The following is a 56,240-nucleotide window of genomic DNA, read 5'->3' as shown; positions in this document are numbered from 1 at the left end:
CCTGCAAGCCCCTTATTGGCATGCGCGCTGCAAGAAAAAATGTCGGGCAGTACTGCTGATGCTGCGCTGGAGGAGCTGCAGGTGACCGCACAAAGCACTTGGCTTAAATTGGACCGCTACTTAGGCGCTCTTGCCACGATCGCTACAGTCGCTCCGCTATTGGGTTTATTTGGCACTGTAGTGGGCATGATTGAAATCTTTGGCAGCCAAGGGGCAATCAATGGTGCTGCTGGTAGCCCTCAACAATTGGCCCACGGTATATCAGTCGCTTTGTACAACACTGCATTTGGACTATTGATTGCCATTCCCGCATTAGCTGCTTGGCGTGGTTTGCGTGCAATGGCAAATCAACGTCAACGTGAATGTGAAGAATTTACCCGTCAACTGTTTAAAAAACTCTATCCAGCTGATTCCGCAAAATGAGTTGGTTAGAAACACATCCACAATCCAAGAGAAAGTTTTCTCTTGGGGGTAGCGCCACACCAGTAGAACCAGAAATCAATCTGATTCCTTTTATTGATGTGCTGTTGGTGGTACTAATCTTTTTAATGATCTCTACAACCTTCACGCGGTATCAAGAACTCGCCATTACTTTACCCACTGCCAATGGCAATGAGAGCCAAGCAGAGGTCAAGCAAATTCATATTGCAGTCAGTCGCGATGGCCGCTTTGCAGTTAATGGCAAAGTTGTAGACCGATCACAACTCAGTAATGTATTAACTCAGTTAAACGGACAAAGCAATCAGAAGGAAGGCGCCAGCTCTCTGCAGGTCAATATTGATGCGGATGCCAAGGCGCCCCACCAATCAGTGATGAGTGCACTGGAGGCGGCGCGCGATGCCAATCTCTCGAATATCGTGTTTAGCAGTCAAGTTAATAACCAAGCTAAGAAGTAATTACCGAACAAAGAAACCGCTCAATGTCATTTTCTTTCTTCCGTAAAGCACCTAAGTTCTGGGAAAGACGTGGCCCTACAAGCTTATTACTATGGCCACTCTCTTGGCTTTATGGCTTAGTGGTGCGTGTGCGTAAGTTAATTCTGGATACGGGCTTAGTAAAACAAAAGCCTGCTCCAGTACCGGTGATTATTGTGGGCAATATTCGCGTAGGTGGGACAGGCAAGACACCCATCGTCATTGCTTTAGCAGAACGCTTACAGCAACTTGGATGGAGGCCCGGCATTATCAGTAGAGGCTATGGCTCCTCTTCACAAACAGCACCCTTACAAGTCCACAGCAATTCTGATCCTGCTTTAGTTGGCGATGAGCCAGTCTTGATTGCAAAACGTACGCACGATCAATTTCCGATTTGGGTCTTTCCTAAGCGTCAGAAAAGTATTCAGGCTTTGCTCAAGCATTCATCCAATGTGAACATCATCATTAGTGATGATGGCCTACAACATAGTGGCTTAGCTCGCTGGCCTGCTCGCGAAGGCGGTCGTGATATCGAATTCGTAGTGCGTGATGGACGCGGCGAAGGCAATCGCTTTTTGCTACCCGCCGGCCCTTTGCGTGAACCCGCCACACGCGAACGCGATGCCACCCTCTTTACTGGAAAAGCAAAAGGCATTGAATCTAAACTTGGTCCCCACGACGAATACTTTTTAGGGCGTCGCGCATTTTCACTCTTCGGTAATTTAGGTAATGCCTACCAATTGATCAATCCCGCAAATACGCAGACGCTTGCTCAAATTGCGGATAGCTATCTACCAAACAAAATGACTGCTGTTGCCGCCCTGGGTAATCCACAACGCTTTTTTGACGATCTACTCAAACAGGGTATTGCCGCTAAATCGATTCCTTTGCCTGACCATGCGACATATACCCCTGAGTTCTTTGAGAAGATCAACGCGCAATGCATCCTCATTACAGAAAAGGATGCTGTGAAATGCGCAACGATTACCGATGAACGTATTTGGGTGGTGCCAATAACTCTCGCCCTTCCGGATAGCCTGGCTGACTGGCTTCAATCTATCCTACAAAGACCCAGTCCTTATCGCTACACCTTGTAGGTTTAGCGTACATAGCACTACACTGTGTCCTCATATATTTAAACTCTTCATTTAGATCACCACAAAGAAATCATGGATAAACGACTGCTCGATATTTTGGTTTGCCCTCTATGCAAAAGCCAATTGCATTTAAATGCCGAGAAACATGAACTCATTTGCAAGGCTGACCGCTTGGCTTACCCCATTCGGGATGATGTGCCAGTAATGCTGGTTGAAGAAGCGCGCAGCATGAGTGCTGATGAACTTGCTTGATACATTGAGCACGCCACTTTGATGAGTCACTCTTCCAAAGCTCCAGATTTTTTAGTGGTGATTCCAGCTAGGCTGGGATCCACTCGCTTGCCTCGAAAACCTCTAGCTGACATTGGCGGCAAACCCATGGTCATTCGAGTTGCAGAACGTGCCAAGCAATCACTTGCGCAAAGCGTTGTGGTTGCAACTGATTCACCAGAAATACAAGCTGCTTGCGATGAACATCGTATTGAATGTTTGCTCACTAGCGCAGACCATCCAACCGGAACCGACCGTATTGCTGAAGTGGCCCAGTTACTAAAGCTGCCTAACAATGCATTGATTGTGAATGTACAAGGCGATGAGCCGCTCATTCCGCCAGAATTGATTAATCAAGTTGCTAGCACTTTGGCGAAGCATCAAGAGTGCGCCATCTCCACAGTTGCTGTACCGATTACCGATGCCACGGAGATCAATAATCCCAACGTTGTAAAAGTGGTTCTCAATCGCGCTGGCGAGGCGCTCTATTTCTCTAGAGCATCAATTCCCTTTGTGAGGGACCCACAAGCCGATCAAAAAACAGAGCATTTACGCCATCTGGGAATCTATGCCTATAGAGCTGACTTTTTACAGGCCTATGCCCGCCTTCAGCCAGCGCCTCCAGAGCAGGCTGAAGCGCTAGAGCAGCTGCGTGCCCTCTGGAATGGTTATCGCATAGCGGTTCATACCGCCTCAGAAGCACCGCCAGCTGGGGTCGACACCCTAGAGGACCTCGAAAGAGTGCGTCAGTTGCTGGCTGGCTCCTAGGCCAATACCATCAAAGCCTCGGTAGTTTGCAGCTTCTCGGGGATAATCCTAGGCAATAGGTTTCTAAGATCCCGACAAAATACGGGACAATGACAGCTCTTCTAAGGGGAAAACAATGCGGTTGATTCTGCTCGGTGCACCAGGTGCTGGAAAAGGCACACAAGCTCAGTTTATTTGCGAAAAGTTTGCTATTCCACAAATTTCCACTGGCGATATGTTGCGCGCTGCTGTGAAAGCAGGAACTGAACTCGGTATTGCAGCCAAAAAAATTATGGATGCAGGTGGCCTTGTCTCTGATGACATCATCATTGGCCTTGTTAAAGATCGCTTGACTCAACCTGATTGCAGCAAGGGCTATTTGTTTGACGGCTTCCCAAGAACAATTCCTCAAGCACAAGCCATGAAAGATGCTGGCGTTCCTATTGATTACGTTTTAGAAATCGATGTGCCATTTGATGCCATCATCGATCGCATGGGCGGACGTCGCGTGCACCCCGCTTCTGGCCGCACTTATCACATCAAATACAACCCGCCAAAGGTTGCAGGTAAAGATGATGTGACTGGCGATGATCTTATTCAGCGTGATGACGATAAAGAAGAAACTGTTCGCAAACGCTTACAGGTTTACGACGATCAAACCCGTCCATTGGTGGAGTACTACTCCTCATGGGCTGCGCAAGGCAGTCCAGCGGACAAAGTAAAAGCGCCGGCCTATCGCAAGGTCAGCGGCACTGGTAGCGTTGAAGACATTACTACTTCTATTTTTGCCGAATTGAAGTAATTCAATTCCCATTAGTCAAAAAGGGCTGCAATGCAGTCCTTTTTCTTTTGTAAAACTCTGTTTATTTAGGCGCTTCTTATTTGAGCTCTTTTAAAGCGCTCTCAAAAGACTCAATATCTGCAAAGCTTCTGTAGACTGAAGCGAAGCGGATGTAAGCCACTTTATCAAGACGCTTAAGTTCACGCATCACCAACTCACCTACACGCTCGCTTGGAATTTCTTTCTCGCCAAGGCTGAGGAGTTTTTCTTCAATGCGGGCAATAGATTCATCTACGGAGTCTGAAGATACTGGGCGCTTACGAAGAGCCAGCTTGAGTGAACTTGCCAGCTTATCGTGACTATATTCCACTCTGCTGCCGTTTTTCTTGACGATCGCCGGGAGTGCTAACTCAACACGTTCATAAGTTGTGAATCGCTTATCGCATTTAGCACAACGGCGACGACGGCGAATGGTATCGCCCTCGTCTGATACCCGGGTATCTAAAACCTGGGTATCTTCGTTATGGCAAAAAGGGCAGCGCAATGAGCTCTTCTTTTCTTAGGTGGGTTGCCGATTGCTTGCTTAACCGTAAACTGGGAAACGCTTCGTGAGCTCAGAAACTTGAGCGCGCACTTTTGCAATGTTCTCAGGATCGGTTGGATTATCTAAAACATCCGCAATAAAGTTTCCAACCTGTCTTGCTTCTGCTTCTTTAAATCCACGTGTAGTCATCGCTGGTGAACCCAAACGAATACCGCTGGTCACCATTGGTTTTTCTGGATCATTTGGAATACCGTTCTTATTGCAAGTGATGTGCGCCTCACCTAAAACACGCTCTGCTTCTTTACCAGTCATTTTCTTGGCGCGCAAATCCACCAACATCACATGAGAATCTGTTCCGCCAGAAACAATACGTAAGCCACGCGCAATTAATGTTTCTGCAAGCGCTTTTGCGTTCGCAACAACTTGCTTTTGGTAATCAATAAAGCCCGGCTCCTGCGCCTCTTTAAATGCTGCCGCTTTACCCGCGATTACATGCATCAAAGGACCGCCCTGTAAGCCTGGGAACACTGCAGAGTTAATCGCTTTCTCGTGCTCAGCCTTCATCAAAATGATGCCACCACGGGGGCCACGCAAGCTCTTGTGTGTTGTGGAAGTAACGATGTCAGCGTGTGGTACTGGATTTGGATAAACACCGGCAGCCACTAAACCAGCATAGTGAGCCATGTCGACCATAAAAATCGCGCCCACTTCTTTTGCTAACTTACCAATGCGCTCGAAATCTATTTTTAGAGAGTATGCAGATGCACCAGCAATAATCAATTTTGGTTTGTGCTCACGAGCGAGACGTTCCATTTGCTCGTAATCAATCTCTTCGTTTTTATCGAGACCGTAAGCAATTGGGTTAAACCATTTGCCACTCATGTTCAACGCCATGCCATGGGTCAAGTGACCGCCTTCAGCAAGACTCATGCCCATGAAGGTATCGCCTGGTTTTAAGAATGCCAAGAACACTGCTTGGTTGGCAGATGCTCCGCAATGCGGTTGTACGTTTGCTGCTTCAGCACCAAACAATGCCTTTACACGATCAATTGCTAATTGCTCAGCAACGTCGACGAATTCACAACCGCCGTAATAGCGCTTGCCTGGATAGCCTTCGGCGTACTTATTGGTTAACTGAGAGCCTTGTGCCTCCATGACTGCTGGTGAGGTGTAGTTCTCGGAAGCAATCAGCTCAATATGATCTTCCTGACGCTTATTTTCGTTCTGAATGGCTGCCCATAACTGGGGATCGGTTTTGGCTAAGGTGTTTTGACGGTCAAACATGGTGATAATCCTGAAAAAGTTGGATTGCTGAGTTAATTAACTTAGTAAAATCAACCTACATCATACAAAATCCACCATGACCTCTACACAAGACCTCTCATTCCTCTCCCTAGTCCTTAATGCCAGCCTATTAGTACAGTTGGTAATGTTGTTATTACTAGGGATGTCCGTCGCCTCTTGGACCATTATTTTCAAGAAAACGGCTGTTTTGCGTGGGGTCCGCCAGGATACCGAGCGTTTTGAGCGCGACTTTTGGGCCGGCGGAGACCTCAACACCCTCCTGGAGGCAGCCCAGCGCAATAACCGCAATGACGCAGTCCTAGAGCATATTTTCGAAGCTGGGATGCAAGAATTTGCAAAAGGTCGTGAGATTGACGCTGCCCGTCGCGCCATGAAAGCCACCTACCAACGTGAAATGGACCTCCTAGAAGCCAATCTACCCTTCTTGGCATCCGTTGGCTCAGTCTCCCCCTATATCGGCCTGTTTGGTACCGTTTGGGGCATCATGCACTCCTTCCGCGGCTTGGCTAACGTGCAAAACGCGACCCTTTCTGCAGTAGCTCCTGGTATCGCAGAAGCATTGATCGCCACAGCAATTGGTTTGTTTGCTGCGATTCCAGCAGTAGTCGCTTACAACCGCGCAGCAACTGATGTAGACCGCCTCTCCATTCGCTTTGAAACTTTCATTGAAGAGTTCACCAACATCTTGCAGCGTCAAACTGCAGGACGTTAATTGAAATAACGAGTGAACCGATAAGCGAAAAAATTATGGCTGGATCTTCATTACGTAAAAATAAACGTCGGGCAATGTCTGATATCAACGTCGTTCCGTATATTGACGTGATGCTCGTGTTGCTCGTGATCTTTATGGTCACCGCACCGATGGTCAATCCCGGCGTTGTGAACTTACCAACCGTTGGTGGCGCCAAAGTGCAATCACTACCGCCAGTCTTCCTAACGATTGATGCCAATGAGAATGTCATCGTACGTAAAGATGGTGACCCGACGCAAACACTCAATAAATTTGAACTCGGCGCCTTTGCCAGATCACAAGCAGAGAAGTCTGCCGATCAACCCATCGTAATCGCTGCTGATAAATCCATCAAATATGAAACAGTGATGGAAGTCATGTCCAAGCTCAAAGAGAATGGCGTGAAGCGTGTTGGCCTTGCGGTCAAGACCCAGTAAGGCTAAGGGCTTGTTATAGCTGCTCATGAATAGCGCACCCTCTTTTCAATCATCCCTCTCGCCTTTTAAGCGAGGACGTTTTACGAAAGAAGAAAGCACTAAGCGCGCCTTTACTTTTTCACTAATCGCGCATTTGGGTTTACTTGCTTTCTTAATGATTGGTATCAGCTGGAACAACACTACTTCTTCTGGTGTTGAAGTTGAACTTTGGGATTCTGCTCCGCAGATTGAATCACCACCTGAACCAGAGCTCAAAACAGAAGTTAAAGAAGAGGCTGCTGATATCGCCATCAAGAAAAAGAAGGTTGAGAAAGAGCCCCCTAAAAAAGAAGTAAAGGAAACTCCTAAGGCAGTAAAACCTCCTCCACCTAAAGAGAAGGAAAAACCGAAGAAGGAAGAGCCGCCGAAAAAGGCTGAAGCCCCTAAAGCCCAATCTCCTGCAGAAACCAAAGCCAATGCCGCTGCAGAAAAAGCACGTGCTGATCAATTGGCGCGTTTACGTGCTGCAGCTGGTGCCGAAGGCGGTAGTGGTGGTACGGTTGGCAGTGGTGTTGGTGGCGGAGGTAATGCACCTCCAGGCTGGACCGATAAAGTGATTAAGAAGGTCAAGCCATTGATCGTCTTTAACCCTGAATCCGTGAGTGGCAACCCTGCAGCAGTCATTTTGGTCAATCTTGCTCCAGATGGGGCTATTTTGAGCACCAGCATTCAGTCTTCTAGTGGCAACGCCGGCTGGGATCGTGCGGTATTGCTAGCCCTTTCACGTGCAGAGAGTCTGCCAAAAGACGACAATGGCAAAATTCCTCAACGCGAAGTAAAACTGACTTTCAAACCCAAGGATTAATGCATGCTGCACATAGCGAAAAGACAGATACAGAAACAAGCATCAAAACTGAATTCTTTTGGCTTAGTCATATTTGCATTATTCATTAGCTTGGCAACACCTGCGCTTGCGCAGATGAATATTGAAATTACTGGTGTAGGTCAATCACTCTACCCAATCGCAGTAATGCGTTTTAAAGATGAAAACAAATTACCTACTAGCGTTACTGAAATCATTCGTCAAGATTTAGCCCGCAGCGGTTACTTTAAAAATACTGAGAACGGTAATGCTGTTGAAAGTGATGATGGCACACCTAACTACAAGTCTTGGGCGGCACGCGGTGCTGATGCACTAGTCGTTGGGTCGGTCGTGCAGACCGGCAATAGTCAGTTTGATATTCATTACAAGTTATTTGATGTTCGCAAATCTCAAAGCCTAGGTGGCTTAAATCTCAACTCAAGTGCCGATAACTTGCGTGCAGTTGCCCATAAAATTGCTGATGACATCATCTTCAAATTACTGGGTGAACGCGGCGTGTTCTCTACCCGCCTCTCCTATGTCATTAAGGATGGCAAACGTTATCGCTTGGTAATTTCAGATGCGGATGGTCAAAATATTCGCAATGCTATGAATAGTGGTGAGCCAATCATCTCGCCTTCATGGTCGCCTGATGGTAAGAAAGTAGCGTACGTTTCTTTTGAAGATCGTAAGCCAGTGATTTATGTTCATGAGCTTGCTACTGGTCGTCGCATTTCTCTTTCAAATCAAAAGGGTAATAACAGTGCGCCAGCATGGTCACCTGATGGCAAGAAATTGGCTATCTCTTTATCCAAAGATGGCAATACACAGATCTACGGCATCAATGCAGATGGCACGGGTTTACATCGTTTAACTCGTGGCAACACGATTGATACCGAACCACAATATTCTGCTGATGGTCGCTACATCTACTTCACCAGCGATCGCGGTGGCAACCCACAAATCTATCGCATGAGTGCTGAAGGCGAACAAGCTGAAGGTGTCAAACGTATTACCTTCAAACAAGGTTTTGTAACCTCACCTCGCATCTCACCAGATGGTAAATATTTAGCTTACATCGCCAATATTGGTGGCGCGTATCGCCTCTATATTCTGAACTTGGCTACTGGCGATACTCAGGCACTTACCGATGGCACTAGTGATGAATCTCCTTCCTTTGCTGCTAATGGCCGCTATGTTCTCTACTCCACCAAAGTTGGTGGCAAACGCGTTCTTGCTGCTGTTTCAGTCGATGGCAACTCCAAACAGGTATTAAGCATTCCAGGATCTGATGTACGTCAGCCCTCCTGGGGTCCATTCATGGACTGAGTCTTAAGTTGGTCTGAACCAAGTCTTAACTGCATCTAAACCCCTTTTTAGGGGTTGAAATAGTCACTTTTGATGTTCTTAGGGGCATAATATTGTCTATTGATTCATTTATAGATTGAGCTCGTAGGAAAAAGGAAAATTCATGAAGATTTCTATCGCACGTCGCGCAGCGACATTCGCCCTGATTGGTGCCACAGCATTTTTGATGGCAGCATGCTCTAGCGTCAAGCTAGATGACACTGATGGCGCCAATGGTAGCGGCAGTGGAAAATTTGGCTCACAGCCATGGAATGACCCAAGTAGCCCACTCTTTGAGAAGAGCGTTTACTTTGGCTTTGATGAATACACCGTTCAAACTAAATACCAAAAAATGCTGTCTGCTCACGCAAGCTACTTAAAAGCCAATCCAAAGCAGAAAGTCATTATTCAGGGCAACACTGATGAACGCGGGACAGCTGAATACAACTTGGCACTTGGCCAACGTCGTTCTGATGCCGTGCGTAAATCATTAAACTTGATGGGCGTTTCTGACGACCAAATGGAAGCAGTGAGCTTTGGCAAAGAAAAGCCAAAAGCAGAAGGTGACACTGAAGCAGCTTGGGCAGAAAATCGCCGCGCTGACATTGTTTACATCAGCAACTAAATGAAGATGCTTTCATACTCAGTAAAACAAACGCTCTCACGAGCGTTTTGTTTAAGTGCTGCACTCATTTGTTTAGGCCTATCTAATAGCGCCTGGGCCCTCTTCTCCGATGACGAAGCACGTAAAGCCATCCTGGATCTGCGCAAGTCTCTAGCGACCACCCAGCTTGAGTTACAAGGTCAGATCGACAAACTCAAAACTGAGAATGCAGAGCTGCGTGGCAAAGTGGAAGAGCTTGAGAAACAAGGCGAAGACATCAACAATAGTCAGAAAACTTACTATCAAGATCTCGATACTCGCTTGGGTAATTTTGAGCCTCGCACCGTAACAATTGAAGGCGTCTCTGGAACAGTGCAGCCTGGCGAGAAAAAAGCCTACGACGATGCATTAAAGGCGTTTCAAGCGGGCAATTTAAAGAAGGCTGACGATAGCTTTGCTGCATTCACCGCGAAGTATCCAAAAAGCCCTTACTTACCGCTTGCCCTCTACTGGAGTGGCAATAGTAAATATGCCAATAAAGAATATGCTGGTGCCATCGCCCAATTACAAAGTTTAATTAAACGCTACCCAAATCATCCACGCGTTCCTGCGGCAATGGTGACTTTGGGTAACTCGCAATTAGAAAGCGGCAACAAGGCAGCGGCTAAAAAAACATTTAGCGAAATTATTGCTAAATACCCAGACACTGATGCAGCTAAAGATGCGCAGCAACTCATTGCTAGCACCAAGTAACTGATCATCCATGTCTAAGCTTTCTGCCGCATTCGAATCTCTAGCGCCCCGTAAAGCCGGCGCTCCAGCAGTCATTCTGTTTTCGGGCGGGCTAGACTCAACAACTGTTCTCGCCCTTGCTAAAGACCTTGGGTACACGCCTTACGCCCTTTCCGTTGGATATGGTCAGCGTCATTCATCTGAGCTGGCAGCAGCTAAACATATCGCTAAACAAGTTGGCGTGGCACGACACGAAGTAGTTAATCTAGATCTCACTCGCTTTGGGGGCTCTGCTTTAACTGACTCCTCGATTGCAGTCCCAACCACTCCAGGCAAAGATCAAGAAATTCCCATCACCTATGTACCAGCACGCAATACGATCCTGCTATCACTTGCATTGGGTTGGGCAGAGTCATTGGGTGGTCTTGATATTTTCTACGGCGCCAATTCGGTGGATTACTCTGGCTACCCTGACTGCCGCCCTGAATATGTAGCTTCTTTTGAACATATGGCCAACCTAGCCACTAAAGCAGGCGTGGAAGCTATCAATGATACAAATCGTTTTAGAGTGCACGCACCTATCATCAGCATGACTAAAGGTGAAATCATCCAACTAGGCAGCACGCTAGGCGTTGATTACTCGCAAACAGTCTCTTGCTATCAAGCCAACGATTTGGGTGAAGCCTGTGGAGAATGTGAGTCTTGCCGTTTAAGACAGGCGGGCTTTAAGCAAGCCAATCTAGTCGACCCAACACGCTATAGATAAGCCCCAACCGAGGGAATAAAACCATAGGGCCGTCAGGCCCTATTTTTTGTGTTTGACATTTGTAAAAAAGCACATAATAATGCACTAAATTATGGATATTTTTATATGAGCCTTACACAGACAATCCACGCTAAAACCACAGTCAGCATGACTGACTTAAGACGCAACCCCAGCAAGATCATGGAGATTGCAGGGGATCTTCCTGTAGCCGTTTTGAACCACAATAAGCCTGAAGCCTATCTTTTGTCTGCAAAGGCTTATGAAGCATTGCTCGATCTTATTGATGATGTCTCGCTAATCAAAACTATTCAGGCTCGCAAGGGCGGCAAAACTGTGAAAGTGAAGCTTGAAGAGCTTTAGTCTTGAGTTTCATACTCTTGCGCTAAAAGAATGGCAAAAATTAGATAACTCAGTAAAAGAGCAATTTAAAAAGCAACTGCAAAAACGTCTAGTTAACCCAAGAGTGCCCTCAGCAAAACTTCATGGTGACTTAGACAACTTTTATAAAATTAAATTGAGAACTGTTGGTTATAGGCTTGTTTATGAAGTCATTGATCACAAACTTGTAGTTCTAGTGGTTGCTGTAGGTAAGCGAAATCAAGATGCGGTGTACAAAAATGCGGAAAACAGAAAATGAGCAATCAACCTTATTTAGCTTGATTTTCTAGCATTCTTGCAACATAGCGCGCGATGAGATCAACTTCAAGATTTACCGCATCACCTTGCTTGAGATTACCCAGCGTGGTGTTTTCCAAGGTGTGGGGAATGATATTGATATCAATGACGCAAGAAGTTGCTGAGTCTTCTGTCTGATTGACTGTGAGCGATACGCCATTTACGACAATAGAGCCTTTGTAAGCCAAGTATTGCGCCAGCCCTTTTGGAGCCTCAATACGTAGCAGCCATGAACCATAAGCATCATTAGCCACTTGGGAAAAATGCGCGACCTTACCAACACCATCTACGTGCCCACTCACTAAATGTCCGCCCAAGCGATCATTTAAACGCATGGCTTTTTCAAGATTGACTGGACCGACCTTATCAAGACCAATCGTTTTATTCAGAGACTCACGAGAGATATCTAAGGCAAAAGAATTGCTGGTTAACTGGGTAGCCGTCATGCAAGCACCTTGAATAGCAATGCTGTCACCCAAGGCAACATCATCCAAATAGCCAGATGGAACCTCCACAATTAAATGCAAGCCGTCGCCCTTTGCTTGAGCGCTCTTAATTTGACCAACAGTAGTAATGATTCCAGTAAACATAGGGTAATTTTAGTTCTTAATTAAGCGTAGTCGAAGATCGGAGCCAAAGAGACTGTGATCAATTACTTGCCACTGTTCTTTGTCATTCAAGGAATTCAGGGGTGAAATATTGGCCATGCCAATACCCTCACCCATGAAGAATGGAGCGTAGTAGAGCAATAATTCATCTACACAATTTTCTCTGAGCAAAGATCCATTGAGCTTAAAGCCTGCCTCTATATGAATCTCATTCATCTCACGCTCTTTGGCTAAATACGAGAATAGCTTTGGCAGATCTACTTTGCCAGATGGGTTAGCCATGGCAATGACTTCTATACCGCGCGCAGTAAATGCTTGCGCTTTTTGTTGCATTTGAGGGTTATCCAGACTGGCACAAACAATGATCGCGCCTGATTGATCCATGTTGTTGAGAATCTTTGCTGTCGGCGGTGTTTCTAATTTGGAATCAACAATGATGCGCCAAGGTTGACGCTCAGTTTGAACATCTCGTACATTCAGAGTGGGATCGTCTTCTTTAACAGTACCCACACCAGTAACAATGGCACAAGCTTGCGCACGCCAATGATGGCCATCTGCTCTTGCCAAAGGTCCAGTGATCCATTGACTACGGCCATCCGGCAAAGCTGTTTTGCCATCCAGGCTTGCGGCAATTTTCATGCGCACCCAAGGCAAACCTCGAGTCATCCTTGAAATGAATCCTGGATTTAATGCCTGTGCTTCGGCTTCCATCAATCCGCAATGCACTGCGATGCCTGCAGCTTTTAGTTTTTCTAAGCCCTTGCCACCAACCAAAGGATTGGGATCAGACATTGCCACAAATATAGCTTTCGGTTTTGCGGCAACCAAAGCATCAACGCATGGGGGAGTTCGCCCAGTGTGACTGCAAGGTTCCAGCGTTACATAGATGATTGATCCCACAGGATCATTTCCGAGTGATTTGGCATTCGCTAGAGCTTGCACCTCAGCATGAGCGCTACCCACCTTTTGAGTAAAGCCTTTACCAATGACTTTGCCATCTTTAACAATGACGCAACCCACCCTGGGATTAGGGTTAGATAAATAAAGTGCTTTTTGAGCCTCGGCTATTGCCTCGCTCATGAACTGGTGGTCAACTGCGCTGTACATGGGGTCTATTAAACCATTCAATGGCAGCGCTTTGCATCTCTGGCAGGGTCGCAGATGCGCCAGCGCCCTCCACTACCCAAAATCATTTGGCGCTCTAAGTCGAGAGCTCTGCTGTGACCCAGGATCAATCGATTGGCCACAAACCCACCATGAGCCGTTTTGGCTGCACCCGCGGCATTAAACAGAATGCCCTTCTTGCCCGAATTGGGATCAATGAATTGCTTGCCTCCGCCCTTAAAGTAAACAGGGTCAATGCCTCCCTGCAAAAACCAGGGCTTTTCAATACAACCTGATTTGACTGCCTTCCCGATACAGCCGCTTTTAACTACCCATCCCGACTCCCATCGATCGTCAGAAATAGGCACAAGGCGCACGGGCTGCCCTAAATACAAAGCTTGCTGACGAGCAAAATGGGCATGGGCAATAAACCTTCTAGCAATAGTTTCGATTTCTCGAGCGGCAATTTGTTCTTGCAATAAAGGCATAGTCATTATCGCAACAATGGCAATGAGCAAAACTACAGCCATTAATTCTAAGAGGCTAAATCCAGATTTTGAATCTAGCTTGAAGTTATTCAAATACTTGTCGCCAGTTAATGCGATTTACTGTGCCAGTGGTTTCATCAATCACAACGCCAATCTGAATGGCTGGTTTTTCTTTACTGGAAATTAGCCAACGATTTTTTCCTACTGATTGAATAAAACAAGTATTCTCTTCGAGATTAGCCAGATCAGTTAAATTTTTCTCACAGTCTAAGACCGATTTTTCAGCAGCAATAAAATGTTTCTGAGATGCTTCCATTGTTTTTACTTCTACGATACGTAATGCATTCAACCTCTCCAAACAAACGATAAGAGATGAACAGAGTAAGAGTAGCGATATCACCCAAGCCAAAATCATAAAAAATTCCTCGTCGCAAAAGTGCGCTCGAGATCCAGGTTGAGCTTAGACCCATCAGTCATTTGTAGCTTGACCTTAAAAAGCCTTAAGACCAATGATTGCTGGGCTTCAGAGGGAATCAACTCCTCTATCAGAAGGCTATTTACTCCATTCATTAAGGTGGTATTTTGTATGCGGCCTTGGCGATCGAGTGACTGACAAATTAGCGAGCCGCCATTGACTTTCTTACCTTTAGGGATCGCTACTTGACGATCTACCAAGAATCCTTGCATGGCCAAATTATTTTTGGTGCGATCTTTAGTAAGCACATTACCAATGCAATCAAAATCGACGTTGGCGGATAATTCATGACGAATGATCAGTGAATCCGATCCTCGGAATCCTGATTTTTTTTCAACCAGAAGAAATGAATCATCGCTTTTTTGATATCTTATTTTTTGTCCTGACTTTTGGATTGGGATTTGAGTATCTTGAATATTTCGATAACCAGCTATACGAATAGCTCGGCCAATTAGCTCAAATGCACGATCCGCCTCTGAAATTAGCGCTTGCGATTTCTCATACTCAATTTGCTTAATTACCAAATCAGCGCTTGTTTTTAATAGTGGGTTGAGTAGCAGTGCGCACAGAGCGATCCCGACCAGACATTCGAGTAGACTCATAACTTAAAGCTTGATTCTGTAGATTGAGATGAGCCCTGCTGTGTTCTTGTATTTCAAAAGTATCTGAATCCTTTCTGAGTTGCGCTCTTTTGCTTTCTTGTTGAATCAGGGTTAAAGCGAGGCGCTGATAAACACCCACCGACACCATCCAGACACCTAAAATCAGGGCCATTGCGACCAGAACCTCCAGCAAGATGAATCCCTGGCCATTTTTAGATCTCATTGGGGGTTGGGGAGCTTTATAGGGGGCATCGCCCATTTTCAAAGGCAGTCTTGTGAACTGAAACTCCCATCTAAGGCTCTTGCTGTCAGAAACACGGAATATTGAGGTAGGACAGCACTGTAAAGGGCTCCTGAGCTTAAAATAGAGGGCTATGCCAAATACCCTTGCCTCCACCGAAGAAATTATTGCTGAGCTCAGCGCCGGCAAAATGGTGATCCTCGTCGATGAAGAAGATCGTGAAAACGAAGGCGATTTAGTTCTGGCCGCCGATCACGTGACAGCTGAGGCCGTAAATTTCATGGCAAAACATGGTCGCGGCCTGATCTGCTTAACCCTCACGCGCGAGCGCTGCCAACAACTCAACCTACCCTTGATGGTGAGAGATAACGGCACATCAATGGGAACGAATTTCACAGTCTCTATTGAAGCAGCCAGCGGAGTGACTACTGGTATTTCAGCAGCTGATCGTGCACTTACGATTAAAACTGCCGTGGCACTAAACGCCAAGCCAAGTGATTTAGTTCAGCCTGGCCATATTTTTCCATTGATGGCGCAGCCTGGTGGTGTACTTATTCGCTCAGGACATACTGAAGCAGGCTGCGACTTAGCAGCAATGGCCGGATGCTCACCGACTTCCGTGATTTGTGAAATCATGAAAGACGATGGCAGCATGGCGCGTCTTCCCGATCTCCTAGAGTTTGCGAAAGAGCATCAATTAAAAATTGGCAGCATTGCAGATCTCATTCAGTACCGTAGCCAACATGAAAGTATTGTGGTTCGCGAAGGTAGTAGAGAATTCATCACTCCTTGGGGAAAATTCCAAGGCATTATTTATCGCGATACCCCAAGCTCGTGCGTACACATTGCGCTCGTTCATGGCAAACCTTCTGAAGCTGAAGAAACCTTAGTGCGCGTGCATGAGCCAGTTACCGTCTTGGATTTCCTAGACTCTAACGTCAGCACCCATTCTTGGCCACTAGCTAAAGCCCTGGAGGAGATTGCCTCCTCATCCGCTGGTGTTGCAGTGCTTCTCAATGCCTCCGGTATTGCCGCCCCGAATGATCAAGATTGGTTGGCTCAGTTCCAAAAACTGAATCAACCCCATGAAGAGGCCAATAAACCTTTAGCCAGAAAAACCGATTTCAGAAGCTACGGTATCGGCGCTCAAATCTTGAAAGATATCGGCGTTGGCAAAATGCGCTTGCTTGCAAATCCAAGCCCTGTGCCTAGCCTGTCTGGGTATAAGCTCGAAGTTACGGGTTACAAACCGTACACCCCTTAAATTCTATTAATGCCCGAATATTTATAAAGATTAATATGACTAGTTCCACTAATGATTTTGTAGGCGTATTAGAGGTTGATCTCAATGGTCAAGATCTCCGCGTTGGGATTGTGCAGGCGCGCTTTAATAAAGACCATTGTGTCGCCCTAACAAATGCTTGTATCAATGAACTCCTCGCCCTTGGAGTGTCACAAGCTGATATCAAATTAGTTACTGTTCCTGGCGCGCTAGAAATTCCATTTGCGCTCCAAAAAATGGCAGAGACTGGTGAATTTGATGGCTTAGTTGCTCTTGGTGCAGTCATTCGTGGCGAGACCTATCACTTTGAATTAGTCTCCAATGAATCCGCTTCCGGCATCACCCGCATCTCGATTGACTCTGGATTACCAATCGCCAATGGCGTACTCACTTGTGACACTGATGAGCAAGCTCAAGTCCGTGTTCAAGTAAAAGGCGCAGAATGTGCTCAAACAGTAGTGGAGATGGCAAATTTGGCCTTGGCATTAACTCCTGATATTGATATCGAAATCAATTCGAGTGAAGAAGAATAATTCGCATGACCACATCTAGCCAAAACCCACTGAACCCACAAGCTGGCAAGGAAGTGAAGCCAGCTCCTAAGCGCTCATTAACACCACGTCGTCGCGCTCGTGAATACGCCCTCCAAGGCGTTTATCAAAGCCTAGTCATGCGTCGCGCTGGCAGCATTCCCAATGCTGCTGCCATTGCCAAGCAGCTTGCCGAAGATCCCGCGTTCCGTCGCTGCCAACTCGAGCTTTTTCAAGGCATCTTTGATGGTGTACTGGCTCGCACCGACGAATTGGAGGCCATTATTACCCCAGCACTAGATCGCCCAATTAATGAGCTCTCGCCAGTTGAGCATGCAGCATTACTGATTGGCGCCTATGAGTTAGCTGTTGATCTTTCGGTGCCTTATAAAGTAGCCATCAACGAAGCAGTCGAGCTTGCCAAAACCTTTGGCGGTACAGACGGCCATAAATATGTCAATGGCGTGCTAGATCTACTCGCCCAGAAGCTCCGCGCTACTGAGACCCAGGCAGGCTAAACACCTCCTAACCAGCGGTAAAGAATCGAGCCTCCAAGCCCTAAAAGCTTGGAGGCTATTTTATTTATTGGGGGATAAAATAAACTACATCTATACCAAGGTCAGACAACATGCAAAAAGTAGATATTCGTAGTCAACTGAAAGATTCCAGCCTCTTTAGAGAAGAGGCTTTTATTGATGGTAAATGGATTGGCTCTACAAATACCTTTGCCGTTTCCAATCCTGCCACCGATGAGACCATTGCTACGGTAGCCAATCTAGAAACCAAAGAGGCTGAGCTCGCTATCTCCGCAGCTGAAAAAGCACTGCCCGCATGGCGCGCCAAATTAGCCAAAGAGCGTGCGCACATTATGCGTAAGTGGTTTGACCTCATTATTGAAAATACACAAGATCTCGCAAAGCTCATGACGCTCGAGCAAGGCAAGCCTCTCACTGAAGCTGCTGGTGAAGTGGTTTATGGCGCCTCATTTGTAGAGTGGTTTGCTGAAGAAGCGAAACGTGTAGAAGGTTCCATTCTGGGCACAACCTGGAGCGATAAGCGCCTGATGGTACTAAAGCAACCGATTGGTGTTTGCGTAGCTATTACGCCATGGAACTTCCCGATTGCGATGATTACGCGCAAGATTGCACCGGCATTAGCGGCGGGCTGCACCATCGTGATTAAACCTGCTGAATTAACTCCGCTATCCGCCTTGGCTCTGGCTGAACTTGCCAAGCGCGCCGGTATTCCGGATGGGGTAATTAATATTGTGACCGCTGATGCAAATCAATCTATTGTGATTGGTAAAACACTTTGCTCCTCACCAACAGTGCGCCATCTATCGTTTACAGGATCAACAGAAGTAGGCCGTATCCTGATGGAGCAATGCGCCCCTACCGTTAAGAAGCTTGCCCTTGAGTTGGGTGGACACGCACCATTTATCGTATTTGAAGATGCAGATATCGATGCTGCCGTCAGTGGCGCCATGGCTTCGAAATTTAGAAACTCCGGACAGACTTGTGTTTGTGCAAACCGCTTTTATGTTCATAAAAAGGTACATGATCAGTTTGTTGAGAAATTTGCTAAAGCACTAGCCGTCATAAAGGTCGGTAACGGTATGGAAGCTGGTATCACTCAAGGCCCTTTAATTGAAACTGCGGCACTTGAAAAAGTGCAAAAGCATGTTGCCGATGCATTAAGTAAAGGCGCCAAGCTGATCACTGGTGGTAAGCAATCTATTGAAGGCAAGAACTTTTATGAGCCAACTATTCTGGCCAATGTAAACAGTCAAATGTTGATTACTTATGAAGAGACCTTTGGCCCGATAGCGCCGATTATTCCTTTTGAGAATGATGAAGAGGTCATAAAATTAGCCAATAGCAGCCAATTTGGCCTAGCATCGTATTTTTATAGTCGTGATATTGGCCGCGTATGGAAAGTGGCTGAAGCGTTGGAGTATGGCATGGTGGGCGTTAATACTGGATTAATCTCTAACGAGGTTGCCCCCTTTGGCGGCATCAAACAATCTGGCCTGGGGCGTGAAGGTAGCGTCTACGGAATGGATGAATACCTTGAGATGAAATACGTCTGCATAGGCTTATAAGCCTATAGATTTCTTTTTATTGATTTGTTTTTATAGTTACTTGGTTTATTTTTTCTTGTAGACCAAATCCCAAACGCCGTGGCCTAGCTTGATGCCACGGTTTTCAAACTTCGTTACTGGACGATAGTCTGGGCGCACGACATAACCCTGATGCTCGGCATTGAGCTGTTCAGGAGTGGGCTTGAATTCATTGCAAACCTCACCAGGCTTAGCAATATCCTCAGCGGTGAAAGTTTCTACTTTCATTAATTCGCTCGAAGTATTTTTCAATGTAGATTCGGCATTCAGAACCAAGAGCATTTGCTCAGCATAGTTGTGCCAATCGGTTGCTAGATGCAAATAAGCGCCAGGCTTTAATCTGGAAATCAAAAGCTTTACGAACTCAGCCTGGATTAAACGGCGTTTGTGATGACGCTTTTTATGCCAAGGATCAGCAAAGTAAATATGAATCCCATCCAAAGAATTTGGTGCAAGCATATGCTCAATCACCTCAACCGCATCATGGCGAATAAGTCTTAAATTACTAAGGTGATTTTCACCAATCAGCTTAAGTAAAGCACCTACGCCCGGCGGATGAACTTCGATTGCCAAAAAATCATCTTCGGATCTGAGTGCTGCAATCTTGGCGGTTGTCTCGCCCATACCAAAGCCAATCTCCAATATCTTTGGTTTAGTTGAGCCGTTAAATGCTTCAATTAAATTGAGATTGGATGCTTGGTAAGGAAGCAAAAACTGAGGGCCTAATTCTTCCATTGCGCGTTGTTGACCAGCGGTTGTTCTTCCGGCCCTTAAAACAAAAGAGCGAATTCGCTCATCAAAGCGTTTCCCAGATACAGTGCTATTTTCAACCACTACGAACCCACAACTTTCTTAAAGTAAGCAATCGTCTCTTTAAGACCATCTTCTAAGTTGACCTTAGGCTGCCAACCGAGCTTAGCCTTTGCTAATTCGATATTGGGCTGGCGTTGCTTAGGATCATCCAAAGGTAGCGGCTGATAAATGATCTTAGATTTACTGCCTGATAACTTCAGAATAGTCTCAGCTAATTGAAGCATAGTGAACTCACCTGGGTTGCCAATGTTCACTGGTCCCGTAAAGCCTTGTTCAGAGTTCATCATTTTGACCATAGCGTCGATTAAGTCATCAACATAGCAAAAGCTTCTGGTTTGCTGGCCATCACCATAAATCGTGATGTCTTTGCCTTGCAATGCTTGCACAATGAAGTTGCTCACCACCCTGCCATCATTGGGATGCATGCGTGGGCCATAGGTATTAAAGATGCGTACGACCTTGATGTCTAAGTTGTGCTGACGGTAATAATCAAAGAACAGGGTTTCAGCGCAGCGCTTACCTTCGTCGTAGCAAGAGCGGATACCAATCGGGTTGACCTTACCCCAGTACTCTTCTGGCTGAGGGTGTACCTCTGGGTCGCCATACACTTCGCTGGTTGATGCCTGCAAGATACGAGCTCTAGTTCTTTTGGCAAGCCCGAGCATATTAATAGCCCCATGCACACTCGTTTTGGTGGTTTGCACCGGATCGTATTGGTAGTGTACCGGGGATGCTGGGCAAGCAAGGTTGTAGATTTGATCCGTTTCTACATAGAGCGGGAAAGTGACATCATGACGCATCAACTCTAAACGAGAATTTAGTAATAAATGCGCTAAGTTCTCTTTGGTACCTGTGAAATAGTTATCAACAACCAAAACATCATTACCCTCTTTGAGGAGTTTCTCAGTTAAGTGAGATCCCAAAAAGCCAGCGCCGCCGGTGATGAGGATTTTTTTCATAGTTAATCTTTTTTAAAAAAGGATGCTTAAGTGCATTAGTTATTAGTCTTTTTTGGGGTATTCCAACCCGCCGAGCGATAGGCATAAACAACCTCGGCCAGAACAATAGATAAAGATGTCATAAAAAAGATGAGGCCTAGTACAAATGTCCAGATGACATAAGACGTCTGTAAAGAACGCACCGCGCCCGCCTGAAAGAAGAATAATTCGAGCACTGTTAAGGAAATAAACACACCGCTGAGGACATCAAAAAAGATGGCGGCGGTACAAAGGCGGCCTCTAATTTGGGCCTCATCAGCCTCTTTCTTCATGTGCCGCAGTATTGCCGCATCTTTTACCTCACCCAGATTGATGGAGTGTCGGATTGCACGCATACGATCAACTGAGCGGGCTAAGCGTCCTGAAATCGCATTAATCAAAGTTGCTACGGCAGTTAGTAAAAATACAGGGGCAAGTGCCAGCTGAATATTATTAGTAATTGCGTCTATTGATACATCCATATTTAATTCCGTTAATGTTGATGAAGGATGTTGGTTAGATCAGTGAGACCAAGCAATCAATCCGCTGTAAGCAGTAAATAACACCAGCAATCCAAATGCGATGCGATACCAGGCAAACGGAATGAAGTTATGGTGAGCTACATAATGAATTAACCAACGTACACATATAAACGCTGAAATAAACGCAGCAATAAAACCCACAACAGTAGCGAGAGTAAATTCTCCAGAGAAGGCTACCGGCGCTTTCCAGAGCTTAAGCAACTCATAAGCAGTGGCACCGCCAATGACTGGGATAGCCAAGAAGAATGAAAACTCTGTTGCTACAGCACGAGGCAGCCCAAACAACATACCGCCAATAATGGTTGCCCCTGAACGGGATGTGCCCGGGATCAATGCAGCACATTGCGCTAATCCGACTTTGAGTGCATCTAAAGGAGTGAGGTCATCTACTGATTTAATGTGACTAGATACATCGGCCCGATTTTTTTGGCGACGTTCAGCCCAGAAAATAATGAGCGCGCCCACAATAAATGCGCTGGCTACTGGGATTGGTGAAAACAATACCGCCTTAATGTATTTTCCAAATAAAAAACCCAGGCCCATAGCCGGAATTGAGGCGATCAACAGATTTAATACAAAGCGTCGCGCAATAGCGCTACCGATAAAAGAGGTGGCAACTTTGATGAGCTTTTGGCGAAACTCCCAGCAAACCGCCAAAATGGCGCCAAACTGAATAATGACCTCAAAGGCTTTGCCTTGATCATTATTAAAGTCGAGCAAATCTCCGACCAATATGAGATGCCCGGTACTGGATATCGGCAAAAACTCCGTAAATCCCTCGACCACCCCCAGAATGACTGCTTTAAGTAACAAAATTAGATCCATAGGCCAAATTTTATAGGTATATGGATGCCATTTCGGGGATTTGGCAAAATAGCGCCTAAATGAGCATTTTGAATAAATTGGCCTTAAACTGCATGGCACATTGAAAAGTATCCGAATTACATGATCCCAGCCCGTTTTAGACTTTCTCGACTTACCGCCTTTGGTTTGATCCTCAGTCAATCGCTCGGTCTTGGCACATGGTCATTTCAGGCGTTAGCCCAAAGTCCCAATGCCGCCGCAAGACCTGCTTTACCCACTCCTATGAGTGTATCTACCCTGATTGGGCTGGAGCAGCCGCCGCAGATAGCCCCGCCACCAAGCAAACCAGCAGTACCAGAGGTATCTGCACCCTCTAATTTAATTGGCAATAAGGGTGGCGCAACTAAAGGCCAGACAAACGATTTAATTCAGCTTTACCAAGAAGCCGCTTTTAGCGACCCAGTATTAACTGCTGCTCGCTTTAACTATCAGGCGAGCAAAGAGCTCTTCTGGCAAGGCTTCTCTTTATTGATGCCGCAAGCTAATGCCACCCCTGGTGGTACTCGCTACTATCAGCATGGAGTGGGCAGCACCGTAGTTTCAAACAACTCTGGTAACTCACGTGTGTTTGATCAAAAGAGCTACACGGTCACCTTAACTCAACCTGTTTTTAACATTGGTGCATTAGAACTTTTTAAGCAAGGCGACCTCAATACCAAGCTGGCGGATATGCGCTTTTTCTTGGCTCAGCAAGATTTAATTCTGCGAGTGTCGCAGGCTTACTTTGATGCACTAACCAGTCAAGACAACGTAGCGCTCTACAAAAATAAGAAGGATTTGATTAAGCAACAGCTTGAAGCAGCGCAGGCAAAGTTTGATGCTGGCTTGGCAACGATTGTGGATGTTAATACTGCTCAAGCAGCTCTGGATCTAGCAACCTCACAAGAGATCACTGCTCAGGCTGATCTGATTGTGAAACGTGGTGCACTGGAACAAATTGTTGGACGCCCAGTAGGAGCATTAAAGCCCCTGGTGAAGGATGCCAAAATTGAAGGTGTTCTCAAAGACCCTCGTAGCAAGAGCAAAGATTCTAAGGGCTATCCTATTGCTGAGAGCGTTAACCCATCACTTCCTCCCGGGCAAACTCTCGATGACTGGATCAACCAGGCTGAGTCAGCCAACTTTAATGTCTTAGCAGGACAACTATCAGTGAGCCTTGCAGAAAGCACTTATCGTGGAGCTCAAGCTTTAAATTATCCGACCGTGAATTTAGTTGGCACATCTGGCTACAACACTTCGAATGGCACACCCAATAACTACACGCCATCGAGCACCAATGTGTACAACAATACCTTGGCTTTACAGATGACTATTCCACTGGTTTCTGGTGGATTTAATAGTTCTGTCATTCGTCAAAATGCTGCCTTGGTAGATGCAGCCAAAGCCAACTACGATAACTATCGTCGTACGGCCGCTCAAAGCACCCGGACTGCCTTTACAGGCTTTTATGGTGGCTTAGCTAGCGTCAAGGCTTATGAAGCAGCAGAACGCTCAACTACATCTGCATTAGAGTCCAGCAAACTGGGGTTCCAAGTCGGAACCTTAATTAATATTGATGTATTGATTGCATTGGATTCCGTTATTAACACTCGCTCTCTACTGCAGCAAGCACGCTATAACACCATCCTGAATGCCATTAGATTAAAAGCCCATGCTGCTGCATTAACAGATGAGGATTTAATAGCAATAAACTCTTTATTGCGTTAATTCAGCAAACTGAAAGAAGCCTCAATGACCTCTGCCACCTGTGGTGGCGATTGAATATCACCCACATTGCGAATATTGTTAGACCAGTAACCTTCGGTCTTCCATCTTGGTGAGTCGCAATAAATTTCTACTGTAGGTTTACCCAAAACGGCCGCAAGATGCGTTAGTCCCGTATCAACACCCACTGTTAGTACAGCGCCTGCAATCACAGAAAAAGCTTTCTGAATTGAAAAGGCAGGCGGCACTACTGCATTTGGGATATGTGCTGCAATCTCTTTGCTCACCGCTTGCTCAGCCAAATTACCCCAAGGCAGGACAACTTGATAGCCACGGGCGGCTAGCTCTTTACCCAAAGCTACCCAGCTTTCATTGGGCCAACGCTTGGCCTCTCTAGCAGTGGAATGAAAACATAGTACATAAGGTGACTTTAATTCCCTTGAGACCTCACTTGAATTGATATCCAAAGAATCAACGTAATTCTTTGGATAAAACTGAGGCGCAATCGCGCGGTCAACCAAGGGCCAATCTACAGCCGAGCACATTACCCAGCGTGAACGATCTACTGCATGGCATTGTGTTGGGACTTGCACAGACTGGCTATAAAAATAGCGGGCAATAGGTTCATACCCAGAAAATTCTGTTGCATTGGCAAGCCCTGAAATCACAGCGTTTGAACTCTTTTTAGCCAGAGCGCAAACAATGGCTGATTTGAGCAGGCCTTGAGTCTCAATGATCACATCATAAGAAGTTGCCTGAAGCTCTTTTTTGAATGCAAAAAACTGCTGCCAAGTAGAGAGCTTAAATAAATTCTTTTTCCAGCGACGCAAACCAAATGGAATGACGCGATCAATTCCGTTAAAGCCATTTTTACTGAGAAGTGGTTCAAGCAAATGAACATAACCCTCTTCAACCACCCAATCAATTTGCGCATGAGGTAAACGGGCACGTAAATCCCAAACAATCGGTAAGTTGTGCAGCACATCCCCTAAGGAGGAAAGCTTTACCAACAAAATCTTGGGATTGGACGGGAGACCCTTTGAGTAGGTCGAAGATAAATCACTCATCAGAGGATTATCTTATCATTTGAAAATTGCCGAAGGCATTCAGAACTTGGGTGCCGCATCCCATGAAAGACCGGCCGCATCCTTGGCATTCATATTGGGCTGGATACCAGCGGGCAAAGGCCACTCTATACCAACTATTGAATCATCCCAAGCAAGGCAAGCTTCACTCTGTGGATGATAGTAATCCGTCGTTTTGTAAAGAAATTCTGCTGTAGGTGTGAGCACCAAAAAGCCATGGGCCAATTGAGCAGGAATCCACAATTGCTTGTGATTGTCTGCGCTCAATTCAACACCAACCCATTTACCGTAAGTAGGCGAATCTTTGCGGATATCGACAGCCACATCAAATACACCACCAGCTACGACTCGCACCAATTTACCTTGAGTCTTCTCCATTTGATAATGCAAGCCACGCAAAGTCCATTGACGTGAAAAGGAATGATTGTCTTGCACAAACTGGACATCAAGGCCCGTTGCACTTGCAAAGTCCTCCGCATTAAATGACTCGGTAAACCAACCGCGCTCATCGCCGAAGACTTTTGGCTCCACAATATAAACATCATGAATCGCAGTAGGTGTTAACTGCAACTTAGAGGGAATGCTCATTTAGAAGCCTTCTTGGCAGACAGTGAAATCGGTTGAGCTGAGCTATTGAGCTCGTTCAAAATCTTACCCAAGTACTGACCATAACTATTCTTACTTAACTGTGCAGCAACCTTCTGTACTACTTCAGCGCTAATCCAACCTTGGCGATAAGCAATCTCTTCAGGACAGGCCACCATCAAGCCTTGACGCTTTTGCAGAGTAGCAATGAATCCTGCCGCATCCAGCAAAGAATCATGCGTTCCAGTATCCAACCAAGCAAATCCACGACCCATAATCTCGACATTCAGCTCATTCTTTTCAAGATAGACACGGTTCACATCTGTAATCTCGAGCTCACCACGAGCACTAGGCTTAATCGAGGCGGCAATATCGCAAACCTGATTGTCATAAAAATATAAGCCTGTTACTGCATAGTTACTGCGAGGCTTCAAAGGTTTTTCTTCAATCGACAGCGCTTTGTAGTCTTTATCAAACTCCACTACGCCATAACGCTCCGGATCATTCACGTGATACGCAAATACAGATGCACCCGAAGTGCGATCGTTTGCACTATTGAGTTGGTCTACTAATTCATGGCCATAGAAAATATTGTCGCCCAGCACTAATGCGCTTGGATTATTCCCAACAAAGTTTTTGCCTAGCGTAAATGCTTGCGCCAAACCATCCGGCGAAGGTTGCACGCAATACTCAATATTGAGACCCCACTGGGAACCATCGCCTAATAGTTCAGAAAATCGAGGGGTATCTTGCGGTGTAGAAATTAAGAGAATGTCGCGAATACCAGCCAACATTAGAGTGCTCAATGGGTAATACACCATCGGCTTGTCATAGACTGGCATTAATTGCTTTGAAACTGCCTGAGTCACTGGATAGAGACGGGTACCAGACCCACCAGCCAAAATAATGCCTTTGCGATTTGCAGCCATTTATAACCCCTGTTTCAGCATCTCTGGCAAACCTGAGGTATTAAATCAAACCCTTCAAGGCTAACTTGGATACGTATTCTTGAACCATGCCATCCCAGGCTGGGAAATTTGGCATATTTTGAGATTCATTATAAGAGTTTGAGTCTTTGGAAGCCTGATTTTGAAGGGTAGAGCGCAGCTTTTGACTATCCATACGGGAGTTCATTGGCCTTGGAGCCGGGAGTGGGTACTCAACCGCCAGAATGGGTTTAATTGCCCCCGGTTTGATCTTTAGCTCGATACCGGCATTCAGGGCAACCTGAATCGTAAGACAGGCTAAGCCATGCCAAGTAGTCTCACCTGATGGTACGGCGTGATAAATGCCCGATGGGAACTGCTTTAACTTCCATGCTGAATCTAATGCCAAATCCAGACTGACGCTGGCAAGCCAATCCGCACTAGTGGGCACGCCATGTTGGTCATAAATCACTTTTAATTCTTCGCGCTCTTTTGCCAAGCGCAACATCGTACGAATAAAATTACCACCATCCCCATAAACCCAACTAGTACGGAAAATAGCAAATTGACCTTTTGAAGAGTTTGAAAATACTTTCTCAATTGCCTCTTCACCAGCAGCTTTACTCTTACCGTAAATACCCAATGGATTACGAGCATCACCCTCAACATAAAAACCATTTTTACTGCCATCAAACACATAGTCTGTGGAGTAATGAAGAAAAGTAGCATTATTTTCTGCAGCATAATGCGCCATTAATTCGGGGGCTTTTGCATTTACCGCATAAGCCAAATCAACCTCAATTTCTGCTTTGTCAACTGCCGTGTAAGCAGACGCATTAATGATGAGGTCTGCTTTAGCTGCATTGAGTTGTGCAAGCACTTCCCCCTCTTTACTGAGATCGCATTCCGCTCTACCGAGATAAGTTATATGCAAATTTGCAGAGGCTGGAAGTTGGTCAAATAAAGCCTTGAATGCTTTACCCAGCTGACCATCTTTTCCGAAAACTAAAATATTCACGCAGTAATTTAATCTAAGTATTTGTAGTTAGTTGTATTGTTTTTGCAACCAGTCGCGATAAGACCCACTCACCACACCATCAATCCAAACAGGGTTATCCAGATACCACTGGACTGTCTTTCGAATACCCGTCTCAAAGGTCTCGGCTGGCTTCCAACCCAACTCGCGCTCCACCTTGCTAGCATCAATTGCATAACGGCGATCATGGCCTGGACGATCTTTTACGTAGGTGATTTGATCAACATAGGGCTTGCCATCTGCGCGGGGCTTAAGCTCATCCAAAATAGCGCAAATAGTTTTCACAACATCGATATTAGCCTTTTCATTCCAACCGCCGATGTTGTACGTCTCGCCCAATTTTCCTTTAGACAACACTTCACGAATTGCTGAGCAGTGATCACCAACATACAACCAATCGCGAATCTGTTGGCCATCACCATAAATAGGTAATGACTTACTATTGAGCGCATTCAATATCACCAAAGGAATTAATTTTTCTGGAAAGTGATAAGGGCCATAGTTATTGGAACAGTTGGTTGTTACTACCGGGAACCCATAGGTATGAAACCAAGCGCGTACTAAATGATCTGAGGCTGCCTTCGATGCCGAGTAAGGGCTATTGGGCTCATATGAATTTTTTTCAGTAAAAGCGGGGTCCGTTAAAGATAGTGAGCCATAGACCTCATCAGTCGAGACATGATGAAAACGGAATTCTTCTTTGGCCTTTTCTTCAAGAGTACCCCAATACTCACGAGCGGACTCTAGCAAATTAAATGTACCAACGATATTGGTCTCCACAAAATCTGCGGGCCCATGAATAGATCGATCCACATGACTCTCTGCAGCGAAATTCACAATGGCGCGCGGCTTATGTTCTTTTAATAATTTAGTAACTAATTCTTTGTCGCCAATATCACCATGCACAAATACATGGCGGGCATCATTCTTAAGAGAATCCAGTGTTGCCAGGTTCCCGGCGTAAGTTAATTTATCTAAATTAACAATTCCTTCTGCCTTCGGATCGGCCAGCCAATCCAAAACAAAGTTACCGCCGATAAATCCCGCGCCACCCGTCACTAAAATCATGCAACCCCCAAAACCCAGAATGAAGTTATAGAGCCTTTAAATGCTCAACTGACCTCAATGATACCAACTCATCAATCTGGGATTTGAGCGTTTTCGAGACGTTTATCAAGGTAGTTATTACAATTGAATACTTCATATAGGCATCTAGAAAGTAAGGTATTTATGACTGCAATCAGAGTATCCGCTGTAGGGGTGCCCAGCGACTATAAAACCAGCCTTGTACCTGCCATATGCCATAACCTCGGCTATCAAATTGAATGGGTTGAGCCCAAACAATGTGATTTGATGATCATTGGATCATTTCATAATTTTGGTAAAAAGAAGTTAGCATGGTGCCCTAAACCCCTTAGACCCTTGGTTAGCGGCATAAATAATGGGATTCAATCCATTATCCCCGCATCAAATAAGCAACCTTTAATCCTTTTCCAGACTGGCGAGAATCTTCGGCATGATTTTGTGTGCAATGACTATGCGCTCACTTTTGATCTGGGGATTTCTAGCTCTCATCACTTCCGCATGCCTTATTGGATGGAGGTAGCTGATTGGTCATCAGAAGGGGTGACTGGCAATACCAACCCCAGATATGGCAAATTGCTAGATGTTAATCGCCTCCTTCAGCCGCTTGGTCATGATTTTCTGATGCGCCCGCAAAAGGCGGCGATATTTGCATCACACCTCAGAGAGCCTAGGGGCACCCTATTAAATGCCGTTAAGAATCAAATCGAGGTGGTGGAGTTTGGAAAATCATTTAATCCACTCATCAAAAATCACTCTGAGAGCGGCTTAATTAAATTTGACGAGCTCCAGGCGTTTGCCTTTAACTTATGCCCCGAAAATGGCATGCACCCTGGTTACTACACCGAGAAAATTCCAGAAGCCTTTATGGCGGGATGTCTGCCTATTACCTGGGCCGATGAAAATGTAAAAGTCGACTTTAATCCGCAAGCATTTATTAATTTAGCGCCAATGTCAGCAGATCACTTCGCTGAACTAGGCCAGATACTGCATTCGAAAAGCAAGCTTGCTCAGTATGCAGAGCAGCCTTTGCTATTACAGAAGCCTTCACTTGATCCCCTAAAAAGCTACCTAAAGAACCTTATTCAGACAGCCCTTAGTTAACAATAATCTGACGATGGCTGTTAATGTAATAGCGGTTGTTTTTTTATTTTGGAAACCAGGGGTCTTTACTCAGCACCCTATCAAATGCTCGGGCAACCGATCTCCATCGCTTGCGTAAGCCTTTAACGGGTGAACGCTCAGAGCGATCAGCAATAGTTGATTTAGCACGCGTAATATCCACTGGATATGGGCGAATTGCTAAAAACTCCAAGCCATGTTTTTGATGATGCTCTAGAAAATGATCTACTGGCTCATAGATATCTGCAGAATTCTGAATTAACTGCTTTGCTATCTCTGGTTTTAATAGGTATGCGGTTGCGCCGACAGCATCGCCTTCATTTCTAACAAATGTTACGCCTGATTTTTCAAACAAGATCTTGCAGGGAACTTCATACAAACCCTGGAGTCTAAGGAAATCCCAGCAGTCATCTGCCTCGAGAATGGTGCCGAGCACACTCTCAAAATTGGGCGCTAGAACAAAATCATCTTCTAAAACTAGAGTGGGGGCATTCTCACTTACACAACGCTTCCATGCCTCTTTATGAGAGAGATAGCAACCAATCTCATTGGGGGTTAATGCATAACCCTGCAGTCTTTTCACCTTAGCTGGCTTGTATTCAATTGGCCCTGAAGTCAAAGCAGAGCCATCAATGGCATCCAGAAAAGACCAAGGTAGAGAAATTTTTTGCATCTCTTTCTCGACCTGCTTCCTGCGATCAAGCGATCTTTGCAATGAAATAACAAAAATTTTGATATTTAAAGGTGCTGACATGAATTAAAGGTAACTCTGTAAATAACGGCCGAAACGTTTGATGCGGCGAAGGGTAAGGGAGGCGAATGACTTAGTAGACCCACCAAAGTCCATTCCAGAATCCCAATTTGATTGATAGATCACGCCCAAGTAATTTTCTTTTAATTTACCCTCAGACTCGCCCGTTCTGCGCAGCAGATAGTATTGCCAATCATAGTAATAAATCCTAAATAATTGCTCGATTGGATACAAAGGAATCGCACGATAGTTCAATAAAGCCTCGAGATATAAAAGCGTCTCTGGATGTTCGTTATTCGTGATATCCCAGAAATGCAACCCTCTGGGTTCAAGATATTGACTATCGAGAGACTGCCAAACCTTGGCCGACCAAATAAATGGTGGGCATGGGCAATAGTAGTTAGGACCTACCCTAGAAAATAAGGCCTTTACGCAATCACCCTCTTTACGAAGATTGGCCTCAACCTTTTCATGTCCTCGGTTAATTGCCAGCTGGAAAAATTCTTTATTTTGATAGATGACTGTGTATGGAGTGCCATCAGCACTTAAAAAGTCAGACCGATGGAAATCTTTAATAAAGACACAATCTGAATCGAGACAAACATAATTCTCAGCTAAACCAAGACGCCAAAACTCCGATTTGATGGCTTGCTGACTTAGGCCACCAGATCTCGTTTTTTCGATGCCAGCGGGAACTCGAGGATTGGAAGCAATAATCGACTCATCAGAAACCCACTGGTACCCAGCGCCTTCTCCCAAAACCGATTGCAACTCCCGATATTGATCTGCGGGAGTAGAAATATAAAAGGGGATTTGGTCGACGTTGTATCGATTTATTGAATCTAGCAAGCGCTTAAGACGCAAAAAGTCTCTGCGGTAAGATTTGCAATAGAGGACGATATCTTTCAAGCGCTTCTTTCAGTTTTAGCCTGCACTTCAGAAAGTATTCTATATGCAGCTTGATTTACACCAATCGGAGCGCCTTTGGGCGCTACCAACTGTTTACTTTCCCAGTCCAACCATATTCTCTCTAAAGCCAACTCAACGGCCTCAGAATCATTTTGAGGACTCAAGTAAGCCGAGCGCTCCAATAACATTTGATCCAATTGAGGGTTGCGATGGGTAATACCCCAAATGGGCCTGCCCGTCCAAAGATACTCATAGAACTTAGAGGGGATGTATTCTGCGCACCACTCATCATTGCCATGCAAAAGAATTAAAACATCCGCAGATTGCATTTTCTCAACTACACGCTCACGTCCTGACTTACCAGTAGCGGGATCTTTTTCTAAACGTCCATGGGCAAGTAAAACATCGTCAAACGCTAAATGTTTGAGAGCATCCACGGTTAATGAATCTAGAGGCGCTCCATAGGCGTGCACCCGAATATGCTTTCTTGCTTGAGGATATTTCTTAAAAAGCGGGACTAAGGCATTCAGAATGGTGGAGAGAGAACGATCCTTTGCTAAGGAGCCAAAGTGACACAGATTCAAATACTCAGAATACTGATGTGTTTTCTCGCTAGTTGACCCACCAGGCGGTTCAGCCCCTGGAAGAACCATAAAACCATGAGCATTATTTAAAGTATTTAAATTAGGGTTGCGTACCTTTGCATAATGTACGGCGCCATCGGTAAACCACCAAGCTAAATCGGCATATTTGCAAATTTGCCTTTCTAAATACTGTCTAAAGCGAGCATCGCGGTTACTAGGCTTTTCAAAGCCGGGATCATCTGGACTCTGACGAATGACCAATGGATCATGAATCTCTACTATCCATGGCGCGCCTGTTTTTTTCTTGAGCCATAAACCCGCTAAATGAGCAGACCATGCTCCACCCGTTGAATAAATCAGATCAACTTTGCCAGACCGAATTAAATGTAGACCATGAAGATAGGCAGGAATCGACCAAGACCATTGGCTGGAATAGCCAAGAACAAACTTTTCTAAGGCAATAAAGGGAGTAAGCAGTAAAGAAACAATGCCGGTTGAAACCTTATAGAAAAATCCCCTGCCGTATTGGTTTGCAATCCAGTGACGAAAATCAAATCGAAACGCTGCTGGGCCCCAAGCTAGAAATTGGCGATGGGGAAAGCGTTGATCTTTAATACCGGTGATGGCACTAAAGACAATAGGCTCAATACCCGCTTCTAGAAAATAAGGAATCTTATCGGTAATTGTTTGGCTTGAGGCGCGGCCATCCATATTGAAGCCATGCGACAGAATCAACCAACGTTTTTTGGACTGCATGCTTGTGATCTTAGTTACCAGCAACTATAGACATCACAGCCATGCGCACAGCAATACCAAAGGTGACTTGATTCAGAATGACTGACTGAGGACCATCAGCAACAATCGAATCAATTTCGACACCGCGATTCATGGGACCAGGGTGCATGACGATAGCATCTGACTTCGCCAAGGCTAAACGTGTAGGCGTTAAACCGTATTGCTTAAAGAATGCGTCACCTTCAGGCACTTGCCCGGCTTCCATGCGCTCCTTTTGAATGCGCAATGTCATCACTACATCAACATCTTTTAAGCCTTCTTCCATGTTGTGGAAAACTTTAACGCCGAGCATATCTAAATTACTTGGAAGCAAACTTTCTGGGCCAATGGCGCGAATGTCTTCGCAACCTAATGTGGTCAACGCATGAATATTAGATTTGGCTACACGGCTGTGAACGATGTCACCCACAATCGCCACTTTCAAACCCTTAAAGTGTTGTTTGAAGTGACGCATCGTATACATATCCAGCAAACCTTGAGTTGGGTGCTGATGACTTCCATCGCCAGCATTCACAACGTGTACATGCGCTGGTACGTGGTTTGCAATTTCAATAGGGGCTTTAGAAACACCATGTCGCACAACAAAAATATCTGCCTGCATTGCTACTAAGTTATCAATCGTATCGAGAAGACTCTCGCCCTTAGCCGTGGAAGATGTGGAAATATCTAAATTGATCACATCCGCAGATAAACGTTTTGCAGCAATCTCAAAAGTGGTTCTAGTGCGAGTGGAGTTTTCAAAAAAGAGGTTGAAGACACTTTTGCCCCTGAGCAGTGGCACTTTTTTTACTTCACGCGCAGGGTCAGTCACGCTCACAAACTGCTGCGCAGTATCCAAAATATGGAGGATCTGCTCTTTGGGCAAGCCTTCAAGTGTTAGAAGATGCGTTAACTCGCCAGCGGAATTAAATTGATTGACTAGCTGATCCATTATTCACGCTCCTCTAACTGAAAGCTGAACTTGCCAGCGGTATCTTTCTCTAAAACCAGAATTTGATTCTCCGGAACTTCTATCTGCTCACCAACAAAGTTGGCGGCTACTGGAAGTTCGCGATTCCCTCGATCAGCCAGAACCATCAACTCCACTTGAGCAGGCCGGCCGAAATCAAATAACTCATTTAAAGCCGCGCGAACAGTCCTACCCGTTAACAAAACATCGTCAATCAAAATCACATTGGCGCCGTTTACATCAAAAGGTAAATGCGTAGTCATGGTACTAGCAGTCCGTAAAGCCGTCATACCCTTCTCCGCATAATCATCCCGATGAAAAGCCACATTAATTACTCCAAAGTGTGGAAGCCCTAAATCGTGAGCCAAACGCTCAGCAATCCAAGCGCCTCCCATGGCGAGACCGGCAAGTTCAAAGGTGCCCTCTTGCGCTCTCTTACGCAAGTTCTCTAGTAATTTTCTGTATAACTGTTCAGCGTTCATTCTTTAGTCCGGTGCTTATATCAACTCTATTTTTGTAACTATTTTTAATTTAAAGACTTCGCGCTTTGCTCTGCAAAATACTGCTCTAAGATCAAAACGGCAGAATGGGCATCTAGATTGTCGTACATCTCTGGATCCCCCTCCAAAACGGCTGACGTATAGCGCTCATCGACCCAAACAACCGGCAAATGAAAGCGTCCATGTAGCTGATTGCCAAAGCGGGTTGCTTTAGATGTCATCTCATGGGGTGTGCCATCTGGATGGGTTGGCTTTCCAACCACCAATTGGTCTGGCTGCCACTCCTTTAATAGAGACTCAATCGCCTCAAAAAGGGCATCGCCAGTTGGCGCTGCAATCGTCTTTAAAGCTTGTCCCGACTTGGATATCGAGTTTCCAACTGCCACACCCACTCTGCGAGTTCCATAATCAAAAGACAGTATGGTCAATGCCTTAGGCATGCCCAGCCTCACCAGACAGATGAGACAAATCAAACCCTAGGTGGCTCACCGCCTTCTCGTAACGCTGGCTCGATGGCGTATTAAAGATGATCTCAATCATTTGCTCACGTGCCAGCGGAACATTCATCCAGCCATTCAGCGTAATTTCTTCTTCAAGTTGACCGGCACCCCATCCGGCATAACCCAAGGTCATCAAAAAATGTTGCGGTCCTTTACCTGCAGCAACTGCCTCAAGAACATCCTTTGAAGTAGTCATCGTCAAGCCGCCCGGAATAATTAAGGAGGAGCTATAAGGAGACAGCGAATCAGACTCATGTAAAACAAAGCCGCGCTCTATCTGAACTGGGCCGCCAAAATATACCGGCTGCTTTAATAAAGGGGCAATTTCCAATTTCAACTCAATCTTGTCAAAGAGGGTCTCTAAATCAACCTCGGTAGGTCGATTAACCACCAAGCCCATCGCACCTCTTTCGGTATGCTCAAAGAGATAGATAACGGAACCAGCAAAATTGGGGTCAACCATACCCGGCATAGCAATTAAAAACTGATTGGCGAGATGGTCTGCAGAAAATGAAATTGATGACTCTGACACAGAAGCTCGTTCTGAAGCAGGGGGTGCTTTTTTAGCAGAAGTCATATGGCTTATTTTACAGAATATCTAGATTTTTCCGGTAATCCAGTAAGCAAAAAGACCAACTATTTCATGAACTAGGATGTTCCAGTTGTGAGCTCCATCCACCAAGTCAAACATCGTCCACTGAAGGCTATTGGCCGTTTGATAATCGACCAACATTGGTAGCACTACTAAACCCTGTTTTTGGAAAATCTTGGTAGAGCGGTACATATGGCTGGCGGAGGTAATTAGAAGCCATGGCTTCAGCTCCCCTGATTCCGTTTTTAAGCCAAACTCCTCAATCATTGGCTTCATATGAAGCGCATTTTCATAGGTATTTCGAGATTGATTTTCGTAATGCGCGTTCTGCTCGCTTAAGCCCTGCTCTTGAATCAACCGCTTAAATGCATCCGCCTCTGTAACTCCCTTAGGCGTTATGCGCCCTGAATAACCGCTGAAGATGAATGGCACATTGGGGTTCTTGCGTATTAACTCGAACGCTTTAGTCACCCTTTCAGCGGATGAGTAGATTGAAATCTCGCCACGATCAACGGCAATCTCGCCTCCATCAATGGCGCCACCCAGAATAATGATGCCGCCCATTTCATTATTCGATAATTTTGTAATCTCAGTTTTGGACACGGCATTCTCAAGCCCTCTAAGAAATACTTCAGATGCGGGAAGCCAACCCACCAGAGCAAGATCTACCAAAGCTAGCGCCAAGAATCTCTTACAGAGGTGCGGTTTTCGCAAGGATAAAAAGAGAAGGGCCAGCAAAACGAAAATAGGCACCCAATTGAGCGGCTCAATGCAAAATTGCACTACCTTCGAGAGAATAAAAAAGATCGTATCCATCATTCCTTAGGATCTTAACCTGTCAGCCCCGCCTAGCCGCCTGCATTTACCTTAAATAAGCCCTAATATAGGGGCTATGCAAAAAGCTCTCGTTTGGCTCCGCCGTGACCTCCGCCTTTATGACAATGCCGCGCTTCACTACGCCCTGAAAGAAAGTGGCCAGGTTTGGCTCACCTTTATCTTTGATACGGAGATTCTCAAGCCATTATTGAAGGGTGATTTAGATGCCAACGGACTCAAGCATGACCGCCGATTAGATTTCATCTGGCAGGGCATAAAGCAAATTGATGATGAGCTTCGTAAACAAGGTGGTGGACTCATCGTTCGCTTTGGAAAACCCACTGAATGTATTCCTGAAATTGCTAGAGAGCTAGGCGTCGAAACTGTCTTCACAAACCATGACTACGAACCTTCAGCGATTGAAAGAGATGAAACTGTAAAAGCGTCCCTAGAAAAGTTAGAAATTCATTTTGAGAGCTTTAAAGATCAAGTTATTTTTGAGAAGAAAGAAATTCTTACAAACTCAAATACTGTCTTTTCAATCTTTACACCTTATAAAAATAACTGGCTCAAGACTCTTCAAGAAAAAGATCTTACTGCCTATGAGTGCAATCCAAAGCCTAAGCAATTGGGAGTCTTAACAAAAAAATTAGATCAAAAACTCCCCTCTCTAGAGTCGATGGGATTTTGCCCTACCGGCATTGAAAGCTATCTGCCACCTGGCTCAGAAGGTGGGCAAGCTTTCTTAGAGGACTTCTTACCCCGCATTGATCAATACCAAATTGGCAGAGACTTCCCCGCAATTAAAGGCGTAAGTTATCTCTCTACGCATTTACGCTTTGGCATGCTCTCTATCAGAGGCTTGGTGCGTGAAGCTCATCGACGTATGCTAGCTGGCAGTATGGGTGCAACCATTTGGCTGAGTGAATTAATCTGGCGTGATTTCTATTTCATGATTCTCGCCAATCATCCCCGTCTTGCAACGGGAGCATCTTTTAAACCAGACTACGACAACATCATTTGGGAATCTGGCTCTAAAGCTAAAAAATTATTTACCGCTTGGTGCGAAGGTAAAACAGGTTACCCATTAGTTGATGCGGCTATGCATCAACTGAATCAAAGCGGCTATATGCACAACCGCTTACGCATGGTGGTGGCAAGCTTTCTGACTAAAGATTTGGGAATAGATTGGCGTTGGGGCGAAGCGTATTTCGCCGAACATCTCAATGACTTTGAGCTTTCCTCGAATAACGGCGGATGGCAGTGGGCCTCCTCATCTGGATGTGATGCCCAACCCTACTTTCGCATCTTTAACCCCATTACCCAATCAGAGAAGTTTGATCCGGAAGGCAAGTTCATCAAGCGCTACCTACCGCAACTCGAAAAGCTCTCTAAGAAGTCTATCCATGCCCCATGGAAGGCCGGCCATATTGAATTGGAAGCCGCTGGGGTAGTGATTGGACGAGACTACCCACTTCCGGTAGTAGATCATGATGAAGCGCGAAAAAATACCTTGGTGCGTTACAGCGTAGTCAAAAAAGTCGCCTAATACACAGAATCATTAGAGCCCTATACACAGTTCCGATTTAAGATAGGGTATGAGCAAGATCTACGCCATAGGCGATGTGCAGGGCTGTGCGCCCTCCCTCAAAGCCCTCGTTAAAAAACTTCCCCAAAAATCAAAGATGATTTTTTTGGGAGACTTGGTTAATCGCGGCCCTGATTCTCTTGGCGCATTACGCCAACTAAAATCCCTACAGGAGTCGGGTCGCGCTGAATGCATCCTTGGCAATCATGACCTACACCTCCTAGCAATCGATGCAGGACTTCGCAAATCGAAAGGTCTGGATACCATAGAACCCATACTGTTGGCGCCAGATCGCAGAGAACTCATTCATTGGATTCGAAACCGTCCAATGGCGCTTAGTAACGGCAATGTTTTAACTGTGCATGCGGGCGTCCTGCCACAATGGGACTTACAGCAAACGATTGAATGCGCGCAAGAAGTAGAAAAAACTTTACGTGGCAAATCATATAAAGATTTTCTAGCCAATATGTATGGCAATACACCAAATCAATGGAGCAAATCTCTGAAAGGTTATGAACGCCTACGCGTCATTACCAACACCTTAACCAGGATGCGTTTCTGCACACCAACTGGAAAAATGGAATTTGAAAGCAAGGAAGGCCTAGAGCAAGGCCCTAAAGGCTATATCCCTTGGTTCAAGGTACCCAGCAGAAAAACCCAGGACGTCCTCACCTATTTTGGCCACTGGTCTACATTGGGCTTATTGCGTCAAGACAATGTGATTGGACTGGATACCGGCTGCGTGTGGGGTGGGAAGCTCACTGCTCTGGAGATTTCAAGCTCCAATAAAGACTCCAAAAATCTAGAAATTATTCAGGTGAGTGGCTATGACCACCCACTCCGAATGTAATTTCTTTCTGGAAGCAAAAACTTTTTTAAAGTTTTTTGAATGATTTCTCAGCAGCAGCAATGATGGCATCGACCACAGCATTGTCATGTGCAATGGATGTAAAGCCAGCTTCATAAGCTGAAGGCGCCAGATAAACACCTTCATCTAACATCAGATGAAAGAATTTCTTAAACGCATCAATATTGGTTTTCGTAACCGCTTCAAAAGTAGTTGGCACTTGATCGGCAAAGTAAAAGCCAAACATACCGCCAACGCTGTCCACAGCAAAAGGAACGTTGGCCTTATCTGCAGCTTGTTTTAAACCCGCCATCAACTTTTCTGTTTGGCCAATCAAGCATTCGTAGAAACCTTCGCGAGAAATAATCTCTAAAGTTTTTAGGCCTGCAGCAACTGCTACTGGGTTGCCGGATAAAGTACCCGCCTGATAAACATTACCCAGCGGAGCTAGCTTAGACATAATCTCTTTCTTGCCACCAAACGCCGCCATAGGCATACCGCCGCCCATGACCTTACCAAGGCAAGTGAGATCAGGGGTGATGCCCTGCAAGGATTGAGCGCCACCTAAGGCAACCCTGAAACCAGTCATCACTTCGTCATAGATTAAGACGCTGCCATACTTACTCGTCAAGCTTCGAATGGCTGATAAAAATTCTTTTGAAGGCTGAATGAGATTCATATTGCCAGCAATAGGCTCAATAATGACCGCAGCAACTTGATCGCCCTGTTTTTTAAACACTTCTTCAATAGCCGCTACATCGTTATATGGCAGCACTAAAGTGTGTTTCACCAAATCCTGCGGAACGCCACCAGAAGAAGGCGCATTTTGAGTAGAGTCCGCAAAGGTAAGTAAGCCTGAGCCTGCTTTGACCAAGAGGCTATCGGCATGGCCGTGATAGCAACCCTCAAACTTAATAATTAAGTCACGGCCAGTGTAACCGCGAGCCAGACGCAAAGCACTCATTGTTGCTTCAGTTCCGCTAGAAACCATACGTACTTGTTCAACGCTTGGCATCAATGCGCAAATGCGCTCAGCTAATTCAACTTCACCCTCAGTAGGCGCGCCATAACTAAAACTGGTTTCGGCAGCTTTTTGAACTGCAGCTACCACTTCGGGATTGGCATGGCCCGCAATCATCGGACCCCAAGACATAATCAAGTCTATATAGCGCTGACCGTTGGCATCCCAAAAATAAGGGCCATTAGCTTTAGTGACAAAACGCGGAACTCCGCCTACCTGACGAAAAGCTCGTACCGGGGAGTTAACACCCCCAGGGATCGTCTTTTGTGCACGCTCAAATAAAACTGCGTTTTGATCTACTTTTGCCATCATTACTTCCGAATTAAATTGCCATCATTTCAAAATCTTCTTTACGGGCCCCGCACTCTGGGCAAGTCCAATTCATGGGGACATCTTTCCAAAGCGTTCCCGGTGCAATACCTTCATCAGGTAAACCAGCGGCTTCGTCATAAACCCAACCGCAGATCAAACACATATATGTTTTAAATTCCATCACTCCACTCTCCGAATATTTTTTAGCTGTTCAAATTTAGCTGCATTAAGCTTGCTCTATTATTTTAAGGTTTTTGAGTGCTTTAAGCTGGTCGCTTGGCATGCATTTCAAACTTGAATAAACGGCACTCCAAAGGACCATTAAATAGAGGTGTGCGCTTAGATTCTTTAATGCGTAGCTGACCTGGCAAAGCCATATCTGCCGTCAACACAAAGATATTCCAGCCGCCAAAATCTTCTTTGAGGTGCTGACCAAATTGACGCAAAAACTCCACAAACTTTGGATCCTGCTCTTCTTGAGCTTGAAGTTTCTTCAAAGACTCACGACTTGAACGCTTAGCACTTTGACGACCAGTCTCCAAGTTCAATTCAAAACGATTATCAGGCTCGTCATCGTAATTAGCGTCTTCACTAGAAGTGCGATCCTGGCCACGTCCGCCTTTAATAACCAGACGCTCGCCATAAGGGGGATTTAATAACATAACACCCTCGCTAAGATTACCTGGGGCTTTGGCCGCCAATGCATCAACTTGACGCACTACCGGCTGATCGGGTAATTGGGCTCTTTGCCAATTGCCTTTGAACATTGATACTAATTTCTCGTTGATATCACCACCGGATATTTTCAGAGCATCGACACTTGGATATTGCTTACGATTTTCTAGCATCAAAGCAAGCGCCGCTTCTTTCAGATCTACCCAGCGCTTTTGCTCGGCAGTTTCATTAAACGGCTTAAGCCTTTGAAACCCAAAGCCATGAGCAGATGTCACTAAAGGGCGATAAGCCAATCGACTTGGCTTGGCATCATCACCATACATCCCCGCACGAATAGCGCCCGGTGGAACAGCTAAGGCTATCTGCGCAGCCTCAATCAGGAAGGTGCCACTACCGCACATAGGATCAAATAAAGTCTGACCCGGCTTCCAAGAGGTAATCGACAAGATACCTGCTGCTAAGTTTTCCTTCAGGGGTGCGTCACCCTTTTCATCGCGCCAGCCCCGCTTAAATAATGCTTCACCCGAAGTATCCAAATAAATCGTGATTTGAGTAGCTGTTAAATGGGCCTGCACTCGCACGTCCGGGAACGCAGTATCGATACTAGGACGGTCACCAGTTACATCACGTAAACGGTCAACGATGGCATCTTTAATTTTGAGAGTTGCAAAATTTAAACTCTTTAATGGGGAGCGATGTGCTGTCACATCCACTCGTAAAGTCTGCTTTGAACTAAACCACTCCTCCCACGCCAATCCGCTCGCCAATTTATACAAGTCCTCTTCTTGTCGATAAGGTGCTTGAGCCATTTGCAATAACACCCGACTCGCAATACGGGAATGCAAGTTCAGCGCCATTGCAGCAGAAATCGGTGCAGCAAGACCAACACCACCAGTAGGGCTAGTGGGCGTAGGATCAATTACCCATACTCCTAATGCCTTACATTCTGGGCGTCTAGCAATCTCTGCTAGCTCCTGGGCAAGCGGCACTTCTAAACCGCCTGGACAAACAACAAAAAATCTCATGGGGCTAACAGTCTTTAAATAAGTGGATTAAAAAAAATAAAACAGTATTCAGTAATATTAAAAATCTAGCCTTAGGGCTTAAACAATACCAAGGCAACAATAATGACCAACAAGATAACTGGCACTTCATTAAACCAACGAAACCAAACGCCAGATCGCCTGTTGACGCCTGTGCGAAACTTCTTAAGTAGACTTAAGCAGGCATGGTGATAACCAGCCACCAAAATCACAAAGAACAATTTGGCATGCATCCAGACATCGCCAGCACCAATGCCAAAGTAAAGCCATAGTGTCAAACCCAGCAGTACCGCTGGCACAGCAAGGATAGTCATAAAGCGAAAGAGGCGATCTGCCATACCCAATAAACGGGCATAAGCATCAGAGTTTTTCTCTTCGGCCAAGTTCACAAAAATTCTGGGCAGGTAAAACAAACCGGCGAACCAAGAGGTGATAAAGACAATGTGAAAGGTTTTTACCCAGAGGTAGGCATTGCTCATATGTGGTTTACTCTATTTATCTTTTTACTTTATGACCGAATCTCGCCATGGCCCATAACCACATACTTCAATGAGGTCAAGCCATCCAGACCAACAGGGCCACGGGCATGCAATTTGTCATTAGAGATACCGATTTCAGCTCCTAAGCCATACTCAAAGCCATCTGCAAAGCGAGTGCTGGCATTAACCATCACGCTAGCACTATCCACTTCACGCAAGAAGCGATCGGCCTGGGCTTTGTTATTGGTAATAATGGCATCAGTATGTTTGCTGCCGTATTGCTCAATATGATTCATGGCTTCATCGATATTAGCCACTGTCTTAATAGATAAGATGGGAGCCAAGTATTCAGTTTGCCAATCTTCTTCTTTGGCATCGACTAGATTCTGAAAACCATTTGCCTCAAGCGTTTTTCGTGTCAAACCGTCAACCCGCAACTCCACACCTTTATCTTGATAAATCTTGCAAAGCGTTGGCAAGACTTTCTGTGCAATATCTTGATTGACTAACAAGGTCTCCATCGCATTGCAAGGGGCGTAGCGTTGCGTCTTGGCGTTATCACACACCTTCACCGCCATCGCAACATCTGCATCGGCATCAATATAAGTATGACAAATACCATCCAAGTGTTTAATCATTGGCACACGTGCTTCAGCCATGAGGCGGGCAATCAAGCTCTTACCGCCGCGAGGCACAATCACATCAATATATTGGGTCATCGTGATCATTTCACCGACGGCGCTACGATCGGTAGTAGCCACCACCTGCACAGCATCTTTAGGCAAGCCAGCAGCAGCCAGACCTTCTTGAATAATCTGAGCTAATAAAGTATTTGAATCAATTGCCTCAGAACCACCGCGTAAGATCACGGCATTGCCAGACTTTAAGCACAATGCTGCCGCATCAATGGTGACGTTTGGGCGAGACTCATAAATGATGCCAATAACACCCAAAGGGACACGCATCTGACCTAACTCAATGCCGGAAGCCTGCTTTTGTAAAGCAGAAATTTTTCCAATTGGGTCATCCAAGGAAACTATTTGCTCTAAACCCAAAGCCATAGTTTCAATCGTTTTAGGAGTCATGGTGAGGCGATCAATAAAAGCAGCATCTTGGCCACTCCCTTTCGCACGCTCTACATCGACTTGATTAACTCTCTGAATTTCGGCGCTCTGCTGACGAACTGCTTTAGCAATATGCAATAAAGCCTGGTTCTTTTGCCCACTTGATGCACGTGCCATTGCCCGCGATGCGACGCGCGCTCGCATTCCAATGTCTTGCATCATTTCTTGAATAGATGAAATCATTTCTTAATCTCTTATGTCTTGTTTCGCACTTCTTAACGCAGTAAATTTCCAACTAAACGCAAACCATCCCATGGATCGGCAGGCAATTCAGCCGCATACAAACCCTTTACTTGGCGATCCAATCCTGCCGCAACCTGCATTGCTCTTCGCAGCTTGAGGGGCTGAACCCTTCTCAACGCCGCTGGGTATAAACGCTCTTTATTTCCCCAAATTCGGTTAGCCCGCATCAAGTTCTGCACAGATTCACCAGCATCACTAGCTGCTTTCAATTTAGATAGTATCCGAAGCTCTTCGGTGACGCTCCACAGAATCAATACCAGCGGCTCGCCCTCACCTTTGAGGCCATCTAGCATGCGATTGAGCCTAGCCAGATCTGCAGCCAGCATTGCTTCAGTCAATTCAAACACGTTGTAGCGTGCCACCTTCAGAATGGATGAGCGAATTTGCTCCTCGCTTAGTTTTCCGACGGGATATAACAACCCCAACTTCAATATTTCTTGATGGGCGGCAATTAAATTACCCTCTACTTGATCGGCAATAAATTCAAGCGCGCGCTGCCCTTCAGGGCCGGACTCCACCTCTTGATCTTGGCGCTTTAAACGCCCAGAAATCCACTGCGGCAAGTGACTGCGATCCAAAGAATCTATCTGAATAGCCATACCGGCATCGTCCAAAGCACTGAACCACGCAGAAGTCTTAGTCTTGCCATCCAAGCGAGGCAACACAATACAGACAACGGTATCTGGACCATCAGGCCCGGTTAACTGAGAGGCAATTTGCGCAGCGAACTGCTTTAAAGCATCCGCTCCATCGCGCCCAGGCTTACCGGTTGGAATACGCAACTCGACCAAACGCTTGTCTCCAAACAAAGACATGGTCTGACCTGCATTCAGAAGAGCACTCCAATCAAATCCACGCTCCTGCAACAAGACTTCGCGTTCAGTGAAGTTTTGTTTCTTGGCAGCGGATCGCAATTGATCCATCGCCTCCATCATCAACAGCGGCTCATCGCCACTAAAAACATACAGCGGCAACATAGCGCCACCAGAACTCAAGGACTTGAGGTGCACTTGTAAGGCATCAACTTTAACCATGCCTTAATTGACCTCTAGAAAGCTCTTGATTGCGGCGCTCTTGCAGCAGCAGCGACGCGACGTAAGATTTGAATAGCCAAATCCTTACGCATGAGAGTTAGGAATTGCTGAATCTGAACATCAGTAGCCAACACCGTTGAAACTGTGAAGTCCATATCGCGAGTCATGTAAATTTCCGCCTCAGGAACAATTTCTGCTCCAGCTAAATCAAAGGCTCTAAAGCCAACACGAATATTGAGGCGATAAGCTGATACTTGACCATTGGAGTTGTAGGCCAAAATCTCACGACCATTAATATCGTTGGTGATTTCCAAGATGAGATCTGCATCTTTGGGATTAATGGCAACCTTGGCATCGGTGCCAGTCAAGATCGCTGCCTGCAAGTCTGCTCTCAGTGGTGGAGATGGGTTACCCGTAATCGCAATAACCTTGAATGGTAAATCCACCATGCCCCGCAAGCGATACCCGCAAGCAATCAAGCCACTCAGAGGTGCTGTGGCAATTAAACCCAGCATTGCACGTCGCAGGTGATTTACGCTCATCGCTTTAGTTTCTATAAAAGGTTAGGCAACAATATTGACCAAACGACCGGGCACTACAATCACTTTTTTCGGTGAATTGCCATTCAAAGCTTTTTGTGCGGGCTCACTTTGTAAGGCCAATGACTCAACCTGCTCTTTGCTGGCATCTGCTGGTACCTTAATATCGCCACGCAACTTGCCATTAATCTGGAGCATTAAAGTAATTTCAGTCTGAATCAAGGCCGCTTCATCTACTGAGGGCCAAGAAGCATCCAGCAATGGGCCAAAGCTCTTGGCATAGCCCACATCTTTCCACAACACATGAGTGAGATGGGGAACAACTGGGTAGAGAACGCGCAATAGGATACTTAAGCATTCACGTAGGACAGGCGCACTAATTGTGGCACCCTGATCCAGCTTGATTGGCTCAAGAATATTGAGCATCTTCATCGCCGCAGAAACCACCGTGTTGTATTGACGACGTTGATAGTCAAAATTAGCTTGCTTCAAAATCGTATGCACTTCACGACGCAGTTCTTTTTCAGCATCACTCAAGTTACTAGGCAAGCTATCAGAAGCGTCACGCAATGCGCCTGCTTGAGTGTTGGAATACATCCAGACCCGACGCAAGAAACGAGAGGCGCCATCCACACCAGCGCCAGACCACTCCAACTGTTGCTCAGGAGGGGCGGCAAACATCACGAATAAACGCGCAGTATCTGCGCCATATTGATCAATTAATGATTGAGGATCAACGCCATTGTTCTTACTCTTAGACATCTTCTCAACACCACCAATGATGACTGGTGCATTTGAAGCGTCACCTATCAACTTGGCGCCTTGCGGACGACCCTTTTCATCAAGATCCAATTCCACATCCAAGGGGTTAAGCCAAGTCTTTTTACCCGAAGCATCTTCAGAATAGTAAGTCTCATTGAGAACCATACCTTGGGTCAGCAAATTCTGGAAGGGCTCGTCAAACGTGATGAGATTGAGATCGCGCATGACCTTAGTCCAGAAGCGCGCATAGAGTAAATGCAAAATTGCATGCTCAATGCCGCCAATGTACTGATCCATCGGCATCCAATATTCATTGCGCTCATCGACCATAGTCTTAGCATTGGGTCCGGTATAGCGCATGAAATACCAAGAGGAATCTACAAAGGTATCCATGGTGTCAGTTTCACGGCGCGCAGGCTTACCGCACTTCGGACATTTGACGTTTAAGAAGTCCGCGCGTTTATTCAACGGATTACCGCTGCCATCTGGCACACAATCTTCCGGCAACACGACTGGCAGATCTGCCTCTGGAACAGGCACAGCTCCACAACCAGGATTACCCTCATCGCCACAATGAATAATCGGAATTGGGGTACCCCAATAGCGCTGACGAGAAATTCCCCAATCGCGCAAGCGATAGGTGGTTTTGATTTCACCAATACCAAGCTTTTCTAATTCTTTCGCAACAGCACTCACAGCCTCTTCATGCGATAGACCGTCAAACTGAGCACTATTAAAGCAAACAACACCCTCTTTTTGGGCATACCAATCTTCCCAGCGAGTGGTATTAAACATAGGAGATTCGCCTTGAAGTGCGATCACTTGCTTAATTGGCAAGTCGTACTTGAGTGCAAAAGCAAAATCGCGCTCGTCGTGCGCAGGGACACCCATCACTGCGCCATCGCCATAAGACATTAATACGTAGTTACCGACCCAAACTGGGACTGGCTCGTGCGTCAATGGATGCGTGACATACAAACCAGTGAACATTCCCTCTTTTTCTTGGGTAGCTAAATCAGCCTCGATCACGCTACCTGTTTTGCATTTCTCAATGAATGCGGCAAGCTCGGGATTGTTAGTAGCTGCTTTAGCAGCCAACGGGTGCTCAGCCGCTACCGCACAGAACGTAACGCCCATGATGGTATCTGCACGGGTGGTGAACACATACAAAAGACCATCTTGAATAAAGTTACCGTGATCGTCAGCAATATCATGCTTAAAAGCAAAGCGTACGCCCCGACTTTTACCAATCCAGTTTTGCTGCATGGTCTTGACACGCTCAGGCCAACCCAAGCCATCTAAACCAGAAAGCAATGGTTCTGCATACGCAGTGATATTGAAGTAATAACCAGGGATCTCGCGCTTCTCTACTAAAGCGCCAGAGCGCCAACCACGACCATCAATCACTTGCTCATTCGCTAAAACCGTTTGATCAATTGGATCCCAATTCACGACTTGCGTTTTACGATAGGCGATACCCTTTTCGAGCATCTTTAAAAAGAGCCACTGGTTCCAACGATAGTAATCAGGGCTACAGGTAGCAACTTCACGTGACCAATCAATTGCTAAACCCATCGCAGCCATTTGCTTTTTCATGTAAGCAATGTTGTCGTAGGTCCACTTAGCGGGGGGCACTTTATTCTGAATCGCTGCATTTTCAGCGGGCATCCCAAAAGCATCCCAACCCATAGGCATGAGAACATTAAAGCCTTGCATGCGAAGCTGGCGCGCCATTACATCGTTAATGGTGTAGTTGCGCACGTGCCCCATGTGGAGCTTGCCAGATGGGTAAGGCAACATTGAGCAGGCATAGTACTTTGGCTTCTGCTTGCCCTGCGCATCCACTGCGTTCTCTGCCACTTGATAGACTTGCGCACTTTCCCAATCAGCTTGCGCTGCCGCTTCAATACTGCGGTAGTCGTAATCCTTACTCATTCTTCGACAACTCTTTTCTTCTATTTTTAATTAATTGACTAATTATTTGCGTAAGCCAAGAACATCTTGCATATCGAATAAACCAGCACTTTGGTTTTGCAAGAAACGGGTTGCACGCAATGAACCTTGCGCATAGGATTGACGGCTGGAAGATTTATGACTGATTTCAATACGTTCGCCATCACCTGCAAATAAGACAGTATGGTCGCCAACAATATCGCCACCACGAATGGTTGCAAAACCAATGGAGCCTTCTTTACGTTCACCGGTATGACCTTCGCGGGCATACACAGCAACATCATCAAGCTTTTCACCTAAAGCATTCGCAATCACCTCACCCATCTTGAGTGCGGTACCAGAAGGGGCATCGACCTTGTGCTTATGATGCGCTTCAATAATCTCAATGTCATAACCTTGATTGAGCATCTTTGCCGCAATCTCCAGCAACTTAAAAGTGGCATTCACACCCACGCTCATGTTTGGCGCAAAAACAATCGCCAACTTTGCAGACGCTTTTTTCAAGCTAGCAATTTGATCGGTAGTTAGGCCTGTTGTACCGATAATCATTTTGGTACCCGTCTTTTCAGCAACAGCCAAATGGGCCATAGTGCCTTCAGGCCTAGTGAAGTCGATTAAGAATTGCGCATGAGCTAAAACCTGAGCAACATCAGAAGAAATCAGTACGCCCGTCTTTTTCCCCAAGAAGGCGCCAGCGTCTTCACCCAGCTGTGGGCAAGCATTGTGTTCAAGCGCACCCACCAACTGTGCATCAGTTGTATTGAGAACAGCCTCAATCAACATCCTACCCATACGGCCTGTTGCCCCTGCAATTGCAATCTTCATCATTTTTCTTCACTTCTTATTAAAAGTTGCTGAAACAACTTACTTCAGCATCAACACATAAGTAATTTTTACTTGGCTTCACTAGCCTGCGGAACATTGAGAGCCCCAGGCCCTAATGGCTCAGGCTGAACATTTGGATCCTTTTTAGAAAAGCTAAAAAAATCCCAGAACGAGCCACCAGTAGTAGCTGGTGGTATAGCCGCACCCGCTGCCAAATTATCCGTTTTACTTGGCACCATGAGTTCGGGTTGCTGCAATGGCGGCGTGACTGGTGGCTTATTGGTACCCGTGATGACTTCCCAGAACGAGCGTTTGGTTTTAGCGTAGTTATCGATCTCAGCAACCATCTCAACTTCTGTTGGCAAAGCGTCACCTTCAAACTTCACCACTTTGTCGCCATCAAAAAACACAGTCACGTGACGTTCTTTACCAACCTTCTGTCCAGCGCGCTTAAATTCAAAAATATAATCCCAGCGATTCGCGTGAAAGTAACTGGCCAATAATGGTGTACCCATAATTTGACGCACCTGTTCGCGTGTCATGCCTAGTTGCAATTTAGAATATTGCTCGCTCGAGATGAAGTTGCCTTGCACTACATCAGGAACATATGGCCTAAAAACCTTATTCATCCAAGCGCGTTGAGTTTCATCAACAGCAGAAGTGCACCCAACAACCCCCATCAATCCCAGTAGAGCCAAAGACACCAGACCCAATCGAGCAGGGGAATAAACACCCTTCAAAAACGGGTTCAAAAAGCGGGTAAAAAGTTCAAGGCAATTTTGCATGGCTGGCCGTATCATTAAGACATTGATTTTAGCTCCCAATGCCATAAATATGACCCAAAACCCTAGCCCTGAAGATTTACGCGATATTGGCCTAAAAGCTACCGGCCCAAGGATGAAAATCCTCGATTTTTTTCATCAAAACGGTGGAACCCACTTTAGCGCCGAAGATGTCTTTATGGCCTTAGCCAAAGAAGATAAAGAGATCGGTCTGGCAACGGTTTACCGGGTTCTCACCCAATTTGAGCGGGCCGGCCTTCTATTGCGTAGCCATTTTGAATCTAGCAAAGGTGATAGCAGGGCAATCTACGAATTAAATGAGGGTCAGCACCACGACCACTTGGTTTGCATTGATTGTGGCCATGTAGAGGAATTTGTAGACGAAGCCATTGAAAAAAGGCAGCGTGATATTGCTAAAAACCTCGGTTTTAAGCTCCAAGAGCATTCTTTAGCCATGTATGGCCACTGCTTAAAGAAGAATTGCCGCAACAAACAAGCTAAATAAAACGGCCAAAATAAGCTGTTTTCAGCACTATAGAAGCAAAAAAGACCTCAAATTGAGGTCTTTTTTACAAAATTAAGCCGAAAAAGAAGATTTAAGCGTTTTTTAACATCTTTTAAACACTCTTAGCGACTCTTATCAATTTTTCTTACTTTACAGCCATTAATGCTTCAGCAGCATTGAGCATCTGCACTGAATAACCCCATTCGTTGTCATACCAAGCCAACACCTTCACCAGCTTGCCATCCGCAGAGACGCGAGTTTGGGAGGCGTCGTAAATACTTGGGCGTGGGTCATGGTTAAAGTCGATAGATACCAATGGCAATGTATTGAAGCCCAAAATGCCTTTGAGCTCACCTTCGCTAGCACTCTTCAGAATGGCATTCACTTCGTCAATGCTGGTGGCGCGACTAGCAGCAAAAGTAAGGTCGACTACAGAAACGTTAATCACAGGCACGCGCATCGCGAAACCATCAAAGCGACCAGCTAAGGCGGGCAGAACCAAACCCACCGCTTTAGCAGCGCCCGTCTTCGTTGGGATCATGCTGGTAACAGCAGAACGCGCACGACGCATATCCTTGTGATACACATCAGTTAATACTTGGTCATTTGTGAAAGCATGAATCGTAGTCATCAAGCCAGATTCAATACCAATCTTTTCTAAGAGCGGCTTTACTAATGGAGCCAAACAGTTTGTTGTGCAACTGGCATTTGATACAACCACATCGCTTGGCTTCAAAACATTTTGATTTACGCCGTACACAATAGTTGCGTCTACATCTTTTTCACCGGGAGCAGAAATCAATACTTTCTTCGCGCCCTGCTCAATATGAATCATCGCCTTTTCTTTTGAAGTGAACTTACCAGTACATTCCAAAACTAAATCCACACCCAACTCACCCCATGGGGTTTCTGCAGGATTACGTGTGCAGAACATTTTGATACGATCGCCATTCACCACCATGCAATCACCATCAACAGATACGTCGGCTGGGAAACGGCCATGAGCAGAGTCATACTTTGTAAGATGGGCGTTAATAGCAATATCTCCCATCGCATTAATTGCGACGATCTTGATATCACGACGTGGCTTACCATTTACTTGATCTTCATACAAAGCACGCAATACCATGCGGCCAATACGCCCATAACCATTAATTGCGATACGAATTGTCATTTATTTCCCCTTGCTAATATTGAATTTATTTCGCATTTCTATTACTTCTTTGCAATGCATTGTTTGACTGTCTTCGCAATCTGGTCAGCCGTTAATCCAAAATATTCATACAGCACTGGCGCAGGCGCAGACTCACCAAAGGTATCTACGCCATGAACTGCTGCGCAACCATACTTCCACCAGAAATCACTCACACCCGCTTCAACCGCAATGCGCGGAATATTAGCTGGCAATACTTTTGCTTTATATGCAGGATCTTGCTGATCAAAGACAGTGGTTGAAGGAATCGAAACTACTCGAATACCCAGGCCTTCTTTTTCTAACTGCTGTGCAGTTTGTAATGCGAGAGCAATTTCAGAACCGGTAGCAATAATGACTGCATCAATCTTGCCAGACGGGTCGCGCAAGACGTAACCACCGCGTGCAATATCTTTAATTTGCGCAGGAGTACGCGATACAAATGGGCAGTTCTGACGACTAAAGATCAGGGCGCTAGGTCCATTTTTACGCTCAATCGCTGAGCCCCAAGCTACAGCACTCTCCGTAGTGTCACAAGGACGCCAAACCATCAAATTAGGAATCAGGCGCAGACTGGCTACATGTTCTACAGACTGATGGGTTGGGCCATCTTCACCCAAGCCAATTGAGTCGTGAGTGAAGACAAAAATACTACGCAATTTCATTAAGGCAGCCATACGCAAAGCGTTACGACTGTAATCTGAGAAGGTTAAGAATGTGCCGCCAAATGGGATGTAACCACCATGTAAGGCGATACCGTTCATGATGGCGCTCATACCAAATTCACGAACGCCGTAATTAATATGGTTACCCCATTGATCAGCGCGCACAGGTTTGCATGAAGACCAATTAGTGAGATTAGATCCTGTTAAGTCGGCAGAGCCTCCCATGAATTCTGGCAAAGCAGGTGCCAAAGCTTCGATCGCGTTCTGACTTGCTTTACGAGTCGCAATTGTTTCTGCTTTAGTTTGGCAAGTTTTTAAATACGTATTTAATGTCGCTGAAAAATCTTTAGATAAATCACCTGCCATACGGCGTTGCAATTCGGCAGCAAGTTCTGGAAATTTGTTTTTGTATTTCTGGAATTCTTTATTCCACTCATGCTCAGCCGCTTGTCCACGCTTTTTAAAATCCCATGCCGAATAAATATCTTTTGGAATTTCAAATGGTGCGTATGGCCAATTCAATGCAACACGAGTTTCAGCAATTTCAGCAGCGCCTAATGGTGAACCGTGCACTTTATCGCTGCCCGCCATATTGGGTGAGCCTTGGCCAATGGCGGTCTTGCAGCAGATCAGGGTTGGCTTATCACTCTTTTTAGCCTGGGCGATCGCAGCAGATACGGCTTCTGCATCATGGCCATCAACAGCGCGAATAACGTTCCAGCCATAGGCTTCAAAACGCTTAGGAGTGTCTTCGTTAAACCAAGAAACAACCTTGCCATCAATCGAGATGCCGTTGTCATCCCACAATGCAATGAGCTTATTCAGCTTCAGTGTGCCAGCCAAAGAACACACTTCGTGACTAATCCCTTCCATCAAGCAACCATCGCCTAGAAATACGTAGGTGTAGTGATCAACGATGTTAAGGCCAGGTCGATTAAATTCTTCTGCTAATAATTTTTCTGCGAGCGCCATTCCTACTGCATTGGAAATTCCTTGACCCAATGGACCAGTGGTTGTTTCTACGCCGGGAGTAATTCCATACTCAGGATGTCCTGGAGTTTTGCTATGCAATTGACGGAAATTTTTTAACTCTTCAATCGGCAGGTTGTAGCCAGAAAGATGCAAGAGTGAATACAACAGCATGGATCCATGACCATTAGATAAAACAAAACGATCACGATCAATCCAATGAGGATCTGTTGGATTATGTTTTAAATGTTCATTCCAAAGACCAACAGCAATATCTGCCATACCCATTGGCATACCAGGGTGACCTGAATTTGCCTGCTGTACTGCATCCATGGATAAGGCGCGAATGGCATTGGCCATACGAATTTGAAGGTTTGACATCGTAAAAGTGGTCTCTGGAAAATTAATTGGCTATATTTCAGTAATGCCTCAATTTTATCTTCCCGGACCATGGGAATCCCAAAAGCCAACTACCCTCACCCCAGAGGTTGCCCACCATTTGCGCGTTAGGCGCGTCCAAGCTGGGGAATTCTTCCCTGTATTTGATGGAAAGGGGCAAGTTGCCAAGGGTGAGCTCCTCTCCTTGAGTGGGAAAACGGGTCAAGTCCAGCTAACGGATATCCGCACCGACACCCATCGTGAGACCCCATATGCCATTACCCTGGCTCAAGGGCTGGCTGGCGGCGACAAAATGGACTGGATTGTTGAAAAAGCGGTAGAAACGGGCGCCCAAAATATTGCCCCCATGCAATGTGAACGCTCCATCCTCAAGTTAACCCGCTCCAGCGACCTAGAGCGCGCCCAAAAAAGACTTGCCCACTGGGAGGGCATCATTCAAGCTGCATGCGAACAATGCGATCGCACTGTCCTTGCCAGCCTGGAGCCCATTCAAACTTTTGAAAGTTATTTACAAGCGACTCCAAAACCCGCACTCAAACTTCTACTCAGTCCTGATGCGACGAAAAGCCTGTATTCAGTACTCATAGAAAATGATCCACAAGATATCGTCTTAATGATTGGCCCTGAAGGCGGTCATTCACCTGAAGAAGAGGCGCAAGCAGAGTCAGCAGGCTATCAATTGGTTTCACTGGGGGAGCGGGTACTCAGAACAGAAACAGCGGGCGTAGTGGCTATTACAGCCGTACACAGCATATGGAATCCTGAAATGCAAAATCGCCTCAAGTAGAGGCGATTTATAGGTCTTACAAGACTTTAGCGATTAAGCAAAAGAATAGAAGACGCGGTATGGAGTACGGCGCTCAGCCCAGAAATCAACAGCATCGCGGAAAACATCCAACAATGTTTCACGAGCTTCTTTGTCAAACTTCTGAGTACAAGGCAAACCTTCGAGCACCACTACAAATCCAGGCTGTGGGCCAGACTTGTCTACCGTGGTAGTCAAAGCATCCAACAAAGGATCGTAATTTTTTGCCTGCTGCTTAGTAAATGAGTACGCAATCGCAATCGACTCCAAAACCTCACCTTTAGTCATTGCATTTGCGCAATTGGCATAAATGAAGTGTTGACCCAATTCAGTTGCCGCTTCCTGCAAATCAGGCGTGCGGAAAGCGCGAATAGATTGAACGATATTAGGGCGCACACTGCGCAACATTGCCGGCGGTCCGGCATCGCGAACGGCCAAAGCGGCACGCCAAGAAGCTGTCACTTTTTTCCCCGAAACTTGATTTGCTGCATAGGTTTGTAAACGAGATAGGCCGCCTTCAGCATAAATGTTGGCAGCGGATGATTCGGTTTCCAGTCGATCATTGCTATCCCAACCTTCAGCACGGCTATGTTCGTCAAAGCTGGCTGTATTGCTGTTTTCAGAGCGATTATTCATGATGGGTGCTAGGTTACCCGTAACACGCCATCAAATCAAGCCCAAATACAGTGCATTTTATGTAAAGCACTGATTTATATAGAAGTAATTTATGTAAGTTATTACTAACTTACATAAATTACCAATTCTTAAGAAATACCTCTGGCGTTACTGGCTGCCTCTACAACCGCCAAAGTTGTCACATTCACAATACGACGCACAGTTGCGGCCGGGGTGAGAATGTGAATAGGCTTAGCAACACCCAGCAACAATGGACCGATTGCAATGCCATTGCCTGCTGCTGTTTTTAGCAAGTTGTAAGAAATATTTGCTGCATCAATATTTGGCAGGACCAACAGATTCGCATCGCCCTTCAGTGAGGATGAAGATACGGCACCTTCGCGAATGCTCGCATCTAAAGCGCTATCGCCATGCATCTCTCCATCAACCTCTAAAGTTGGATCTGCCTTTTGGAGCAATGCCAACACTTCTCGCATCTTGACTGCGGAAGGCGCGTTGCTGGAGCCAAAATTCGAATGAGACAGCAAGGCAACTTTAGGAGCCAGCCCTAACTTTCTCATTTCACTTGCGGCCATGAGAGTGAGGTCTGCTAACTGCTCAGCAGTAGGATCAAGATTGATATGGGTGTCCACTAAAAATACTTGGCGACCGGGAAGGATCAAACCTGACATCGCACCATATACATTTGCACCGGGCTCATGTCCAATCACTTCATCAACATACTTTAAGTGAGTAGCGATATTGCCGACCGTGCCAGAAATCATGCCATCCGCCATACCTTTTTGAATCAACAGGCTGCCAATCAAGCTATTACGGCGGCGCACCTCAAGCTTAGCAAACGACTGTGTGACACCCTTACGCTCAGTGAGCGCAAGGTAGGTCTGCCAGAAATCACGGAAGCGTGAATCATTCTCTGGATTCACAATCTCAAAATCATCCCCTGCCTTCATACGCAGGCCAAACTTCTCGATACGATGTTCGATCACTGCTGGACGACCAATCAGGATTGGGGTTGCGAGATGCTCATCAATGATGATCTGTACTGCACGCAATACACGCTCATCTTCACCCTCAGCAAACACAATACGTTTTTGATTTGCTGGTACACGTTTAGCAATACTAAAGAGTGGCTTCATCAAAGTACCAGAGTGGTACACGAATTGCTGCAACTGATTACGATAAGCGTCGAAATCTTTAATCGGGCGAGAAGCTACGCCATCATCCATTGCTGCCTTGGCTACTGCTGGAGCAATTACCGTGATCAAGCGCGGATCAAATGGCTTCGGAATTAAATACTCTGGACCAAATGATAGGTTCTCAATGCCGTAAACAGAGGCAACCACCTCACTCTGTTCCGCTTGAGCCAATTCCGCTACAGCCTTGACCGCTGCGACTTCCATGCCACGGGTAATCGTTGTTGCACCCACATCTAATGCACCGCGGAAGATGAATGGGAAACACAAAACATTA

63 protein-coding genes (2 of these 63 cut by a window edge) are annotated in these 56,240 nt (G+C 45.8%); 25 read left to right on the top strand and 38 right to left on the bottom strand.

Translation table 11 applies throughout. The annotated features are described in order from the left end of the window. The 6 genes from FD963_RS01530 to adk form a co-directional block, all read left to right on the top strand. On the top strand, positions 1-423 hold the 3' portion of the coding sequence (locus FD963_RS01530) for a MotA/TolQ/ExbB proton channel family protein (protein WP_215362636.1). 219 nt of this gene lie to the left of the window's left edge; only the last 423 of its 642 coding nucleotides appear in the window; its start codon lies beyond the left edge, outside the window; the stop codon is at positions 421-423. Then, entirely contained in the window at positions 420-896 is a 477-nt protein-coding gene (locus FD963_RS01525; RefSeq protein ID WP_215362635.1) for a biopolymer transporter ExbD, read from the top strand. Before FD963_RS01530 ends, FD963_RS01525 begins: the two co-directional genes overlap by 4 nt. Positions 897-919: 23 nt before the next feature. Continuing rightward, positions 920-2,011: a tetraacyldisaccharide 4'-kinase gene (lpxK, locus tag FD963_RS01520; RefSeq protein WP_215362634.1), complete on the top strand. Its 1,092-nt coding sequence runs from the start codon at positions 920-922 to the stop codon at positions 2,009-2,011. Between the two features lie 72 nt (positions 2,012-2,083). Beyond that, positions 2,084-2,263 carry a Trm112 family protein gene (locus FD963_RS01515; protein ID WP_215362633.1) on the top strand — a complete coding sequence of 60 codons (180 nt, stop codon included), beginning with the start codon at positions 2,084-2,086 and terminating at the stop codon, positions 2,261-2,263. Between the two features lie 21 nt (positions 2,264-2,284). Further along, positions 2,285-3,049: a 3-deoxy-manno-octulosonate cytidylyltransferase gene (gene kdsB, locus FD963_RS01510; protein WP_215362632.1), complete on the top strand. Its 765-nt coding sequence runs from the start codon at positions 2,285-2,287 to the stop codon at positions 3,047-3,049. A gap of 115 nt (positions 3,050-3,164) precedes the next feature. After that, positions 3,165-3,830, top strand: a complete 666-nt coding sequence (gene adk / locus FD963_RS01505; protein WP_215362631.1) for an adenylate kinase — start codon at positions 3,165-3,167, stop codon at positions 3,828-3,830. 76 nt (positions 3,831-3,906) lie between these two features. On the opposite strand, the gene nrdR is transcribed toward adk, so the two are convergent. Together nrdR and glyA are read right to left on the bottom strand one after the other, a co-directional pair. Further along, positions 3,907-4,353, bottom strand: coding sequence for a transcriptional regulator NrdR (gene nrdR, locus FD963_RS01500; RefSeq protein ID WP_072583294.1), 447 nt, complete (start codon positions 4,351-4,353; stop codon positions 3,907-3,909). 39 nt (positions 4,354-4,392) lie between these two features. After that, a complete protein-coding gene (gene glyA, locus FD963_RS01495; protein ID WP_215362630.1) occupies positions 4,393-5,637 on the bottom strand; it encodes a serine hydroxymethyltransferase in 1,245 nt (414 codons plus the stop codon). A 76-nt stretch (positions 5,638-5,713) separates the two neighbouring features. Here glyA and tolQ point away from each other — a divergent pair, with 76 nt between their 5' ends. The 9 genes from tolQ to FD963_RS01450 all read left to right on the top strand — a co-directional run bounded on the left by tolQ (position 5,714) and on the right by FD963_RS01450 (position 11,752). Beyond that, positions 5,714-6,370, top strand: a complete 657-nt coding sequence (tolQ, locus tag FD963_RS01490) for a protein TolQ (protein ID WP_215362629.1) — start codon at positions 5,714-5,716, stop codon at positions 6,368-6,370. A gap of 35 nt (positions 6,371-6,405) precedes the next feature. Then, complete coding sequence (tolR, locus tag FD963_RS01485; protein WP_072583297.1) at positions 6,406-6,825, top strand: protein TolR; 420 nt, start codon at positions 6,406-6,408, stop codon at positions 6,823-6,825. 25 nt (positions 6,826-6,850) lie between these two features. Then, positions 6,851-7,669 (top strand): cell envelope integrity protein TolA, encoded by an 819-nt coding sequence (tolA, locus tag FD963_RS01480; protein WP_215362628.1) that lies wholly within the window; start codon positions 6,851-6,853, stop codon positions 7,667-7,669. A 3-nt stretch (positions 7,670-7,672) separates the two neighbouring features. After that, positions 7,673-8,995 carry a Tol-Pal system beta propeller repeat protein TolB gene (gene tolB, locus FD963_RS01475; RefSeq protein ID WP_215362627.1) on the top strand — a complete coding sequence of 441 codons (1,323 nt, stop codon included), beginning with the start codon at positions 7,673-7,675 and terminating at the stop codon, positions 8,993-8,995. Positions 8,996-9,137: 142 nt separating this feature from the next. Next, complete coding sequence (gene pal, locus FD963_RS01470) at positions 9,138-9,638, top strand: peptidoglycan-associated lipoprotein Pal (RefSeq protein ID WP_215362626.1); 501 nt, start codon at positions 9,138-9,140, stop codon at positions 9,636-9,638. Next, entirely contained in the window at positions 9,639-10,370 is a 732-nt protein-coding gene (ybgF, locus tag FD963_RS01465) for a tol-pal system protein YbgF (protein ID WP_215362625.1), read from the top strand. A 10-nt stretch (positions 10,371-10,380) separates the two neighbouring features. Further along, entirely contained in the window at positions 10,381-11,115 is a 735-nt protein-coding gene (gene queC, locus FD963_RS01460) for a 7-cyano-7-deazaguanine synthase QueC (protein ID WP_215362624.1), read from the top strand. A 105-nt stretch (positions 11,116-11,220) separates the two neighbouring features. Continuing rightward, positions 11,221-11,475 (top strand): type II toxin-antitoxin system prevent-host-death family antitoxin, encoded by a 255-nt coding sequence (locus tag FD963_RS01455; protein ID WP_215362623.1) that lies wholly within the window; start codon positions 11,221-11,223, stop codon positions 11,473-11,475. Further along, entirely contained in the window at positions 11,462-11,752 is a 291-nt protein-coding gene (locus tag FD963_RS01450) for a type II toxin-antitoxin system RelE/ParE family toxin (protein WP_215362622.1), read from the top strand. The genes FD963_RS01455 and FD963_RS01450 overlap by 14 nt, the downstream gene beginning before the upstream one ends. A gap of 10 nt (positions 11,753-11,762) precedes the next feature. Here FD963_RS01450 and FD963_RS01445 read toward each other — a convergent pair whose 3' ends face one another. Genes FD963_RS01445 through FD963_RS01425 form a run of 5 tightly spaced genes read right to left on the bottom strand, consistent with a single transcriptional unit; the run spans position 11,763 to position 15,067 of the window. Next, complete coding sequence (locus FD963_RS01445; protein WP_215362621.1) at positions 11,763-12,380, bottom strand: riboflavin synthase; 618 nt, start codon at positions 12,378-12,380, stop codon at positions 11,763-11,765. A 9-nt stretch (positions 12,381-12,389) separates the two neighbouring features. Further along, positions 12,390-13,505, bottom strand: coding sequence for a bifunctional diaminohydroxyphosphoribosylaminopyrimidine deaminase/5-amino-6-(5-phosphoribosylamino)uracil reductase RibD (ribD, locus tag FD963_RS01440; protein WP_215362620.1), 1,116 nt, complete (start codon positions 13,503-13,505; stop codon positions 12,390-12,392). Between the two features lie 17 nt (positions 13,506-13,522). Continuing rightward, positions 13,523-14,032 (bottom strand): GspH/FimT family pseudopilin, encoded by a 510-nt coding sequence (locus FD963_RS01435; protein WP_215362619.1) that lies wholly within the window; start codon positions 14,030-14,032, stop codon positions 13,523-13,525. A 43-nt stretch (positions 14,033-14,075) separates the two neighbouring features. Further along, positions 14,076-14,405: a hypothetical protein gene (locus tag FD963_RS01430; RefSeq protein WP_215362618.1), complete on the bottom strand. Its 330-nt coding sequence runs from the start codon at positions 14,403-14,405 to the stop codon at positions 14,076-14,078. Then, on the bottom strand, positions 14,402-15,067 hold the full coding sequence (locus FD963_RS01425; RefSeq protein ID WP_215362617.1) for a hypothetical protein: 666 nt from the start codon (positions 15,065-15,067) through the stop codon (positions 14,402-14,404). The genes FD963_RS01430 and FD963_RS01425 overlap by 4 nt, the downstream gene beginning before the upstream one ends. Before the next feature lie 374 nt (positions 15,068-15,441). On the opposite strand from FD963_RS01425, the gene ribBA reads away from it, so the two are divergent. From ribBA to FD963_RS01405, 4 genes are all read left to right on the top strand, one after another. Continuing rightward, positions 15,442-16,572, top strand: coding sequence for a bifunctional 3,4-dihydroxy-2-butanone-4-phosphate synthase/GTP cyclohydrolase II (gene ribBA / locus FD963_RS01420; protein ID WP_215362616.1), 1,131 nt, complete (start codon positions 15,442-15,444; stop codon positions 16,570-16,572). Between the two features lie 35 nt (positions 16,573-16,607). After that, positions 16,608-17,123 (top strand): 6,7-dimethyl-8-ribityllumazine synthase, encoded by a 516-nt coding sequence (gene ribH / locus FD963_RS01415; protein ID WP_215362615.1) that lies wholly within the window; start codon positions 16,608-16,610, stop codon positions 17,121-17,123. A gap of 5 nt (positions 17,124-17,128) precedes the next feature. Continuing rightward, positions 17,129-17,638 carry a transcription antitermination factor NusB gene (gene nusB / locus FD963_RS01410; RefSeq protein WP_215362614.1) on the top strand — a complete coding sequence of 170 codons (510 nt, stop codon included), beginning with the start codon at positions 17,129-17,131 and terminating at the stop codon, positions 17,636-17,638. Between the two features lie 110 nt (positions 17,639-17,748). After that, positions 17,749-19,221, top strand: a complete 1,473-nt coding sequence (locus FD963_RS01405; RefSeq protein ID WP_215362613.1) for an NAD-dependent succinate-semialdehyde dehydrogenase — start codon at positions 17,749-17,751, stop codon at positions 19,219-19,221. 45 nt (positions 19,222-19,266) lie between these two features. On the opposite strand, the gene trmB is transcribed toward FD963_RS01405, so the two are convergent. The 4 genes from trmB to FD963_RS01385 form a co-directional block, all read right to left on the bottom strand. Beyond that, a complete protein-coding gene (gene trmB / locus FD963_RS01400; RefSeq protein ID WP_371818490.1) occupies positions 19,267-19,974 on the bottom strand; it encodes a tRNA (guanosine(46)-N7)-methyltransferase TrmB in 708 nt (235 codons plus the stop codon). Positions 19,975-20,072: 98 nt separating this feature from the next. Next, on the bottom strand, positions 20,073-21,011 hold the full coding sequence (locus FD963_RS01395; RefSeq protein ID WP_215362611.1) for a UDP-glucuronic acid decarboxylase family protein: 939 nt from the start codon (positions 21,009-21,011) through the stop codon (positions 20,073-20,075). A 35-nt stretch (positions 21,012-21,046) separates the two neighbouring features. Then, complete coding sequence (locus FD963_RS01390; protein WP_215362610.1) at positions 21,047-21,511, bottom strand: DUF2721 domain-containing protein; 465 nt, start codon at positions 21,509-21,511, stop codon at positions 21,047-21,049. Positions 21,512-21,550: 39 nt separating this feature from the next. After that, the gene (locus tag FD963_RS01385; protein WP_215362609.1) at positions 21,551-22,396 is read right to left on the bottom strand and encodes an undecaprenyl-diphosphate phosphatase; all 846 of its coding nucleotides are present in this window, start codon (positions 22,394-22,396) and stop codon (positions 21,551-21,553) included. Positions 22,397-22,516: 120 nt separating this feature from the next. Between FD963_RS01385 and FD963_RS01380 the strand changes: the two genes are divergently transcribed. Next, a complete protein-coding gene (locus tag FD963_RS01380) occupies positions 22,517-24,142 on the top strand; it encodes a TolC family protein (protein ID WP_215362608.1) in 1,626 nt (541 codons plus the stop codon). On the opposite strand, the gene waaC is transcribed toward FD963_RS01380, so the two are convergent. The 5 genes from waaC to rfbB are packed head-to-tail and all read right to left on the bottom strand — an operon-like array spanning position 24,139 to position 28,839. Further along, a complete protein-coding gene (gene waaC, locus FD963_RS01375; protein WP_215362607.1) occupies positions 24,139-25,206 on the bottom strand; it encodes a lipopolysaccharide heptosyltransferase I in 1,068 nt (355 codons plus the stop codon). The two genes, FD963_RS01380 and waaC, sit on opposite strands and share 4 nt — an antisense overlap. A gap of 39 nt (positions 25,207-25,245) precedes the next feature. Next, entirely contained in the window at positions 25,246-25,812 is a 567-nt protein-coding gene (rfbC, locus tag FD963_RS01370; RefSeq protein WP_215362606.1) for a dTDP-4-dehydrorhamnose 3,5-epimerase, read from the bottom strand. After that, positions 25,809-26,738, bottom strand: coding sequence for a glucose-1-phosphate thymidylyltransferase RfbA (rfbA, locus tag FD963_RS01365; RefSeq protein WP_215362605.1), 930 nt, complete (start codon positions 26,736-26,738; stop codon positions 25,809-25,811). The genes rfbC and rfbA overlap by 4 nt, the downstream gene beginning before the upstream one ends. Before the next feature lie 40 nt (positions 26,739-26,778). Then, on the bottom strand, positions 26,779-27,753 hold the full coding sequence (gene rfbD, locus FD963_RS01360; protein WP_215362604.1) for a dTDP-4-dehydrorhamnose reductase: 975 nt from the start codon (positions 27,751-27,753) through the stop codon (positions 26,779-26,781). Between the two features lie 27 nt (positions 27,754-27,780). After that, positions 27,781-28,839, bottom strand: coding sequence for a dTDP-glucose 4,6-dehydratase (rfbB, locus tag FD963_RS01355; protein ID WP_215362603.1), 1,059 nt, complete (start codon positions 28,837-28,839; stop codon positions 27,781-27,783). A 162-nt stretch (positions 28,840-29,001) separates the two neighbouring features. On the opposite strand from rfbB, the gene FD963_RS01350 reads away from it, so the two are divergent. Beyond that, a complete protein-coding gene (locus tag FD963_RS01350) occupies positions 29,002-29,958 on the top strand; it encodes a glycosyltransferase family 10 domain-containing protein (protein ID WP_215362602.1) in 957 nt (318 codons plus the stop codon). Between the two features lie 43 nt (positions 29,959-30,001). On the opposite strand, the gene FD963_RS01345 is transcribed toward FD963_RS01350, so the two are convergent. The 8 genes from FD963_RS01345 to FD963_RS01310 form a co-directional block, all read right to left on the bottom strand. Further along, positions 30,002-30,730 carry a glycosyltransferase family 25 protein gene (locus FD963_RS01345; protein WP_215362601.1) on the bottom strand — a complete coding sequence of 243 codons (729 nt, stop codon included), beginning with the start codon at positions 30,728-30,730 and terminating at the stop codon, positions 30,002-30,004. A gap of 3 nt (positions 30,731-30,733) precedes the next feature. Next, entirely contained in the window at positions 30,734-31,636 is a 903-nt protein-coding gene (locus FD963_RS01340; RefSeq protein ID WP_215362600.1) for a DUF6492 family protein, read from the bottom strand. After that, positions 31,633-32,976: a glycosyltransferase gene (locus tag FD963_RS01335; protein WP_215362599.1), complete on the bottom strand. Its 1,344-nt coding sequence runs from the start codon at positions 32,974-32,976 to the stop codon at positions 31,633-31,635. Before FD963_RS01335 ends, FD963_RS01340 begins: the two co-directional genes overlap by 4 nt. 10 nt (positions 32,977-32,986) lie before the next feature. Continuing rightward, the gene (locus FD963_RS01330; protein ID WP_215362598.1) at positions 32,987-33,946 is read right to left on the bottom strand and encodes an aspartate carbamoyltransferase catalytic subunit; all 960 of its coding nucleotides are present in this window, start codon (positions 33,944-33,946) and stop codon (positions 32,987-32,989) included. Beyond that, positions 33,946-34,446, bottom strand: coding sequence for a bifunctional pyr operon transcriptional regulator/uracil phosphoribosyltransferase PyrR (gene pyrR / locus FD963_RS01325; RefSeq protein ID WP_215362597.1), 501 nt, complete (start codon positions 34,444-34,446; stop codon positions 33,946-33,948). The genes FD963_RS01330 and pyrR overlap by 1 nt, the downstream gene beginning before the upstream one ends. Positions 34,447-34,490: 44 nt before the next feature. Beyond that, positions 34,491-34,904 (bottom strand): Holliday junction resolvase RuvX, encoded by a 414-nt coding sequence (ruvX, locus tag FD963_RS01320; protein ID WP_215362596.1) that lies wholly within the window; start codon positions 34,902-34,904, stop codon positions 34,491-34,493. Next, on the bottom strand, positions 34,897-35,436 hold the full coding sequence (locus FD963_RS01315; protein WP_251367343.1) for a YqgE/AlgH family protein: 540 nt from the start codon (positions 35,434-35,436) through the stop codon (positions 34,897-34,899). The genes ruvX and FD963_RS01315 overlap by 8 nt, the downstream gene beginning before the upstream one ends. Positions 35,437-35,562: 126 nt before the next feature. Next, positions 35,563-36,270: a YdcF family protein gene (locus tag FD963_RS01310; RefSeq protein ID WP_251367256.1), complete on the bottom strand. Its 708-nt coding sequence runs from the start codon at positions 36,268-36,270 to the stop codon at positions 35,563-35,565. Between the two features lie 178 nt (positions 36,271-36,448). Here FD963_RS01310 and FD963_RS01305 point away from each other — a divergent pair, with 178 nt between their 5' ends. Together FD963_RS01305 and FD963_RS01300 are read left to right on the top strand one after the other, a co-directional pair. Next, entirely contained in the window at positions 36,449-37,921 is a 1,473-nt protein-coding gene (locus FD963_RS01305) for a deoxyribodipyrimidine photo-lyase (protein WP_215362594.1), read from the top strand. 49 nt (positions 37,922-37,970) lie between these two features. Further along, a complete protein-coding gene (locus FD963_RS01300) occupies positions 37,971-38,810 on the top strand; it encodes a symmetrical bis(5'-nucleosyl)-tetraphosphatase (protein WP_215362593.1) in 840 nt (279 codons plus the stop codon). 25 nt (positions 38,811-38,835) lie between these two features. On the opposite strand, the gene hemL is transcribed toward FD963_RS01300, so the two are convergent. The 10 genes from hemL to FD963_RS01250 all read right to left on the bottom strand — a co-directional run bounded on the left by hemL (position 38,836) and on the right by FD963_RS01250 (position 49,569). Beyond that, positions 38,836-40,137: a glutamate-1-semialdehyde 2,1-aminomutase gene (gene hemL, locus FD963_RS01295; protein ID WP_215362592.1), complete on the bottom strand. Its 1,302-nt coding sequence runs from the start codon at positions 40,135-40,137 to the stop codon at positions 38,836-38,838. Between the two features lie 13 nt (positions 40,138-40,150). After that, the gene (locus FD963_RS01290) at positions 40,151-40,321 is read right to left on the bottom strand and encodes a rubredoxin (protein WP_071464595.1); all 171 of its coding nucleotides are present in this window, start codon (positions 40,319-40,321) and stop codon (positions 40,151-40,153) included. Positions 40,322-40,403: 82 nt separating this feature from the next. After that, positions 40,404-41,840 (bottom strand): class I SAM-dependent RNA methyltransferase, encoded by a 1,437-nt coding sequence (locus FD963_RS01285; protein WP_215362591.1) that lies wholly within the window; start codon positions 41,838-41,840, stop codon positions 40,404-40,406. Between the two features lie 71 nt (positions 41,841-41,911). After that, positions 41,912-42,337, bottom strand: coding sequence for a CopD family protein (locus FD963_RS01280; RefSeq protein ID WP_215362590.1), 426 nt, complete (start codon positions 42,335-42,337; stop codon positions 41,912-41,914). A gap of 29 nt (positions 42,338-42,366) precedes the next feature. Further along, entirely contained in the window at positions 42,367-43,644 is a 1,278-nt protein-coding gene (locus tag FD963_RS01275) for a glutamate-5-semialdehyde dehydrogenase (RefSeq protein ID WP_215362589.1), read from the bottom strand. Positions 43,645-43,676: 32 nt separating this feature from the next. After that, the gene (gene holA / locus FD963_RS01270; RefSeq protein ID WP_215362588.1) at positions 43,677-44,738 is read right to left on the bottom strand and encodes a DNA polymerase III subunit delta; all 1,062 of its coding nucleotides are present in this window, start codon (positions 44,736-44,738) and stop codon (positions 43,677-43,679) included. Between the two features lie 14 nt (positions 44,739-44,752). Then, a complete protein-coding gene (gene lptE / locus FD963_RS01265) occupies positions 44,753-45,280 on the bottom strand; it encodes an LPS assembly lipoprotein LptE (RefSeq protein WP_215362587.1) in 528 nt (175 codons plus the stop codon). Between the two features lie 21 nt (positions 45,281-45,301). After that, a complete protein-coding gene (gene leuS, locus FD963_RS01260; protein WP_215362586.1) occupies positions 45,302-47,974 on the bottom strand; it encodes a leucine--tRNA ligase in 2,673 nt (890 codons plus the stop codon). 42 nt (positions 47,975-48,016) lie between these two features. Next, a complete protein-coding gene (gene dapB / locus FD963_RS01255) occupies positions 48,017-48,817 on the bottom strand; it encodes a 4-hydroxy-tetrahydrodipicolinate reductase (protein ID WP_215363755.1) in 801 nt (266 codons plus the stop codon). A gap of 68 nt (positions 48,818-48,885) precedes the next feature. After that, complete coding sequence (locus tag FD963_RS01250; protein ID WP_215362585.1) at positions 48,886-49,569, bottom strand: outer membrane protein assembly factor BamE; 684 nt, start codon at positions 49,567-49,569, stop codon at positions 48,886-48,888. Between the two features lie 82 nt (positions 49,570-49,651). On the opposite strand from FD963_RS01250, the gene fur reads away from it, so the two are divergent. Next, positions 49,652-50,104: a ferric iron uptake transcriptional regulator gene (gene fur / locus FD963_RS01245; RefSeq protein ID WP_072583439.1), complete on the top strand. Its 453-nt coding sequence runs from the start codon at positions 49,652-49,654 to the stop codon at positions 50,102-50,104. A gap of 145 nt (positions 50,105-50,249) precedes the next feature. Here fur and gap read toward each other — a convergent pair whose 3' ends face one another. Both gap and tkt read right to left on the bottom strand, forming a co-directional pair. Next, positions 50,250-51,278 carry a type I glyceraldehyde-3-phosphate dehydrogenase gene (gap, locus tag FD963_RS01240; protein WP_215362584.1) on the bottom strand — a complete coding sequence of 343 codons (1,029 nt, stop codon included), beginning with the start codon at positions 51,276-51,278 and terminating at the stop codon, positions 50,250-50,252. Positions 51,279-51,319: 41 nt separating this feature from the next. Then, positions 51,320-53,311, bottom strand: coding sequence for a transketolase (gene tkt, locus FD963_RS01235; RefSeq protein WP_215362583.1), 1,992 nt, complete (start codon positions 53,309-53,311; stop codon positions 51,320-51,322). Positions 53,312-53,354: 43 nt separating this feature from the next. On the opposite strand from tkt, the gene FD963_RS01230 reads away from it, so the two are divergent. Then, positions 53,355-54,116, top strand: a complete 762-nt coding sequence (locus tag FD963_RS01230; RefSeq protein WP_215362582.1) for a 16S rRNA (uracil(1498)-N(3))-methyltransferase — start codon at positions 53,355-53,357, stop codon at positions 54,114-54,116. 33 nt (positions 54,117-54,149) lie between these two features. On the opposite strand, the gene FD963_RS01225 is transcribed toward FD963_RS01230, so the two are convergent. Both FD963_RS01225 and FD963_RS01220 read right to left on the bottom strand, forming a co-directional pair. Then, positions 54,150-54,770 carry a barstar family protein gene (locus FD963_RS01225; RefSeq protein ID WP_215362581.1) on the bottom strand — a complete coding sequence of 207 codons (621 nt, stop codon included), beginning with the start codon at positions 54,768-54,770 and terminating at the stop codon, positions 54,150-54,152. A 128-nt stretch (positions 54,771-54,898) separates the two neighbouring features. Beyond that, on the bottom strand, positions 54,899-56,240 hold the 3' portion of the coding sequence (locus FD963_RS01220) for an NADP-dependent malic enzyme (protein WP_215362580.1). It continues 980 nt past the right edge of the window; 1,342 of the gene's 2,322 nt are visible here — the last part of the coding sequence; the start codon falls outside the window, past its right edge; the stop codon is at positions 54,899-54,901.

Origin of the sequence: Polynucleobacter sp. JS-JIR-II-50 (assembly GCF_018687895.1) — a bacterium.
Taxonomy (GTDB): domain Bacteria; phylum Pseudomonadota; class Gammaproteobacteria; order Burkholderiales; family Burkholderiaceae; genus Polynucleobacter.
The sequence above is the reverse complement of the archived record's forward strand: the minus strand, read 5'-3'. Positions and strand labels throughout refer to the sequence as shown.

What these genes read in the sequence shown, in the direction of transcription:
- FD963_RS01225 (WP_215362581.1), bottom strand. Translation starts at nt 54,770, where the DNA reads ATGAATAATCGCTCTGAAAACAGCAATACAGCCAGCTTTGACGAACAT.
- FD963_RS01230 (WP_215362582.1), top strand. Translation starts at nt 53,355, where the DNA reads ATGCCTCAATTTTATCTTCCCGGACCATGGGAATCCCAAAAGCCAACT.
- ribD (WP_215362620.1), bottom strand. Translation starts at nt 13,505, where the DNA reads ATGTACAGCGCAGTTGACCACCAGTTCATGAGCGAGGCAATAGCCGAG.
- FD963_RS01330 (WP_215362598.1), bottom strand. Translation starts at nt 33,946, where the DNA reads ATGGATCAGCTAGTCAATCAATTTAATTCCGCTGGCGAGTTAACGCAT.
- ribH (WP_215362615.1), top strand. Translation starts at nt 16,608, where the DNA reads ATGACTAGTTCCACTAATGATTTTGTAGGCGTATTAGAGGTTGATCTC.
- FD963_RS01395 (WP_215362611.1), bottom strand. Translation starts at nt 21,011, where the DNA reads ATGAAAAAAATCCTCATCACCGGCGGCGCTGGCTTTTTGGGATCTCAC.
- tolA (WP_215362628.1), top strand. Translation starts at nt 6,851, where the DNA reads ATGAATAGCGCACCCTCTTTTCAATCATCCCTCTCGCCTTTTAAGCGA.
- FD963_RS01430 (WP_215362618.1), bottom strand. Translation starts at nt 14,405, where the DNA reads ATGATTTTGGCTTGGGTGATATCGCTACTCTTACTCTGTTCATCTCTT.
- ybgF (WP_215362625.1), top strand. Translation starts at nt 9,639, where the DNA reads ATGAAGATGCTTTCATACTCAGTAAAACAAACGCTCTCACGAGCGTTT.
- tolQ (WP_215362629.1), top strand. Translation starts at nt 5,714, where the DNA reads ATGACCTCTACACAAGACCTCTCATTCCTCTCCCTAGTCCTTAATGCC.
- FD963_RS01285 (WP_215362591.1), bottom strand. Translation starts at nt 41,840, where the DNA reads ATGAGATTTTTTGTTGTTTGTCCAGGCGGTTTAGAAGTGCCGCTTGCC.
- pal (WP_215362626.1), top strand. Translation starts at nt 9,138, where the DNA reads ATGAAGATTTCTATCGCACGTCGCGCAGCGACATTCGCCCTGATTGGT.
- FD963_RS01315 (WP_251367343.1), bottom strand. Translation starts at nt 35,436, where the DNA reads ATGCCGGGTATGGTTGACCCCAATTTTGCTGGTTCCGTTATCTATCTC.
- tolB (WP_215362627.1), top strand. Translation starts at nt 7,673, where the DNA reads ATGCTGCACATAGCGAAAAGACAGATACAGAAACAAGCATCAAAACTG.
- tolR (WP_072583297.1), top strand. Translation starts at nt 6,406, where the DNA reads ATGGCTGGATCTTCATTACGTAAAAATAAACGTCGGGCAATGTCTGAT.
- FD963_RS01335 (WP_215362599.1), bottom strand. Translation starts at nt 32,976, where the DNA reads ATGCAGTCCAAAAAACGTTGGTTGATTCTGTCGCATGGCTTCAATATG.
- tkt (WP_215362583.1), bottom strand. Translation starts at nt 53,311, where the DNA reads ATGTCAAACCTTCAAATTCGTATGGCCAATGCCATTCGCGCCTTATCC.
- rfbB (WP_215362603.1), bottom strand. Translation starts at nt 28,839, where the DNA reads ATGATTTTAGTGACGGGTGGCGCGGGATTTATCGGCGGTAACTTTGTT.
- FD963_RS01305 (WP_215362594.1), top strand. Translation starts at nt 36,449, where the DNA reads ATGCAAAAAGCTCTCGTTTGGCTCCGCCGTGACCTCCGCCTTTATGAC.
- FD963_RS01345 (WP_215362601.1), bottom strand. Translation starts at nt 30,730, where the DNA reads ATGTCAGCACCTTTAAATATCAAAATTTTTGTTATTTCATTGCAAAGA.
- nusB (WP_215362614.1), top strand. Translation starts at nt 17,129, where the DNA reads ATGACCACATCTAGCCAAAACCCACTGAACCCACAAGCTGGCAAGGAA.
- glyA (WP_215362630.1), bottom strand. Translation starts at nt 5,637, where the DNA reads ATGTTTGACCGTCAAAACACCTTAGCCAAAACCGATCCCCAGTTATGG.
- trmB (WP_371818490.1), bottom strand. Translation starts at nt 19,974, where the DNA reads ATGGAAGAATTAGGCCCTCAGTTTTTGCTTCCTTACCAAGCATCCAAT.
- pyrR (WP_215362597.1), bottom strand. Translation starts at nt 34,446, where the DNA reads ATGAACGCTGAACAGTTATACAGAAAATTACTAGAGAACTTGCGTAAG.
- FD963_RS01425 (WP_215362617.1), bottom strand. Translation starts at nt 15,067, where the DNA reads ATGAGTCTACTCGAATGTCTGGTCGGGATCGCTCTGTGCGCACTGCTA.
- holA (WP_215362588.1), bottom strand. Translation starts at nt 44,738, where the DNA reads ATGGTTAAAGTTGATGCCTTACAAGTGCACCTCAAGTCCTTGAGTTCT.
- waaC (WP_215362607.1), bottom strand. Translation starts at nt 25,206, where the DNA reads ATGAGTGATTTATCTTCGACCTACTCAAAGGGTCTCCCGTCCAATCCC.
- FD963_RS01405 (WP_215362613.1), top strand. Translation starts at nt 17,749, where the DNA reads ATGCAAAAAGTAGATATTCGTAGTCAACTGAAAGATTCCAGCCTCTTT.
- queC (WP_215362624.1), top strand. Translation starts at nt 10,381, where the DNA reads ATGTCTAAGCTTTCTGCCGCATTCGAATCTCTAGCGCCCCGTAAAGCC.
- leuS (WP_215362586.1), bottom strand. Translation starts at nt 47,974, where the DNA reads ATGAGTAAGGATTACGACTACCGCAGTATTGAAGCGGCAGCGCAAGCT.
- FD963_RS01515 (WP_215362633.1), top strand. Translation starts at nt 2,084, where the DNA reads ATGGATAAACGACTGCTCGATATTTTGGTTTGCCCTCTATGCAAAAGC.
- FD963_RS01300 (WP_215362593.1), top strand. Translation starts at nt 37,971, where the DNA reads ATGAGCAAGATCTACGCCATAGGCGATGTGCAGGGCTGTGCGCCCTCC.
- kdsB (WP_215362632.1), top strand. Translation starts at nt 2,285, where the DNA reads ATGAGTCACTCTTCCAAAGCTCCAGATTTTTTAGTGGTGATTCCAGCT.
- hemL (WP_215362592.1), bottom strand. Translation starts at nt 40,137, where the DNA reads ATGGCAAAAGTAGATCAAAACGCAGTTTTATTTGAGCGTGCACAAAAG.
- lpxK (WP_215362634.1), top strand. Translation starts at nt 920, where the DNA reads ATGTCATTTTCTTTCTTCCGTAAAGCACCTAAGTTCTGGGAAAGACGT.
- adk (WP_215362631.1), top strand. Translation starts at nt 3,165, where the DNA reads ATGCGGTTGATTCTGCTCGGTGCACCAGGTGCTGGAAAAGGCACACAA.
- FD963_RS01380 (WP_215362608.1), top strand. Translation starts at nt 22,517, where the DNA reads ATGATCCCAGCCCGTTTTAGACTTTCTCGACTTACCGCCTTTGGTTTG.
- FD963_RS01385 (WP_215362609.1), bottom strand. Translation starts at nt 22,396, where the DNA reads ATGGATCTAATTTTGTTACTTAAAGCAGTCATTCTGGGGGTGGTCGAG.
- rfbA (WP_215362605.1), bottom strand. Translation starts at nt 26,738, where the DNA reads ATGGCTGCAAATCGCAAAGGCATTATTTTGGCTGGTGGGTCTGGTACC.
- dapB (WP_215363755.1), bottom strand. Translation starts at nt 48,817, where the DNA reads ATGAAGATTGCAATTGCAGGGGCAACAGGCCGTATGGGTAGGATGTTG.
- lptE (WP_215362587.1), bottom strand. Translation starts at nt 45,280, where the DNA reads ATGAGCGTAAATCACCTGCGACGTGCAATGCTGGGTTTAATTGCCACA.
- ribBA (WP_215362616.1), top strand. Translation starts at nt 15,442, where the DNA reads ATGCCAAATACCCTTGCCTCCACCGAAGAAATTATTGCTGAGCTCAGC.
- ruvX (WP_215362596.1), bottom strand. Translation starts at nt 34,904, where the DNA reads ATGCCTAAGGCATTGACCATACTGTCTTTTGATTATGGAACTCGCAGA.
- fur (WP_072583439.1), top strand. Translation starts at nt 49,652, where the DNA reads ATGACCCAAAACCCTAGCCCTGAAGATTTACGCGATATTGGCCTAAAA.
- gap (WP_215362584.1), bottom strand. Translation starts at nt 51,278, where the DNA reads ATGACAATTCGTATCGCAATTAATGGTTATGGGCGTATTGGCCGCATG.
- FD963_RS01435 (WP_215362619.1), bottom strand. Translation starts at nt 14,032, where the DNA reads ATGGCTGTAGTTTTGCTCATTGCCATTGTTGCGATAATGACTATGCCT.
- FD963_RS01390 (WP_215362610.1), bottom strand. Translation starts at nt 21,511, where the DNA reads ATGGATGTATCAATAGACGCAATTACTAATAATATTCAGCTGGCACTT.
- FD963_RS01525 (WP_215362635.1), top strand. Translation starts at nt 420, where the DNA reads ATGAGTTGGTTAGAAACACATCCACAATCCAAGAGAAAGTTTTCTCTT.
- FD963_RS01290 (WP_071464595.1), bottom strand. Translation starts at nt 40,321, where the DNA reads ATGGAATTTAAAACATATATGTGTTTGATCTGCGGTTGGGTTTATGAC.
- FD963_RS01445 (WP_215362621.1), bottom strand. Translation starts at nt 12,380, where the DNA reads ATGTTTACTGGAATCATTACTACTGTTGGTCAAATTAAGAGCGCTCAA.
- FD963_RS01350 (WP_215362602.1), top strand. Translation starts at nt 29,002, where the DNA reads ATGACTGCAATCAGAGTATCCGCTGTAGGGGTGCCCAGCGACTATAAA.
- FD963_RS01455 (WP_215362623.1), top strand. Translation starts at nt 11,221, where the DNA reads ATGAGCCTTACACAGACAATCCACGCTAAAACCACAGTCAGCATGACT.
- FD963_RS01280 (WP_215362590.1), bottom strand. Translation starts at nt 42,337, where the DNA reads ATGAGCAATGCCTACCTCTGGGTAAAAACCTTTCACATTGTCTTTATC.
- FD963_RS01275 (WP_215362589.1), bottom strand. Translation starts at nt 43,644, where the DNA reads ATGATTTCATCTATTCAAGAAATGATGCAAGACATTGGAATGCGAGCG.
- rfbC (WP_215362606.1), bottom strand. Translation starts at nt 25,812, where the DNA reads ATGAGCATTCCCTCTAAGTTGCAGTTAACACCTACTGCGATTCATGAT.